Origin of the sequence: Pseudoalteromonas sp. S554 (genome assembly GCF_005930865.1) — a bacterium.
GTDB classification, from domain to species: domain Bacteria; phylum Pseudomonadota; class Gammaproteobacteria; order Enterobacterales; family Alteromonadaceae; genus Pseudoalteromonas; species Pseudoalteromonas marina.
This window is the reverse complement of the sequence record NZ_PNDV01000033.1, coordinates 1-57,671: the sequence shown is the minus strand read 5'-3', so window position 1 is coordinate 57,671 and position 57,671 is coordinate 1. Positions and strand designations below refer to the sequence as shown.

The window sequence follows — 57,671 nt, the reverse complement described above, 5'->3', positions numbered from 1 at the left end:
AAACATTGCGCGTTTTTGAAGACAATAGCGAGCGAATCACTTATAAGCCCAGTGTTGACGTTACATTTGCAAGTATTGCAAAAGCTTATCAGGGAGATGTTTTAGCTATTATTTTAACCGGCATGGGGGCTGATGGTAGAGATGGCGCAAGAATGTTAAAACAAACTGGCGCCACTATTTGGGCACAAGATGAAAAAAGCTGTGTTGTTTATGGTATGCCACAAGCTGTTGCTAATGCGGGGCTTTCAAGTGAGAGTTTAGCGCTTGACGATATTGCAACGCGGATAAAAAGCGAAACTGGTTGTGGATAAGCTTTCTGTACTTGGTTTAATTGTTGCACTAAGTGCTATAGCAATTGGCTATCATTTAGAAGGTGGTGTTATTGCCGCCCTTTTTAATGGCCCTGCGCTCATTATAGTACTAGGTGGGACAGTAGGCGCTGTAATGCTGCAAACGTCTACTAGTACCTTTAAAAAAATGCTTAGAATGAGTCACTGGGTATTTGTGACTCCCAGTTACAATATTGATGATGCAATTGAGCAAGTTAAACGTTGGTCTCATAAAGCGAGACAAGAAGGATATTTGGCATTAGAGGATGAGGCCCTAACTCACTCAGATGTATATGCAGCAAAAGGGCTGAGTTTACTTGTTGATGGCGGTTCAGAGCAGAGGCTACGTGATACGCTTGAAATAGATTTAATGTTGGAGCGTGAGCGTTTGCTTGAAGCTGCACGTGTATACGAAGCAATGGGCGGTTATAGCCCTACTATCGGTATTTTAGGAGCTGTTCTTGGACTTATTCAGGCTATGTCTTTTATTACCGATCCACAATTGCTTGGTGCTGGAGTTGCAACAGCCTTTATTGCAACGATTTATGGGGTGGGGTTAGCTAATTTATTATTTTTGCCAATGGCACATAAGCTCAAGCAACGTGTAGAAGAAAAGATGCTTTACCACGAAATGCTTGCAGAAGGGATAATTGCAATCAGCGATGGCCAAAGCCCAATGAACATTGAGCTAAAGTTAGAAGCTTATCGTGTTGAACGGCCAAGCCTAGTGGACGCATAAAAATGATGCGTCGACGATTTGGTCGCTCGGCCCATAAAAACCAGCATACAGAGCGCTGGTTAGTATCTTATGCGGATTATATGACCATTATGTTTGCCTTCTTTGTTGTAATGTATGCGATTGCGATTAACAAAGAAGAAAACTTCCAAATTTTATCCGATTCCCTAGAGCAAGTATTCGACAAGTCGGCTCGTGTTTATTCTCAGCAAGGTACGGGGGTAGATGGTACTGGAATACTTACTGATAGGGTTACTCCTGAAGATGAATTGCTGTATGGCGAAAGTATCAACAAGGAAGAGCAAGGCCCAGAGTTGTTAGACGGCCAAAGTGAGACAAGTAATATACAGCAAAAATATTTAGGAAAACCACTTGATAGCTTATTAACAAAACTTCAGTCAGCGCTTATTGATGAAATACGTGATGGTGAAGCCAATCTAGAATTGCATCAAGATTGGCTCATAATAGAACTGAGTTCAGGTATGTTATTTTCAAGTGGTAGCGCAGTTGCTCATACTAGAGCAAAACAAGTTGTTAAAATTGTAAAAGATATTATCGCGCCAGTGGATAACTATATACGTGTGCGTGGATATACAGATGATGAAACAATTAAAAATGAAATATTTCGCTCTAACTGGGAGCTTTCTGTCGCTCGCGCAACTTCAATACTTGTTGAGCTTGAAGCACTTGGCATAAATTCGGCCCGAATGGCTATTGAAGGGTATGGACAGTATTCACCCTTTGCACCTAACGACACAGATGAGGGCCGAGCTGAAAATAGAAAAGTAGTAATAGCGTTATCTAAATATGGGTTGCCAGAAGAGAAAAATAATTCAGCAGAAGAGCCAATAGTTGAGGCAGTAGCGCCTGAGCCAGAAGTAGAATTACCGTCAGACGATGACACAATAAAAATTATTCGTTTACCACATGGTGGAATTCGTATTACAACTCGCAATGAACAGTAACTAGGATATGATGTGAAGATTTGGACTGTAGCCAACCAAAAAGGTGGCGTTGGTAAAACAACGACTGCGGTCAGTCTTGCTGGTACTTTAGCACTGCAGGGTAAACGTGTATTACTAATAGATACCGATCCTCATGCGTCTTTAACGTATTACTTTGGTATTGATTCTGAAGATTTAGAAGTCAGCGTTTACGATATTTTCGCTCGTGGAACTAGTATGCAAAGTGAGGAAATACTTCAAGCATTGTGCCCATCCACTCTCGAAAATTTAGATATATTACCTGCTACTATGGCTATTGCTACATTAGATAGAAGCATGGGCAATAAAACAGGCATGGGGTTAATTTTAAAAAAGACGCTTGCCAAAATAAGCGAACATTACGATTATGCTATTTTAGATTGCCCCCCTGTTTTAGGGGTTTTAATGGTTAATGCATTGGCTGCGAGTGAGCGCATTTTAGTACCTGTTCAAACTGAGTTTTTAGCGCTTAAAGGCTTAGATAGAATGATGCGTACAATGGAATTAATGCAGAGCTCACAAGCGAAAAGTTACGAATATACTATAATACCTACAATGTACGATAAAAGAACGAAGGCATCACTCGAAGCCTACAAAACGTTACAAAAAACCTACGGTAATAGAGTTTGGCCAGGTGTTATTCCCGTAGACACAAAACTAAGAGATGCAAGCTTAGCACAAAAAGTACCCATAGAATTTTGTCCTCGCTCTCGTGGTGTATTTGCTTATAAAGCATTATTAGATTATTTAATTGAACAAGGTTAATGAATGAGTAAGCAATTATTTGCTAATGAAAAAGTAATGACTCAGTACTTAGGTGCCTTACTTTGCGAAGAAGAGCTTGCCAGTGACTTAGAGCCCGTAGCAAAACTTTTAGAAAATATACCGGGTGACTTGCCAAGCGAAGAAGTCACTCATGAAAGTCAGAAGCCAGTTACTAAAGTTAAAGTAGTGGCTGAGCATGAATCATCTTCGTTAGATGATACGCATGAAGTTAAAGAAGCAGAAGCTACAACACCTAAAGTTAACGTCATTGAAACGCCAAAACAGACAACGAGTACAGACCTTAAAATAGCAAAACAGAAACAATTAAATCTTTCAAATAACAGTGAGTCAGATTACTTTGACGGCGAATTTCAGGCATTGTTCTTTGAAGTTGCAGGACTTACGCTAGCAGTCCCGCTTAAAGCTCTTGGCGGTATACATCAATTAGGTGAAGTGAATCACCTGTTTGGTAAACCAAAGTGGTTTAAAGGCGTTATGCTTAATCGTGATGAAAAGCTCAATGTTGTAGATACAGCACGCTGGGTTATGCCAGAGAAGTACGATGAAAAACTTGAGGCATCACTTGATTATCAGTATTTAATAACTTTAGGAGATAGCCAATGGGGGTTATTAGCTGAGAAGCTTATAAATAACATTACATTGACAAAAGAAGATGTAAAATGGCGTACAGATCAAAGTAAGCGCCCATGGCTTGCCGGGGTTATTAAAGAAAAAATGTGTGCTTTAATAGATGTAGACAATTTAAATACGTTATTAGAAGAGGGCTTAGATAGCCGTCAGTAGTAATGACCATTATGGGGTAACAGCATGAACCAAGAGAAATTACTGTCAGAAAATAAAAATGCAGATAATAATGATGAAATATTACAGTGGGTTACTTTTAAGCTAGAAGAGGAAACCTACGGTGTTAATGTAATGCAAGTTCAAGAAATACTGCGTTACACCGAGATTGCACCAGTCCCTGGTGCGCCTTCTTATGTAATAGGCATTATTAACTTACGTGGTAATGTAGTAACCGTTATTGATACACGTGCTCGATTCGGTTTGTCAGCAGCTGATGCAACTGATAACTCACGTATATTAATTATTGAAGCTGAAGAGCAAGTTATAGGGATTTTAGCCGATAGCGTTTCTGAAGTTGTATACCTGCGTAGCTCTGAGATTGACAGTGCGCCAAATGTGGGTACTGAAGAAAGCGCTAAGTTTATCCAAGGTGTCTGTAATCGAGATAATGAGCTTCTTATTTTAGTTGATTTAAATAAGCTACTTAGTGATGACGAATGGGATGAGTTAAGCGATTTATAAGCTTTATCAGATAAACTATGCTGTTACTTAGTATTGCTGTAAGCGCGTTAGCGGTAGGTCTTATATCGTTAACGCTTATTATTGCATTTAAAAATAAACACACCAGCGATGTTGCTGATGTACATCAAAAGCTTAAAGAATGTGCAGAACAAGTTCATATTTTAAGAAGCGAAGCCGCTGAATTAAGAACCGGTTTACTCAGTATCGGCAAGCGAGTTCTAGAGGTTGAGCAACAAAACCAAGATTTACTGCAGCAGCAATCGGCTCAAAAATACGATGATCCTGATGCTAAGATTTATTCCCGTGCTGTGAAAATGGTTGAGTTAGGTGCAGATTTAGACGAAGTTATTCGCGAGTGTGAGTTACCAAGGGCTGAGGCCGAGTTATTGTTTTCGTTGCACAAAAAAAAAGGCGCTTAGCGCCTTTTTTACACACATAACATCGTACTTAGACTTTAAAAACTATACTTCACACCAAACATTGCCACTACAGGGTCAAGCTCAACTGTTGATGTTAATGCTTTTGCATTGTTAGCGTACACGGTTGCATCTGTATCAATATCCATTATAGAAACCATTGCATGAAGTCCCCAGTGATCATCCATTGTATAATTAGCCCCTACTTGTACTAAAAACCCTACAGAGTCATCTAGCTCAACTTTAACATCGTCTGTACCAAGGGTAGCTTTAAGAGCTTGCGAAGGCTGTTCATCAAAAAAGGTTGTATAATTAACACCAACACCTATGAATGGTCTGAGCTGGTAGCTTGTATCTAAAAAGTGATACTGTGCCACTAACGAGGGTGGTAAGTGTTTAATGTTAGCAATTTTATTACCAGCCAAACCGCCTGTTCCATTTACATCATGAGAGAATGGCGTAGCAGCAATCAATTCTAATACCCAATTGTCATTAAATGCATAGTCTACCGTAATACCTAGCTGAGTATTAGAATCACCTTTTAGACCTAATGAGGGGGCTTCGTTAATTGCAGAGCCACTGTTATCTGGGTTAACGTTAATAGCGCCCAGATTTACGCTGAAGTTAGCGTGTGCAGCTGGAGAGAGTGCTAATAAAGAGGTTAATAGTGCAATGCTAATTTTGGTTTTCATGTTGTTCTCCAAGAACTACTTTTTGATTGACGCCATTATTACGCTTAACAAATATGGAAAACCTGTTCTAGATCAAAGTTTCAAAAATTATTGAACGTTGAAAAGTATTTTATTGATTTAGATTAATTTTGACGCTGTTTCATAACCGCAATGATTGACAATCTATATAAGTAATAATCATCAGAATGTATAAAAGCTGACATCTCTTAGTCATACTCTCACTATTTAATAATGCCTTACTTAGTAATAAAGGTGTTAAAAAATGTCTTTAGTTGTTTCACAACAAGCAGTCACTTCTCAAAGGTTAAACGCCGAATTAATAAATAAATTACAAACGCTTATCCAATTTAAATCAGTAACGCCGAATCAAGCCGGTGCAATAGATTGGCTGGTTGAGCAGTTATGTGAGCAAGGTTTTTGCTGTGAAAAATTTACGAGTAATGGTGTCACTAACTTAATTGCGCATATTAAATTCAATGAGGGACCGTGTGTCGCTTTTTCAGGGCACATTGATGTGGTTCCTGCAGATAACGGTGACTGGCTAACCCCTCCGTTTGATGGAAGAATAATTAATGGAGTAATTTACGGAAGAGGTGCCGCTGATATGAAAGGAGGCGTGGCAGCTATGCTAACTGCCACAAAAAAATTAATAAATAGCACGTCATCAAAAGCAGGGACTTTTTATTGGCTCATTACCTCTGATGAAGAAGGCGAGGCTGAGTTTGGTTCTGCGCAAATAGCCAATAAGCTTTCTTCAAATGGGATTGTTTTAGACGGATGTATTGTAGGCGAGCCAACGAGTTCGACACATGTTGGCGATACAATTAAAAACGGTCGCCGTGGTGCACTTTCAGCACGTATTCTGGTAAAGGGCAGGGCAGGTCATGTAGCTTATCCTCAAAATACCATTAACGCCGCACATATTAGTGCCAAAATAGTCAATAAATTGAGTGAACAAGCGTGGCACTTAGATGACGCAGGCTCAAAAACAACACTGCAAGTAACAGGCATAAATATTGACAATGTGGTCGATAATTTAGTCCCTAGTTACTGCGAAATAACATTTAATATTCGCTATAGCCATCGGTACAGCAGTGAAAAAATTAAATCGATATTGAACAATTCGTTGGATGAATTTTCACGTTACATAACGATTAATTGGGAGCGTCCATGTGAACCATACTATACCCAACCTAAGAGCAAGTGGAGTTTAATTACTTGTGTTGAACAAGCCATACATAGTCAAACTGGAAACTACCCAGTTCTAAGTACCAGTGGTGGCACATCTGACGGTCGTTTTTTTGCTAACAGCCACACTCAAGTAATTGAATGTGGGCTAAGAAACAATACAATTCACCAGGTTAATGAGCACGTATCTATTGATGACTTAATAAAAGTTGAAGCAATTTATTATGACTTACTTTCACGTATTTATATAGAACGATAATGTTAGTTAGTTCTCAAATAAAACCCAGATAGTGGCGAGGGTAACCTCGCTTCAATTAGCTTAAGTATCGCTTTGCTTTGTTATCTTTAACATTTTTCAAGTCAACCAATACTAAACCATCAATGCAATTGTTAAAGTCGGGATCTACGCTAAAACTTAAAAATTTCACCCCACCAGGTTTGCATAGCTCTGTATATTGTTTAAATAAAGTGGGAACTTGCGCACCCATATTAGCAAGCACATGCTTTAGTTCTACAAAGTCTTCTTTAACGTCGTTTTTGCAAAAAATCATGTCACACTGCGCAAGTTCATGTTCGCTTAGTTTGAATTCATTGTTTGGAGTCGCAAGTACTTCATCGGTTTTATAATAATGCTGATAGTAATACACTAGCATGGCCTTTGCCGGGTCAGGTAACGTATTAGACACGCTAACAGCGCCAAATAAATAACGATATTGTGGGTAGTTTTTAACAAATGCGCCAATGCCGTACCACAGGTAATCTAAGCTTTTACGTCCCCAATATTTTGGCTGAACAAAGCTACGACCAAGTTCAATTCCTTGCTCTAGGTAGGGGCCCATTTCAGTGCTATAAGTAAATAAACTGTCGGTATACAGCCCTTTACGGCCATGTTTATCAATTATTTCTTTAGCGCAAGCTAGCCTATACGCGCCTACCAGCTCTAATTGTGTTGGGTCCCAAAGAACTAAGTGTTGATAGTCCATATCGTACTTATCAATATCACGGCGTTTTCCACTGCCTTCACCTACAGCTCTAAAAGCTATTTCTCTCAACCTACCTAGCTCTCTAAAAATAGGTGAGCTACCCGTATATTGATATAAATGAATATGCATACCATCTTGTGTTTCCCCCAGAAGCTGACACGCATCTATTGCTTTTTTAAGCTCTTTCCTACACTCAGGAACAGCAATAGGAGTTTGTGTTTTAAGTGGTAAGGTTTTTTTAGTTGTTAGGCGATACAGTTGCTTTCGTATTAAATTAACAATCTCTTTATCTTTTAAATTTTCTATGAGGTATGACGCTGGAGGAATAGACGCACCAATTTCAAACTCTAACGATTTCTGGCGTTGTTTAAACATTTCTTTTACTAGTAACAAGCTTGCTAAGGGTTTGTAAATTATTGAAGTCCCATAAAATAATGGGCTGTTTTTAGCTTTTATATAAATAGGTAATATAGGGCAATTGGCTTTTTTTGCCATGCGCAAAAAACCGCTGTTCCATTTACAATCTTTGATACCTGTAGGGCTCAGCCGTGATACTTCACCAGCGGGAAATATCAATAATATCCCCTCATTTTTCAAATGCTGGTGAATATTATAAAGCTCTTGTTTCTTACTTGTGCCAGATAAGTTATTTACAGGTAAAAGTAAGTCGTGCATTGGAGTCACCGACATGAGCATACGGTTAGCAACAACCTTTAAATCTTTTCTTACGCTTGAGAGCACTTTAATTAATGCAAGCGCATCTAAAGAGCCTATAGGGTGGTTTGCAACAATAATTAATTTACCTTCGCTAGGAATATGCTCTATTTGCTTTGGCTTGTAACGTGTATCAAAATTGAGCTCATCAAGAACTTGTTCAACAAATTCTAGCCCTTGTAAATGAGGATAGGTGTCGGCAAAGGCCACAAACTCTTGTTCATGTAGTAAATAGCCTAATCCCTTTTTTACTAGGCTTTTTACTTTTGGTGAGCTTTCTAATTGTGGTAAGTTTGCTGCAATTACTTTATCAACACTGATCATACAAGCCTCTTTTTAATTTAGCACGACTGCCATATCTGTAGAGTAAAAAAAGGGTGTGACAGTTATTTTGCAGTTGTGTGACCTTTTAAAGTGTAAAGGGTGCCAAGTGTTGATTAGTCAGTATGGATTTTATAAAAACTTATTTGGAAGTAACTATGTCGGTATTAGTAGCAATTACAGGTCGAGATAACACAAAGTTAATAGCGCAATTACAAGCCCGATTACCCTCTACAAAAATACAGCAGTGGCCAGATTGCAATAACCTAGAAACTATTGATTTTGTATTAGCATGGAAAGCACCGCATGATATGTGGGCAAAGTTGCCAAACCTTAAAGCGGTATCGTCATTTGGTGCGGGTGTAGACAGTATTGATTTAAATTTGCTTGGTGATGACGTAGATGTGGTGCGTATAGTTGATGAAAAATTGGCACAAGATATGGCCGAATATGTGCTTACGCATGTTTTAGCGCAAAAATTGCGATTAAAAGAATACTTTATTAAGCAAACGCAGCACCAATGGAAGCCCAAAAGGGCTTATCAACAAAACAATGTAGGTATTTTGGGATTTGGGGAGCTAGGCAAAGCATGTGCGAAACGACTTATTGCCAATAAGTTTACTGTAAATGCTTGGGCTCATACACATAAAACCAGTAATACAGTTAATTTATTTTATGGCGAACAAGGGCTTCAAAATATGCTTAGCGACATTGATTATCTAGTCTGTTTGTTGCCATTAACCAAAAAAACGAAAGGTATTATCAATAAAAGTACAATTAGTATGCTTCCTAATCATGCTGTTATTATTAATGTTGCACGAGGAGAGCATGTTATAGAAGCGGATTTACTTAAAGCCTTAGAAGAGAATTCGCTTCGGGCTGCAGTCATTGACGTGTTTGAACACGAACCTCTTAGTGAAGAGCACCCTTATTGGCAGCATGATAAAATAACCCTTACACCGCATTGTGCTGCATTATCAGATATAAACAGTGTTTCAGCACAAATAGCAGAAAATGTTGAACGCTTACAGCAAGGTATTACTTTAAATAATCGAATAGATAGAACGAAAGGATATTGATAAATTTAAAGAAACAGCTTGTTAACATATGTAATTTTTATTAATGTTGTATATGTTCTCAACAATAAAAATATAAAGAGGGTGAAATGAAAACAAATCAGGGTGGTGCTAGATTAAGCTTAATTATAATTTCTATAATAATATTAGGCGTATCTGCTTGGTTTAATCAGCCAACTATTTTATAGAATGGCACCACAGCAAGTTTAGCGCTTGCTGTGGATTTCTCTATTTTCGTGTTTTTTATCGGCACTTTTTTTAAGTAAAACATAAGTCGCACCACTCCCTCCATGATGCCTCTGTGCAGTATGATATGCCAAAACCGCCGGTAATTCAGGTAGCCATTTATTTACAAAACTTTTTAGTATTCCTGGTTTAGTTTTATTTTTAATTCCTACACCATGCCTAATAAGCACCACGCGAACATTTTGCTGCTGACAGTCATTAATAAAATTAAAGAGCGTATTGCGTGCATTTTTAAGTAGCTGGCCATGAAGGTCTAAGGTCGCATCAACTTGATACTTTGCTAAACGTAAGTTTTTAAATACAGGGCCTTGTACTCCGTCTTTTTTAAAACTTAAAATAGCAAATGGCTCAACAAGCTCAACAGACTCTGTACTTAAGTAGTTCTCATCTGTTGATAGAGTATTTTCAGCCGCTTGCCGCTTTTGTTGTTGCGCAAGTGAAGAATGAGGGCTGCTTGATAACGGTTTAATAGTATCACTGCTAATAGGGGTCACATCTTCCATAGAAGATAAAAACAAATCAAAATCAGATAAGGACATACCGAGATCTCAAAATAATGTAGTACGAGGTCAATATTATCTTAGTTCACCTAATTACCCAACCATTTTGATTTATACAATAAAAAAAGCCCAGCAATGCTGGGCTATAAAATATTCTAGGGGAAATTGTTAGCTCTGAGTTACATTAAGTTGCCCAAATGTATAAACCTTAAACAGATAAAATGTATTGATCAATACTAAACTCATATTTGAAATAACACTCGACGACATAAGATCTAAGCTAAATGATAAAAATAACAGGCCACATGCACTTATGGCGGCTACGCGCAGTAATGTTATGTGGTTAATAAAGAATGCACCTAAACCTAGTGCAAGTAGTATCGTGTTTAAAAGCCAATCTAGCTCGTTTAGCATGGTCGTTTCAATAGTTCAGTTGTTGAAAAAAGGAGCGCCATTATGGTGATCTTTTGCGCACCTTTCAACCAAGTAATTTTACATTTTTCAGATTAGTTTTATTAATGCTAAAAGTAACTTTTAATCGCTGAAATGAGACCGTCGTCAGCAATAACTTGATACTTTTGGCAGCTCTGAGGATCCTGTAAATCACTACATAAATAGAGAGATTTACGCTTATCGTCAAACTTAGGATGTAAATGCGAGTCAACAAGCGTTGCACCGTATCCAAATACACCAGGCCAATAAATACTTTTGCTAACCATCCCTAATTTTTTATAGGTGAGTAAAGTTGGTTTTGGAAAAGCTATAATGATAACTGCAATAATAGCGAGCGTTATTAACAGCCCTTTTTTAGGTTTAGGGTTTTGGCTATTTAACTCTGTATCAATAGTGTGTTGTTTAGTTTGTGCCTGCCTTTGAGAAGTTGCCCGAGTTTTATTTTTTTGTGTTGTATTTTTTCTTGCCGGTGTTTTACCTAGCAAGGATTGTTTTTTTGGTGTTTTTGACATAAAGCAGATCTGGCCTTTTTTACATAGGTCTTTATAATTCAAATAGTAAATTTATATACTAAGCTAATTATTATAATAACGTAAAGTTAGCTTATAGCCTATGAGGAATGAAGATGGACACGCAGCTATCAATTTTAATAGTGGATGACGTTAGCACGGTGCGTAGTTTTTTGAGCCAAACGCTCATGCATCTAGGGATAGACAATGTAAAGGAAGCATCTACTGCCTCACAGTGTATTAGTGAATGCCAAGCAGCAAAATACAGTATGATTTTTTTGGATATTGAGTTACCGGATGGAGACGGAAAAGAATTAATTGCACAAATCAACGAGATGAGTCCAGAAACGAATGTAATTATGGTGTCTGCGCATTCAGCTGTTGAAAATGTAAAAGATGCCATAGATAAAGGCGCTAAAGGGTTTATCGTAAAACCGTTTACACCTAAAAAAATAGCAGCCATGCTTAAAAAGTTTTATCCAGATTTAGAAATTATGTAGTCCAAAAACTTTTAAGTAAAAAAAAACCGGCAAAAGCCGGTTTTTTATATTCTAACAAAAACAAATTATAGCGCTTTGATCTTAGCTGCTAAACGGCTCTTATGACGAGCTGCTTTGTTTTTGTGGATTAGACCCTTAGTTGCGTAACGGTCTAGGATAGGTGTAGCAACAGAAAAAGCTTGCTGTGCAGCTTCTTTATCGCCAGCTTCAATAGCAACAACTACTTTTTTGAAGTAAGTGCGCATCATTGAGCGACGGCTTGCGTTGTGCTGACGGTTCTTTTCGCTAGTAATAGCGCGTTTTTTTGCAGACTTGATGTTAGCCAAGGTTTGCTCCTAACAATCTTAAAATAAAGCTTAAATTAAAGGCCGTGGAATATGCCTGTTTCTATCATGAATGTCAATTAAATTTAACTATTCAAGAAAAACTGCTCCTTATAACGAACATTAATTTGCCGCTTTAGCAGTTAATGACGCTATTGTAACAAAGCACAGACCCCCAGCCTAGTGCTTTAAAGCGATTTATAAAAAAGACTGTGGCATAATCGCGTATCTTAGGGATTTTTAAGTAGGTTTAAGGTGTCAAAAGGTTTATTTCGCTCCGGTATGATTGTTAGTTGTATGACTATGATCTCGCGTATTTTAGGGCTCGTAAGAGATGCAGTTGTTGCTAATTTACTCGGCGCAAGTGCTGCGGCTGATGTATTTTTATTTGCTAACCGAATTCCTAACTTTTTACGTCGCTTATTTGCAGAAGGCGCTTTCGCACAGGCATTCGTACCCGTTTTAAGTGAAATAAAAGAGCAACAAGGTGATGATAAAGTTAGGCTCTTTGTTGCCCAAGCTGCAGGTACGCTGGGCACTATTTTATTGTTAGTGACTATTTTTGGTGTAGTGGCTTCGCCGGTTATCGCCGCTTTATTTGGTACCGGCTGGTTTATTGATTGGTGGCAAGGCGGCCCCAATGCAGAAAAGTTTGAGCTGGCCAGTTCGTTATTAAAATTTACCTTTCCGTATTTGTTGTTTGTAAGTTTAGTCGCGCTGAGCGGTGCGGTAATGAATGTTTACAACCGTTTTGCCGTTGCCGCATTTACCCCTGTGTTACTAAATATATCAATTATTACCTGTGCAATTTTTTTACATGACAAATTTAGTGTAGGCGCCTATGCGTTGGCCGTTGGTGTGTTTGTTGGTGGCATTGTTCAGTTGTTATTTCAATTACCTTTTTTATCACGCGCTAAAATGTTGGCTCGCCCGCGCTGGGCTTGGCATGACGAAAACGTAAAAAAAGTGCGTAAGCTTATGCTGCCCGCATTGTTTGGCGTATCGATAAGCCAAATTAATTTATTACTAGATACTATGATTGCCTCATTACTGATGACAGGTTCTATAGCATGGCTTTATTACTCAGACAGGCTAATAGAGTTTCCGCTTGGTTTGTTTGGAATAGGTATTGCGACGGTTATTTTACCCGCACTCTCTAAATTGCACAGCAGTAAAAAATTGAGCGATTTTCAGCATACGTTAGATTGGGGAGTTCGCTTTGTAATATTTTTAGGTATACCAGCAATGGTTGGCTTAATGATAATAAGCCCACTTATAATTACGGTCCTATTCGATCATGGTGCCTTTAAAGAGGACAGTGTTGATCATGTAAAAGCGGTAAGTTTAGGTGTTGTAGCTTACTCTGTTGGGTTAGTTAGTTTTATGTTGATTAAAGTGCTCGCGCCTGGGTTTTATTCACGTCAAGATACTAAAACGCCCGTACGCATTGGTATTATAACCCTTGTGCTAAATATGGTATTTAATATTATGTTAGCCCCTTTTATAGGTTACTTAGGGTTAGCACTCGCTACATCAATGTCAGCCAGTTGTAATGCATTTTTACTTTATAGGCAGCTGAAAAAAGAAAATGTTTATCAGTTTTCTTCTATGAGTTTGCGTTTCACTATAAAGTGCATCGTTGCAAGTTTAGGCATGGGGTGTGTTACATGGTATGTAAGTAGTTACTATTTCTGGGCCTCGTGGGCTTTCGCACAACAAGTTATATTATTAATTGCCCTTGTCGTATTAGCAGGAGTTAGCTATTTTTCAATGCTCTTTTTAATGGGTGTAAGACTAAATACGATAAAAAGTGTAGCAATTACTGAATCAAACTAAAAAAAAGATTATAATCGGCAGCCTTGTGGCTTTTCCTTGATATAAGTCGTGATAATACTTGCTGAAAAAAGGCTTTAGGTGGCATGGAGTTAATTAGAGGTATACACAATATTCGCCCACACCATTTTGGGTGTGTGTTAACTATTGGTAATTTTGACGGCGTTCACTTAGGTCATGCGCAAGTATTAAAAGGCTTGTTAGCTGACGCAAAAGCACACAATTTACCCAGTACGGTGTTGTTGTTTGAGCCTCAACCTCAAGAGTTTTTTGCAAAAAATAATGCCCCAGCAAGGTTAACTCGCTTACGCGACAAGTTACGTTTATTAAGTGATTTAGGCATTGAACGTGTAATTTGTATTAGCTTTAACCAGCGGTTTGCAAATATGCATGCAGAACAGTTTGTAAACGAAATACTAATAAAAAAACTCGGTGTTAAAGCGTTAACGGTGGGTGACGACTTTAGATTTGGCCAACAACGTAAAGGTAATTTTAATTTACTTGTAAATATGGGTAAACAAGCAGGCATGGATGTACAAAGCACTGCGAGTTTTCATCAGTTAAATGCTAGAGTAAGTAGCACGTTAATACGCGAGGCATTGGCATGCGGCAACTTAGCCGATGCAAAAGTGATGCTTGGTCATAATTATGCGATTTCTGGGCGTGTTATACACGGTTGGAAACGAGGCCGTGAACTTGGTTTTAGAACTGCAAATATAGCGCTAAAGCGCCAAGTTTGCCCCGTGAATGGGGTGTTTGCTGTGCAGGCGACTATTGCTGGGAAACAGGTTTTTGGGGTTGCTAATATAGGCAATAAACCCACATTTAATGGGACACGTGCACTTCTGGAAGTTCATCTTTTTGACTTTGCACAAGACATTTACGGACAATTTATGCACGTAGAGTTAATACAAAAACTCCGCGATGAAAAAAAATTCGAGACATTAACACAATTAACGGCGCAAATAGCAACAGACGTTGCCGCCGCTAAACAGTGTTTTGGTTTAAATCAGGTAGCCGATAGAGACGGAATGTAGGATAAATGAGCGACTATAAACATACTTTGAACTTACCGGAAACACCGTTTCCAATGCGTGGCAATTTGGCACAACGTGAACCAAAAATGCTAAAAGCATGGTATGAAGACGACCTATACGGTCAAATCCGCAGCGCTAAAAAGGGCAAAAAAACCTTTATTTTGCATGACGGTCCTCCATATGCGAATGGCGACATTCACTTAGGTCACTCAGTAAATAAAATTTTAAAAGACATTATTGTAAAGTCTAAAACGTTATCAGATTTCGACTCACCATATATTCCAGGTTGGGACTGTCACGGTTTACCAATCGAGCTAATGGTTGAGAAAAAAGTAGGTAAGCCTGGCGTTAAAGTAACTGCGAGCGAGTTTCGCGAAAAATGCCGCGCTTATGCTAAAAAGCAAGTTGAAGGTCAAAAAGTAGACTTTAAACGTTTAGGTGTGTTTGCCGATTGGGACAAGCCATACCTAACAATGAATTTTGATTTTGAAGCGAATGCAATTCGTGTACTTGGTCGTATTATTAAAAATGGTCACCTACACAAAGGTGCAAAGCCTGTGCACTGGTGTACTGATTGTGGCTCTGCATTAGCTGAGGCTGAAGTTGAGTATCAAGATAAACAGTCGCCAGCCATTGATGTGCGTTTTATTTTTGCTGACCAGGACGCCGTAGTTAATGCATTTGATATGGCACAAGGGCATAAAGGTAAAGGTAGTGTAGGTACTGTAATATGGACTACAACACCATGGACGCTTCCAGCAAACCGCGCAGTAGCCGTGCATGCTGAGTTAGAATATGCATTAGTACAAGTTGAAGATGAAGGCGCTGAGCAGCGTTTAATTTTAGGTTCAGAGCTTGTAAAAGATGCTATGGATCGTTTTGGTTTTAATCATTACCATGTTTTAGGTTACGTAAAAGGTGCTGCACTTGAAAACTTGCAAGTAGCGCATCCTTTTTATGACTTTAATGTACCGGTGATTGTTGCAGAACACGTAACTACGGACTCAGGTACTGGCGTGGTGCATACAGCACCGGGTCATGGTCAAGAAGATTTCGTGGCAGGCTTAAACTATAACCTAGAAGTTGCTAACCCAGTTGGCGCTAACGGTGTGTACTTGCCTGATACAGAATTATTTGCAGGCCAGCACGTATTTAAAGCAAACGCGAGCGTAATTGAAGTATTAAAAGAGCGTGGGGCTTTAGTGCATCACCATGCGCTTACTCATAGTTACCCACATTGCTGGCGTCATAAAACCCCTATTATTTTCCGTGCTACGCCACAATGGTTTGTTAGCATGGATCAGGCTAATTTACGTAAAGATTCACTTGCTGAAATTAAAAATACGCAGTGGTTACCAGAGTGGGGTGAAAGCCGTATTGCAAACATGGTCGAAGGTCGCCCAGATTGGTGTATTTCTCGCCAACGTACTTGGGGTGTACCCATTGCTTTATTTGTTGACAAAGACACCGGTGCATTACACCCAAATACCCAAGCGCTTATTGAGCAAGCTGCCGCATTAGTAGAAAAATCAGGTATTCAAGCATGGTACGACTTAGATCCTGAAACCCTGCTTGGCGAAGAAGACGCTAAACAATACATGAAAGTGCAAGATACACTCGATGTATGGTTTGACTCAGGCGTGTCGCATGCGTGTGTTGTTGATGCTCGTGAAGAATTAGTAGGTCCAGCAGATTTATATCTGGAAGGGTCGGATCAACACCGTGGTTGGTTTATGTCGTCGATGATGACATCGGTTGCGATTAATGGTCATGCCCCTTATAAACAAGTGCTTACGCATGGCTTTACCGTTGATGAAAACGGCAGAAAAATGTCTAAGTCATTGGGTAACGTTATTTCTCCGCAAAACGTTATGAATAAGTTGGGTGCTGACATTTTACGTTTATGGGTCGCGTCTACCGACTACACGGCTGAAATGACTGTATCGGATGAAATATTTAAACGCTCTGCAGATCGCTACCGCCGTATTCGTAACACAAGTCGTTACTTATTAGCTAACTTAAATGGTTTTGATCCTAAAACAGATCAGGTTGCTGTTGACGATATGGTTGAGCTTGATAAGTGGATTGTTGGCCGTGCTGCACAGCTTCAGGACGAAATTTTAGCCGCTTACGATAGCTACCAAATGCTATTAGTTACGCAAAAGCTAATGAACTTCTGTACGGGTGAGCTTGGTTCGTTCTACTTAGATGTAATTAAAGACCGTCAGTACACAGCTAAGAGCGACAGCCATGCACGACGTTCTTGTCAAACTGCGCTTTACCACATTGCTGAAGCAATGACGCGTTGGATGGCACCAATTATGAGCTTTACAGCACAAGAAATTTGGGAAGCTTTACCTGGAGAACGTAGCGATTACGTATTTACATCAGTATGGTATGAAGGTTTACAAGCACCAACAAATACTCAGTTTAGTAATGATGACTGGCAAGCAATTTTAAACGTACGTGACGAAGTGAACCGTTTATTAGAAGCGGCACGTAAAGAAGAAGTTATTGGTGCGGCTCTTCAAGCTACAGTTAATTTATTTGCGGGCGAAGAGCTGGCAAACAAATTAACAGCATTGGGTGATGAGTTGCGTTTTGTACTGCTAACGTCAGCTGTTAATGTAGCGGATGTTGATAGCCAGCCTGCAGATACGCAAGAAACAGAAATTGAAGGTTTGTACATTAGTGTTGCAGCAACAGATGCCGCCAAATGTGAACGTTGTTGGCATTACAGCGACGATGTAGGCATTGAGCCTGCTCACCCAGAAATTTGCGGTCGTTGTGTTAGTAATGTTGATGGCGAAGGCGAAAAGCGTCAATTCGCTTAGGGGATGTTTTAGTGAGCAAACTAGCCCAAAAAAGTGGTTTAGTGTGGTTATGGTTGAGTCTATTGCTTTTAGCAATAGACTTTGCCAGTAAAACACTTGTTGTAAATACTATGGCTTATAGCGAGTCTATTAATTTACTACCTGTTTTTAGTATTACCTATGTGCATAACTATGGTGCTGCTTATAGTTTTTTAAGTGATGCTGGTGGTTGGCAACGTTGGTTTTTAAGCGCAATTGCAATTGCTATAAGTGCCTTATTGGTGTGGTGGCTAAAAAGATTACCCGCAACTAATAAAGTGTTATGTGGTGCTTACTCGTTAGTGCTTGCTGGCGCTATTGGTAATTTATACGACCGTATTGCTTACGGTTATGTAATTGACTTTATTCACGTATTTTATGAAGACTCACATTTTCCAGTATTTAACTTTGCTGACTGTGCTATTTGTGTAGGCGCGGCATTGTTATTATTTGACGCCTTTACAGGTGAGAGTCCGAAGGAGCATAAAGCATGAGCCAAGCTGTAATTGGTGAAAACTCGCAAGTTATTTTTCATTTTTCTATAAAACTTGAAGATGGCTCTGCCGCTGATTCAACTAAAGTGCACAACAAACCTGCAAAGTTAACAATGGGCGATGGCAGCTTAACGGCAAATTTTGAGAAGTGCCTATTAGGTCTAAGCGCAGGTGAAAGTAAAACCTTTGAATTAGAACCTGAAGATGCATTTGGTCAGCCAAATCCAGATAACATTTATTATGTTGATCGTAGTAAATTTGGCGCAGAAACACCTGCGAAAGTAGGTGCTATTATTGCGTTTACTCAACCTGATGGTACAGAGCTTCCGGGCTTAGTGCGGGAAGTGCAGGGTGAGTCGGTTACTATTGATTTTAACCATCCGCTATCTGGCCAGCGTTTAACATTTGAAGTTGATATTATTGAGGTAAAAGGCTAATGGATATTTTATTAGCTAATCCACGTGGCTTCTGCGCAGGCGTTGATAGAGCAATTAGCATAGTAGAGCGCGCTTTAGATATTTTTGAAAAACCAATCTATGTGCGCCATGAAGTGGTACACAATCGTTATGTGGTTGATGGCTTAAAAAATCGCGGCGCCGTGTTTGTTGAAGAGCTTGATCAGGTACCGGATGACAGTATTGTTATATTTAGTGCTCATGGTGTATCACAGGCTGTACGCAGTGAAGCAAAACGCCGTGAGCTTAAAGTATTTGATGCAACCTGCCCGTTAGTGACTAAAGTGCATATGGAAGTTACCCGTGCCAGCAGAAAAGGCATTGAATGCATTTTAATTGGCCATCATGGTCACCCAGAGGTTGAAGGCACCATGGGGCAATACGACAATGATGCTGGCGGTATTTATTTAGTAGAAACCGTAGACGATGTTATTGCGCTTAATGTTAAAGATGCAGAAAACTTGTTTTATTGTAGTCAAACAACACTCTCTGTTGATGACACTGCTGATGTAATTGATGCATTACGAGAAAAATTTCCTGCAATTGACGGCCCGCGTAAAGATGATATTTGTTACGCGACTCAAAATCGCCAAGATGCTGTTCGCGACCTAGCTGATAAGGTTGATGTATTATTAGTTGTTGGTGCGAAAAATAGCTCAAACTCAAATCGTTTGCGCGAACTTGCAGATAAAATGGGCACGCGTGCGTACTTAATTGACGATGCCAGCAATGTTGAAGCGTCATGGTTTGATGGTATCAATAGTGTGGGGGTTACCGCAGGCGCATCAGCACCTGAAGTGCTAGTGCAGCAGGTGATTACCCGCTTAAAAGAGCTCGGTGGTAACCAAGTAACAGAAAACCCTGGTGAAGAAGAAAACATTGTTTTTGCTGTACCAGTAGAGCTGCGTTAATTTAGAGATAAATCATAAAAGGAGGGTCGAATGGGTAAGCAACTGTCACCAGATGCGTTACTTTTTTCGGCCCTTTTTAATGAGCGTGGTGTGCTTGCATCCCTCGTAGTAACACAGGTTGTGGCTATTATATTAGCTTTTGCTCCTAATGCTGGCGATGACATATGGCTGCATTTGGGGGCGATCAGTTTGTTTCTCCATGTAACTGTGCTGGTCAGTACCTCTTTTTTATATCTTTGTCGTCGATTACTCGCAAAACAGACTCAGTTTATTCAGATCAGTTTTTTTATTGCTTCATATAGTCTCAGTACTGCTGTATTTAGTCTGGTGTTTTCTCATATTGCTTTTGATATTGAAAACGAAAAACAACTGACGTTTTTTGTGCTGCGTAATTGCATTATTGTATTTTTGCTTACCTTACTGTTTGTACAATTTTTGCTTATTCATTTTGAAAAAGAGCAGCAAACCAAAGCACTTTCTCGTGCAGAACTTGATGCTTTGCAGGCACGGATCCGACCCCACTTTTTATATAATAGCTTGAATACGGCGGCAGAATTAACGCATCATGACGTTGAGGCTGCAGAGCATGCAATTTTAGCACTAGCAGCGCTGTCTCAAGCTGCAATGCGTTCAGGTCAAAGTGTATTACTCAGTGATGAAATAACATTAACTAAACAGTATATTGCGCTTGAATCATGGCGCTTTGCAGAGCGCTTAAAGGTTGAGTGGTTATTACCAGAACATCTCCCTGCGCTATATATTCCATATCTAACATTACAACCTTTGGTAGAGAACGCAGTATGTCATGGCATTGAGCCAAGCCAAAGTGGTGCTACTATAAGTATTGAACTGCATGTGACAACACATTATTTAACCTTAATTGTAACTAATCCTGTACCTACTGAAACTGAAAATACTAGAGAGCATAACGGTATGGCTCTTGATAATATTCGTTCTCGTTTAAGTATTTATTATAAAGGTCGGGCGCAACTGACAATAACCAACAAAGATAATCAATTTAGAGTCAAAGTAGTCATCCCAAAACAAGCAGAGAATACGTTATGAATGTATTGATTGTAGATGATGAACCCTTAGCAAGGGCACGATTGAAGCGTTTACTCGCTGAGAACCATACATCCATTCATGTGCAAGGAGAGGCTAGTGATGGTAATGACGCTTTAACACAAATGAAAAAGCAGCAGCCTGATTTAGTGTTTTTAGATATTGATATGCCAGGCTTAAATGGCATCGAAGTGGCCAATCAACTCAATGATCTAGCGGTACCTCCGGCGATTATTTTTATAACCGCTCATCCTGAGCATGCGCTTGATGCGATGCAGTTAAATGCAGCCGGATATTTGGTAAAACCTATATCAGAAAAAAGTTTGCAACATGCATTACAACAGCTAGTACGTTTAAACAGAGTACACCTGCAACAGCAACAAACAGAAAAAGTAACCTATCAATTGGCAGGCACCGTAAGAAGCATAAAAATAGAAAGTATTTTCTATTTTTATGCACAGGAAAAGTACACAAAAGTCGTGTTCGATGGTGGGGAGGCTCTAATTGAAGACAGTTTAAAGCAACTTGAAATGCAATATCCTCGTCACTTATTGCGAATTCATCGAAATACCTTAGTGAATAAAAATAAAATTTTGGCACTCCATACACTTAAAAACCATCAACATGTTATTGAACTCAAAGGGTGTACACCTTTTTTAGCCGTTAGTCGCCGAGCGCTCAAAAGCGTAAAAAGCGTACTTTAGCACACCAACCTATTAACCGCTTATCAAGATAATTAACCGTTGGTCGTGGTCTTAGTTGAATCTATTTTTTTATTGCATACACTTAGTATCAGATAATTATTATTTGGTTTTACTATGTCTTTGAGCACGTTTAAATTGCAAAAAGGTTTTACCCTTATTGAAGTCCTGATTGCGTTTATTATATTAAGCTTTGGTTTGTTAGGCGCCGTTGCACTGCAAGCAAAAGCAAAACAAGCCAGTTTTGACTCTATGCAGCGCGCCGCCGCTGTGGCTTTAGGTAACGACATTATTCAGCGCATTCGAGCAAATGATACCATTGATATAATAAAAGATTACAAAGGCGTTATAAAAAGCTCAGCGAATAGTAATACTTACTCGAGTTGCTTTGGTGCAATATGTAGCTCTTCTGATATTGCCAAATTAGATATAACGCAATGGAAGCGTGCCATACGAGCCAGTGAAAATACAGGGACTTTAGATGATGCGACAATATGTATAAATCCAACTTCAGTGGCAGATACTGGAGGCAAAGGATTCAACATTGAAGTAATTATATCATGGCAAGGCCGCCAAGAGTTTAATGCGAATGCAGTTACAGGAAAAGTTACCTGTGGTGATGATCCTAGCAATAAACGCCGTTTAGTGGTTCTAACAAGTTATATATATGTGAGGAGCTAACATGAAGCAAAAAGGGTTTACTCTTGTAGAAGTTATGATTTCACTATTTATTGGTGGTTTGATTTTAGGTGGTGTCATGTTTACTTTTATTAGCATGAAAATAAGCACAAAAGACACGATGAGCATCGGTGAACTCCAAGAGTCTGGCCGCTTAGCCATTAATATTATGCAACGCGATATAGAGCAAGTAGGCTTTTGGGGAACTTATTATGATGATTCATTTACTACAGCAAACACAACTGTTACCGCGACAGGGGTCGCAGGTGATTGCTCAGAGGGAGCTAATAACGGCAGCTTCCCAGATTTAACCAGTAGTAGTAATTTTCGTACTATTTACGCAAAAACGACTACCAGTAAAGATAACCTAAATTGCATTAACGATGGCATTATTCCTGCTAATGATAAAGAGACCGATATTCTTCAGCTCAAGTTTTTACAAGGTGATCCTCAATATGATGCTGTTGCAGGCACTAATACAACAAGCGATAAAATAAATTATTTTATCGCAGAACAAGAACAAGCAAGTTTTGTAACCGGTAAACATACCCCAACAAATATCAATGCAACTATTTGGCCATACAGTCATCATGTTTATTACATTAAAGAAGAAGAGTATTTAGTAAATAATCAAAAAATAAAAGTTCCCGCATTAAGACGAAAACGATTAGTTAATGGAAAAATGACCTCTGAAACGATAATGGAAGGAGTCGAAAATATGCGTTTTTTGTTTGGATTAGACACGAACAGTGATAGTCGAGTTGATACTTACAAAAGCCCCAGCACAATTACTGCTGCTGAATGGGAAAACCGCAGAGGTATATTAACGGTGCAAGTTTTTTTATTAATCCGTGCACTTCAACCAGACCCAGGAATAAAACTCAAAAACCAAAAATATACTTTAGGTGAGGGAGCTGGAAAGCGAGAATTAAATTTTAATGATAACTATAGAAGAACAGTTTTTACTACAACTATTCGTTTAAGTAATGTTGGAGGTAATTTATGGAAAATCTAAAGTCTTTACCAACTAAGCAGCAAGGTGTCGTGCTTATCACAGCATTAATAATGGTAATAGCCGTAACTGGTATTGCTGTCACTCTTATGAGTAGCAGTACGATTGATATTAAAATTACCAACGCAGCCCAAGAGCGAGAAGTTGCAGAAAATCAACTAATTGGTGAAGTGCTAAGAGTGATTGCGTCAGAAGCTAAAAAGGGTGCTGATAGTGACTTTTTTCTTACTCCAGATGAGATCGCTACAGATTCGGGTAAGCTTGATGGTGATGGTAATAAAATAATTATACCAGAGAAGGACATTACAGAGCCTGGGCACGAAATGAAAAGCATAATGACGAATTTAAATCGTGGTTCGCTAGAGCTTAATTGTCCTCGTAGTTATAGTTTTACAGCGGGTGTTTCATGCAATATGGTTCAAGTATCTACTACGATAGAATATGGCTCTAAAAGCAAGCATCAACTAACCATAGTTACTGGTATAGCTCAAGAGATGGCCAGTACGGGTAAGGGGATTTAAGATGAAATTTAAACTTTATATAGCACTAGTTTTATTATTTACATCAGTAATTAATATGCATGCATACGCTGAGGATATTGAGATTTACGTAAATAAAGATGTAAAATTCGATGAAAAACCAAGAGTTCTTTTTATTTTTGATACGTCAGGAAGTATGGACGAGGAAGTTACATCAGCAGGCACAAGAGAGCGATGTTATATAAAGGAAAGAGAAAGTTACTTCTTTGGGCTTTTATGGCGTGATGTATATGTGGAACTAGGGCAGTGCTATGAAAGTAAAAGCAGCTATAGTGAATATAATCAACAATGTTACATAAACATTAGAGGTAGTTACAACCCCAATTATCAACCAAGTTGTGTTGATGAAGTTGAAGGTGGGACAAGGCTTGAGGTTGCAAAAAGAGCTGTAAAAGGTTTAATAAATGACAACAGTGATATTGACTTTGGTTTAATGCGTTTTAATTATAACGCAGGTAATGAACCCGGTGGCGGCTATGTGCTTGCTAGAATAGGTGCAAATGAAAATATACTGATTAATAAAATCAATGAGCTACCTGCGTATGGTTCAACTCCATTAACAGAAACTTTGTGGGAGGCATATTTATACATCACAGGACAAAATCTTAAGTTTGCGAGAAGGGTTAACGGCAGAGATAAAAGCATTGATGAAAATAGCAAGTACATATCACCTTTTAAACAAGATCAAGGAACTCCACTGCGCTGTGATAACTCTATTAATATTATTCTTATAACAGACGGTGAACCTCAAAATGATGATGAAGCTGATGGAAGTATAAATAAAGAATATAAAGGTATATTTGGAGCTAATTCGAGTTCATTTGGGAGCTATAAAAGTTATTTAGTAGCGTTAGCCAAAATTTTATATGGTACAGAGACTATATCTGTTGATTTATATCCTCAGACCTCTGAGGTGATTGATACGGGTAGGCTTTTTACTATAGGTTTTGGTGATGGAATGGGTGAAAATGCGCTCAAACTTTTAGAAGAAGCAGCTAAGGTTGGTGGTGGGGATTATTTTGAAGCTAAATCAGCAGCAGCCCTTTCTTCTGCACTTAAAAATACAATTTCACAAATTAGAGAAGAAAATAGTACTTTCATTTCTCCATCAGTGGCCAGTAATAACGTAGATCAAACTCGAAGTCGAGATGCAATCTATTTTGCTATGTTTTATCCAGATAAAAGTACACGTTGGCGAGGTAATTTAAAAAAATTAAAAGTATCAGACGGAAAAATTATTGATTCATCGTTAAAGTTAGCACTCAATGAAGATGGATTAATTAGTAAGGATGCAAAAACCTTTTGGTCTGTTAATAATTCTGCAGATGGTAATTCGGTAAAAAATGGTGGCGTTAATGCAATGCTGGCAACTATAAAGGATAAAGATCGTAAAGTGCTAACGGATATCGGCTTTTTTAAGGCCGACAGTATTATTGATGCTATGGGTGAAAGCCAGGCAGCTAGTGCTTTCTTAATTGATAAGTCTGAGCTTGAAAATACGATTAATTGGGCGCGTGGGGTTGATGTTGATAATAAGAATCCTGAAAGCGAACAGCGTAATGATATCTTTGGTGATCCCTTACACTCTAGGCCTGTAGCAATAGATTATGGTAATAATGATATACGTATACTGATTGGTACTAATGCTGGCTTTTTACATATGTTTAAAGATGACGATGTAAATAATGAAGTTAAAGAAAGTTGGGCGTTTATACCGTCTGTACTTTTTAAAATAATTAAATCATTAAGAAAAGCAGAATCTGGTAAGCAATATGGCATGGATGGGCCTATTAGCGTGTATTCCAAAAATGAAAGTCTCAATAGTGATAACGTTAACGATGGTATTGTAGATGCGACAAAAGGAGATAATGTATGGGCTTTTGCTGGCATGCGACGTGGTGGAAGAAACTATTACGGCTTTAATATTACTGACCCAGATAACCCTAAGTTAAAATGGACAATTCAAGGCGGTGAAGGAGACTTCACAAAACTGGGTCAAACTTGGTCAAAGCCGCAAGTGGCATTTATAAAAGCTTTTGGTGATAAACCAGTACTGGTTTTTGGTGGTGGTTATGACACAAATAAAGATACTAGCTCAGAGGCTGACTCTGTAGGTAATAATATTTATATTGTTGACGCAAATACAGGTACTAAGCTTTGGTCATTACTAGATAATAATAATTTTAAAGGAAAACATAGTATTGCTGCAGATATAACTCTACTAGATTCTGATTATGATGGTTATATCGACAGAATATATGCTGCAGATACAGGAGGTGATATCTGGCGTATAGATATGCCGGGCGATAAGAAAGGAGCTTTTAATCACCATAAATTGGCTGAGCTAGGCGGGAGTGTTGATAGGCGTTTTTTTTACAAACCAATGGTTGCACGAACGCTATTTAGTAAAGTGACAATAAAGGGAGGTGTTACCACTAGACTAGACACCCCATTTGATGCAATTGTTATCGGCAGTGGGAAAAGAACAAACCCTAATGATGCTGAAACAGCAGATCAGTTGTTTATGATAAGAGATGAAAATACAGTTACACAATTATTTTCAGATAAAAAACCAGACGTAATAAAACCAGATAATTTAATGGTAATGAATGATGATCCATTTGGTAAGGCGTTAAATAACGTAACTGGCTTTATTGAATTAGAAGCAAAGCTTGGGGCAGAGTTTAAAGGGTGGCGATATAGATTAGCTGCAGGGGAAAAATCATTAGCGGCTGCAACAGTAATTGGTGGCGTTGCATATTTTACATCTTTCACACCTGCTTCAGAGTCATCGACTAAAAACCAATGCTCGCTCAGTGGCGGCGGCGGCTCACTTTATGCTTTTCATTTACATTACGGTACTAAAGTTTATGATGATTTAAAGTTTGCAACTAGTACTGAAGTACCTGATACACCACAGCTTTATTTTGGTTCTACTTGCGCCGATAGCGATGGTAATGGAAAGTGCGATGATGATTCTTCAAAAGTACCTAAAAGCCAATTCTATTTAATTGGACCGGGCATAAAAGGTGATAATGCTAAAAACCCGCTGGAACCACTTGAAATTACAGGGCCAGGATTAAAAGTTGTAGACGATAAAATACAACTTGTAAAAGATGAAACATTAGGGTTTGGTTTTAAAACACAGCAAACGTATATATATAAACGCGAAGAAAATGATGAAAATATACAGAACGAATAAGATTAAGGCGGCCGAAATGATAAAAAAACAACGTGGTTTTACCTTGATTGAGCTAATGATAGCTGTAGCTATTGTAGGGATTTTAGCCTCAATAGCACTGCCTAATTATACAGAATATGTAAAACGTGCCTCACGTGCAGAGGCAGTTGCAGCATTGTTAGATGCTGCAAACAAGGAGGAGCAGTATTTTGTGGATAATAGGGAATATACAGAGACATTTACTGATTTAGGGTTGCAAGACAAAACCGAGAATAAACATTTTGAATTAACGATTAAAGTGACGAATAAGAATGCTTTTACAATCATTGCAAAACCTGTGGCAGGGCCAGTAAAAGGAGATGATGATTGCACTGAGCTTTTCATAACTGATACAGGTCTTAAAGGTGCTAAAGGCGCTAAAGGTAACTCAGATATTGACTATTGCTGGGGCCGTTGAGTTTAATTTTTTTGACACTTATCGGTTGATTTAATTCTTATTCTACCCGTTTGACTTACAGATAAAGCCAATCCTTCGAGATTGGCTTTATTGCTATTGGGGCAATATATAAAAGTCCCATTTTGAAAACCATTTAAAGAACCATCTGGACGAAATGTAATGGCGTTGCGCGGATACTCTAAAGTATCAGCATCATGAACATCCTCGAAAGTGCTTAAGAGTAGTTCATCATCATCTAGAGTCGTTGATTTATCTTTGTCGATAAACAGTGACATTTGACCATCCCATTCGTCTTTTGTGCATTGGCTGTTTTTTAGTGCGCAAAGCGTGACGTAAGTAGCATTTTCAATTGCGTAAAGGCGGCCGTAATTTATATTTCGGTGTAGCAGATTCACATGGTTATCTAATCGGTTTTTAGCCAAGAAGTCTGGATAAAACCACATCGATAATTGACTGATTACACTGACAACAGCAATTGATACCATTAATTCGAGAAGTGTCACTCCCTTGTTTTTTGATATTGATAATCTCATCCTTGAAGACCTGAGTTAATAAATGATTAACTCAGTCTAGTAAATGATACAAATATGACAAGATAAGTTTGTATGTTTTTTAGTCGCACGTTTCGTCAGTATCACCAAGATAAAAAGCTGTACCAGAGACAGATACGCTAAGTGCTTTATTGCTTTTGTTATCACTATTAGGACAATAAATAAAACCGGTCAACTCATCAACTTCTGGGTCGATAAGATTTGTTGTAATTCGTCCGCTAGTATCAAAACGAAGATAGCTATCACCCGTGAATTTTATTTTGTCATTAGAAGACACATCCGACATTACGCGTAGTAGGCTATCATTCTCAGTATCATAGCTACCATTATTATTAGCATCTATAAATAAGATCACAGTATTAGTTGAACCCCACCCACTTTTACATGTGAGATTGGAAGTGCCAAGATTTTTTGCACTGGGAACAGGACACACAATGACTATTTCATCTGTACTTGCTGCTTGAGAGCGTGCATAGCTAATATTTCTTTTTAACTCCAACAAAAAGTTCTCAGCTCTATTTTCTTCTAGCATATCGCTGCTATTCCAAAGTGCAATTGTGGCAATAATGCCTACAATAGCCACAGTCACCATCAGCTCTAGTAAAGTGAATCCGTATTGTATTTTTTTCATATTGATCCCGTAGGTTACTTATTGTTTTAGTATAGCTATTTTTATTAGCATAATCATAGCATGGCTGATTAATTTATCACCGTAATTCAATTGCTTTGTTTGCTATGAACCTTATGATTGTCTAAAATCGTGGCATCTAAGGCTTTAAAAAGTAATTAATATGAAAAAAATAGAAGCAATTATAAAACCGTTTAAACTTGATGATGTACGCGAGGCACTGTCAGAGGTGGGCATTAACGGCATGACCGTGAGTGAAGTAAAAGGCTTTGGTCGTCAAAAAGGGCACACTGAGCTTTATCGTGGTGCTGAATATATGGTTGATTTTCTGCCAAAAGTGAAACTTGATATAGTACTTGCTGACGAAAGTGTAGATCGCGCGATTGAAGTTATTGTTAAAACTGCACAAACCGGAAAAATTGGTGACGGTAAAATATTTGTCACTGAGGTTGAGCGTGTAGTTCGTATTCGTACCGCTGAGGAAGATGAAGACGCAATCTAATTTAAGCTTAAATAGCTTAGGCAGTAAAAAGGCGCTTTAAAGCGCCTTTTTTGTATTTACTGTGTTCTTTTATTCAGCGCTTGTGCTTTTTTAGCGTTTTGACTTAATTCGGTTAAACCTAATTTTTCATAGCTTTTTTGCATCATATCAAGGGCTGCGTTTAAGTAACTACTTTGTGAGTAGTGTTCAACAACAAATTTACCACGGTTAGCAGCTGCTAAGTACGCTTCGCGCTCATAGTAGTATGTAGCTACTTTTAGCTCGTAACGTGCCATACGGTTTAATAACCATACTAAGCGACGTTTTGCTTCTGGTGCGTAACCGCTTTGTGGAAAACGTTTTACAAGCGTTGATAAATCAGTAAAAGCAACGCGGGTTCTGTTAGCATCCCTGTCTGCTCTATCAATACCAAAGTATTCTTGGAACGCGTTTTTGTCTGCTTTAATATTTACCAAACCACGCATGTAATACATGTAATCTAGATCTTTATGATTTGGATTCAAACGGATAAAACGGTCAATGGTTGCTAATGCTTGTTCAGTGTTACCCGACTGGTAATGAGCATACACTAAATCCATTTGTACTTGTTTTGAGAATGGCCCAAATGGGTAGCGAGAATCAATCGCCGATAAAAGCTCAATTGCACGGGCATATAAGCCTGAATCTAGTGTTTCTTTTGCATCTTCGTATAAAGCTTGTGCTGATCTATTTGGCACACGTTGAATGTCTTCTTGGTCAGGTGCTGACGAACAGGCACCTAAACTAAGTACCGAAACTGAAAAAACGATGGCAAATGCACGTTTCCCTATTTTATTTATCATTTTATTTGTTACCTTCGATGTCTTCGGCTAGGCCAAGTCGGTAAAACCGAGTAAACTATACGTATTATATTATGCTTTTATTAAAAGCGATTCTAACCCAGTCGAGCAAAGCTTGCACTGGTAAATTGGGTAAAGTTACGAATGACAGAGCAAATTTCTCTTCAAGCCGAGGTTCCAACCGACTTAGGTGGTAAACGTCTAGACCAAGTATTAGCGCAATTGTTCCCTGATTATTCACGTTCACGTATAAAAACTTGGATTTTGGATGATAAAATCACCGTTGATGGCGAAATATTAAACACACCGCGTACAAAACTGTTAGGCGGTGAAGTGTTAAATGTTGAAACAACCATTGAAGCACCGCGTGAATACCTTGCACAAAATATCGACTTAAACATTGTTTATGAAGATGACCATATTTTAGTTATTAATAAACCTATGGGATTAGTGGTTCATCCTGGTGCTGGTAACCCAGATGGCACAGTGCTTAATGCATTATTACACCATTACCCTGACATTATTAATGTGCCACGAGCAGGTATTGTGCACCGCTTAGATAAAGATACAACAGGTTTAATGGTTGTTGCTAAAACAATTCAGGCGCAAACACACCTTGTTAAGGCACTACAAAAGCGTGAAAACTTCACTCGTGAATACGAAGCGCTTTGTAACGGCACTATGACAGCGGGTGGTATGGTCGAAAAACCAATTGGTCGTCATGCAACACAGCGTACTCATATGGCTGTGCATGAAATGGGTAAGCCTGCTATTACTCATTACCGTGTTGCTGAAAAATTTCGTGCGCATACGCGTTTGCGCTTGCGTTTAGAAACAGGCCGTACTCACCAAATTCGTGTACACATGGCTTATTTGAACCACCCATTAATTGGTGACCAGTCATACAACGGTCGTCCGCGTCCACCAAAGGGTGCAACACCGCAATTGTTTGAACTGCTTAGAAGTTTTAAACGTCAAGCGTTACATGCGGTAAAACTAAGTATTGCGCATCCAATTACGGGCGAAATGATGACGTGGCAAGCACCTATCCCAGATGATATGGTAGAAATGACGTTAGCACTTCGTGAAGATACTCAGGCTAACCCAGATATAGATAGATAATGCAGTTGCTATCAGCAACATGGCAAAGCCTTCACAATGTGGGTACTCTCAGTACCACACGTGAAGGCGGCGTATCAAAGGCACCCTATAACGGTTTAAATTTGGGGCTTCATGTTAATGATAGCCAAGCTGACGTTTTAAAAAATCGCTCAGTATTAAATAACTTCCTTCCAAATCCAGCTATCTGGCTAAATCAAATTCACAGCGCAGATGTAATTACAGTTGATCAGCAGTTTGATTTTAATAAATTACATAATGCCGATGCACTCTATACACGCCTAGTTGATCAACCTTTGGCTATAATGACTGCCGATTGCCTACCTATATTGCTTGCAAGTAATGATGGGACTGAGGTAGCAGCTATTCACGGCGGCTGGCGAGGGCTAAAGCAAGGTATTATTCAAAATGCACTTAAATGCTTTAACGCTAAACCAGAAAATATATATGCTTGGCTTGGTCCGGCAATAGGGCCGGATCAGTTTGAGGTTGGTGTAGAGGTTTTTGAAGCATTTAATAATCAATCGCCTTTATTCTCAGATGCATTCAAGCCGCACCTCAATAACAAGTATTATGCTGATATATACGGTATAGCGCGTACTTTATTATCGCAGTTAGGGGTAATAACTATTGCTGGTGGTGAGTACTGTACAGTTTCTCAATCACATTTATTTTTCTCTTATAGAAGAGATCGGCAAACAGGGCGAATGGCTAGTTTGATCTGGCGCAAGTAATTAATCATTTAGCGAATATATTTTCTTTCGTACCTTGAACAAATCGTGCAACATACCCATTTATTAATCAATTAGATTTTTTAATAGGTAACCCCTCATGCGTTTAGATAGATTTACAAGTAAATTTCAATCTGCGCTTTCTGATGCGCAATCGCTGGCCCTTGGCCGCGATCATCAATTTATTGAACCCGTTCACCTAATGTATGCACTCCTCCAACAGAGTGGTTCAAGCGTTCGTGCCTTGTTTGCTCAAACAGGTGTAAGTGCAGACGAGCTTAATACAAAGTTATCCCAAGAAATAGAAAAGCTATTCAAAGTTGAAGGCGTTGGGGGCGATGTACAGTTATCTAATAATATGGCTACGCTTATAAATTTATGTGATAAGTACGCTCAAAAGCGCAAAGATAAATTTATTTCTAGTGAGTTATTTGTTCTTGCTGCGTGCGATGACAAAGGCCCGCTTGGGGATATTTTGAGATCGCTTAATATCACTGCAACAAAAATAGAAAGCGCCATAAAAGCAATCCGTGGGGGTCAAAAAGTTGATGATCCGAATGCGGAAGAAACGCGCCAAGCTTTAGAAAAATATACGATTGATTTAACCGAGCGTGCAGAGCAAGGCAAGCTTGACCCCGTTATAGGTCGAGACGACGAAATACGCCGTACTATCCAGGTATTACAGCGCAGAACTAAAAACAACCCGGTACTTATTGGCGAGCCTGGGGTGGGTAAAACCGCCATAGCAGAAGGCTTAGCGCAGCGTATTATTAATGGTGAAGTACCAGAGGGATTAAAAAATAAACGTGTATTGTCACTTGATTTAGGAGCCTTGGTTGCTGGTGCTAAATTTAGAGGTGAATTTGAAGAGCGTTTAAAATCGGTTTTAAACGAGTTGGCTAAAGAAGAAGGCCAAGTCATCTTATTTATTGATGAAATTCATACCATTGTAGGTGCAGGTAAAAGCGATGGCGCAATGGATGCAGGCAATATGCTTAAGCCAGCGCTCGCACGTGGCGAGCTGCATTGTGTAGGGGCAACCACACTAGACGAATACCGTAAATACATAGAAAAAGATGCAGCCCTTGAGCGCCGTTTTCAAAAAGTATTAATCGAAGAGCCTTCAGTTGAAGACACTATTGCAATATTGCGTGGTTTAAAAGAACGTTATGAACTGCACCACTCAGTTGAAATCACCGACCCTGCAATTGTTGCGGCCGCGCAGTTATCGCATCGTTATATTAGCGACCGCCAGCTTCCCGATAAAGCAATAGATTTAATTGATGAAGCAGGTTCTTCTATTCGTTTGCAAATTGATTCGAAGCCTGAGTCATTGGACAAGCTTGAACGCCGCATTATTCAGTTAAAACTTGAAGATAATGCTCTCGCTAAAGAAAAAGATGAGGCAAGTCAAAAGCGCCGCAGTGAAATGCAAGAGCTTATAACCGATCTTGACGGCCAATACCGCGAACTCGATGAAATTTGGAATGCAGAAAAAGCATCACTGCAAGGTACGCAAGTAATTAAAGCTGAGCTTGAGCAAGCTCGGCTCGACTTAGACGTTGCTCGCAGAGCAAGTGATTTACAGCGCATGTCTGAGTTGCAATATGGTCGTATACCCGAACTTGAACGCAAATTAGACTTAGCGTCACAAGCCGAAATGCAAGACATGACGCTGCTTAAAAACCAAGTAGGCGAAGATGAAATTGCAGAGATACTCTCTCGTTGGACAGGTATTCCAGTGTCACGCATGTTGCAAGGTGAACGTGAAAAACTACTGCAAATGGAAGATAGATTGCACAGTAAAGTAATAGGGCAAGACGAGGCAGTTGTTGCGGTGTCTAACGCTATTCGTCGCTCCCGAGCTGGGCTTGCTGATCCAAACCGACCGATTGGCTCATTTTTGTTTTTAGGGCCAACAGGCGTAGGTAAAACAGAGCTTACTAAAGCCCTTGCTGGGTTTATGTTTGACACAGAAGATGCCATGGTGCGCATTGATATGTCTGAGTTTATGGAAAAACATTCTGTTGCCCGTTTAGTAGGTGCGCCTCCTGGGTACGTAGGGTATGAAGAAGGGGGCTACTTAACAGAAGCTGTTCGCCGTAAGCCATATTCGGTCATATTGCTTGATGAAATAGAAAAAGCACACCCTGACGTGTTTAATATTTTATTACAAGTACTTGATGATGGTAGGTTAACCGACGGACAAGGGCGTACTGTTGATTTTAAAAATACCGTAATCATCATGACCTCAAATTTAGGTTCAGATATTATTCAAGAGCAGGCGGGTAATAATGATTACGCAACACTAAAATCAAAAGTAATGGATGTATTGATCAGTGAATTCAGACCTGAGTTTATAAACCGCATTGACGAAACCGTGGTATTTCATCCGCTAGCGAATCAGCACATTAAAGAGATTGCTGATATTCAGTTAATGAAGTTACGTGAACGTTTAACTGAGATGGGGTACTTACTAGAAATTAGCGATGCGGCGCTCGATACTATTGCTGCAAGTGGGTTTGATCCTGTATACGGCGCACGTCCATTAAAGCGGGCCATTCAACAAACAATTGAAAATCCGTTGGCGCAAAAGTTACTTAATGGTGATTATATTCCGGGATGTGTCATTGTTATTGATGCTGGCAGTGATGGGTTAGTATTTACTAGCCGGTAAATAATTATAAAAACCGCTTAGTTGCCTATCTCCTGAAACTAAGCGGTTTTTTAACCTATAATGTTTATACTTTAAAAGTTAATAGCAAGTCATTTACTTTTCGTGAGCCTTCAACCAGTTCTGCTGCACCTTTAGCTACTTCAAAGCTTAAACTCAAATTGTTATCGCCAAAGGCTTTAATATCAGTCACATTGTTGCTGATATCGTTACTCACCATTTGTTGCTCTTCTGCTGCAGACGATATTTGAATGGCTAAATGCGATATTTCACTAATTTGAGAAAAGATACCTTCTAGCTCCACTTGCGTTTTTTCTGTGGTACTAACGCAATTATCGGCTTGCTCTTTTGTGTCTTGCATCACTTTTGACCAGCTAAATAAAGTATCTTGTATTTCTTTTATTGAGCTGTGAATTTGTGTTGTAGCACTTTGTGTACGAGACGATAAAGTTCTTACTTCATCGGCAACGACAGCAAACCCTCTGCCATGCTCACCCGCTCTAGCTGCTTCTATTGCTGCGTTAAGTGCAAGTAGGTTTGTTTGATCTGCAATGCCTTCTATTTCACTCATTACCTGACCAATCTTATCAGCTTCTGAGGCCAAGCTACTTGCGGTGGTTGCTGCATGCTCAACTTGAACGGCCAGATCTGAGATCATATTACTGTTATCGGCAATGTGTATTTTAATTTCAGAGCAACTGCTGTGTGTTGCATTAACTTTATCTGCGGTTTCAGCTGTGTTTACTGAAATTTCGCCAATGGTCGATCCCATTTGTGTCATCGCAGATGCAATCTGTTCTAAACGCTCTCCCTGAGAGGCAATTCCTTGCTCTGTAAGTGTTGATTGTTTGTCTAAATTAGTCGCAATACTATTAAAGTTAAGAGTTGAATCTTTCATTCGCCCAAGTACAGTACGCAACTTGGCATTTAGCAGTTGTTCTTTGAAGTCACTCACGCTGTGGGCTGTGGTGCCGCTGTAAATATAGCGAGAAACAGAATCTGATTTCGCTTTATGCTCACGTAATATTTTTGGGGTTGCAACAAGCTCATCGTAATTTAGGGCGACTACTAATACACAAACAATAACGTTAAGCAAAGTAATGGCTATTGGGCCAAATACCGCAGAGCTTATTAACCAAAGTAACACACACGCGATGGTGATACTTTGCCTTACTCCTGTTTGCTCACGAATACTAAATAACGATTTTTTAGCATTAAGTGTATCGTATAAGCTTTGCGCCTTATCTTTAAGGGCTTGGCTTGGCTTTGTTCTTACTGATTGATAACCAACGAGCTGACCATGTTCAAAAATTGGCGTAACAAAAGCGTCAACCCAATAGTAACGGCCATCTTTACAGCGATTTTTTACCATGCCGCGCCAAGAGTGACCATGTTTTAATGTTTCCCACATTTCTTTGAACGCTGCTTTAGGCATATCTGGGTGGCGAACTATATTATGGTTTTTGCCAACAAGCTCTTGTATTGAGTAACCAGCAACTGTACAAAATTCTGTATTAGCGTAGGTAATAACACCGCGTAAATCGGTTGTTGAAACAAGCTCTTGTGACTCATCAAAATGAACTTCTTCATTAATTAATGTTTTATTACTGTGCATTGCATTCACTATCATCCTTTTTAATTAACTGAAGTATATTCAGTTATTTACACAAAGCAAAATTAAAGCTCGATTATGTTTATATTGACGATGAATTGAATGCTTTATTGATCTATATCAAGATTTCTGTGGTTAATAACGTCAGCGAAATAAAATTGAATTTTTTAATCGAAATAACAGGTCTCCTATCCGCATTGGTTTAATGCTTCATTGCATACCGTGTAATTAGTAAATACCTTCGTAAAGCAATTGTATAAAGTAAATAGCAATGGCAAGATTACAACATAATTTTACGAAGATAGTTAAATCAAGCGTATGCTAAAATTAGGGATTTTAAGACTAATTGAAAAAACTAAATGGTTCTTAACAATTTAATCTTGAGTAATCGGTAATTAGCCCCCATAACCGTATGATTAAGCCACGTGGCCCGAGGAAATATTTTTGACAACACAAGATCTAACAAATGCGCTTAACGCGTTATCGACTGGTGAACACCAAAACGCAATTAAAGGCATTAAACGTGGCATTGAACGAGAGTCGCTAAGAATACAAAGCAACGGTGCTATATCTCCTACAGGTCATCCTAAAGGGGTAGGGAGTGCACTAACCAATGGTCATATAACGACTGACTTTTCTGAATCTTTACTTGAATTTATTACACCGGTTAGCGAGTCATCAACGCAAACATTAAAGCAACTGCGCGATCTTCAAAAGTTCACGCTTGAAAATATGGGTGACGAACTGCTTTGGCCTATCAGTATGCCGTGCTTCATCAACCACCAAGACGATATCGTACTTGCTCAGTTTGGTAGCTCGAATATAGGCAAAATGAAGACGCTTTACCGTGAAGGGCTAAAAAATCGATACGGCAGTATGATGCAGGCTATTGCTGGCGTGCATTTTAATATCTCTTTTCCAGAGTCACTTTGGAAGTCTCTGCATTCGTTAAAGCAAAGTAATACGAGCTTGCAGGATTTTATATCTGATGGTTATTTATCGCTGATAAGAAACTTCAAACGCGAGCTGTGGCTTATTAGTTATATGTTTGGCGCATCGCCTGCCCTGTGTAACTCATTTTTGCAAGGTCGTAAAACAGATTTACCGTTTAAAAAGTTAGGTAAAGGTACCTTGTACTTAGAGGTCGGCACTGCACTGCGTTTAGGTAACTTAGGTTACACAAACAGCGCACAATCGTCCTTGCGTGTCATGTATAACTCGCTTGATGAATATGTTGCTGGTTTGAAAAAGGCCATCAATACGCCATCAGATATATACAGCGACATTGACGACTACACTAGCGAACAGCCAAAACAGTTAAATAAAAATATTCTGCAAATAGAAAATGAATTTTATTCGCCAATTCGCCCTAAACGTAATGCGAACAGTGGTGAGACGCCAACAGATGCACTATTGAGAGCGGGTATAGAATATGTTGAAATTCGTGCATTAGACGTAAACCCATTTAGTGAAGTGGGTATCGATATAGAGCAAATTCACTTTTTAGATGTATTTTTAACGTATTGCTTATTAAAAGATTCACCAAACATGGATTGGAAAGAACAGGCTCGCAGTACTGAAAATTTAGATGCGGTTGTAAATCAGGGGAGAGAGCAAGGGTTGATGCTCAACGATAATAATACTCCGCGTAGCCTGCAATCTTGGGGGAATCAAATATTTGCTCAATTGACTGATGTTGCAAAGTGGATGGATAAAGCTTACGGCGTAAGTTATTACTCTGAAACAATTGAGCGAATGAGCACGTGGGTTAATGATCCTTCGCTTACTTACTCTGGACGATATGTAGCAAAACTAAAAGAGTCAGGTTTAGACAATGGTCACTTTGCCTTAGACTTAGCAAACCAGTATAAGCAAAGCCACATAGACACAGATTACAGTGAGTTTTTAAAGCCGTGGCTCGAGCAGCAAGTTGAGCAGTCAAATGAAGCGCAGCGTAATATAGAAAATGCAGATGCGCAGTCGTTTACAGCGTTTTTAGATGAGTATTTTCATAAAAACTGATACCCAACATGCACGCAAAAAAAACGCAGCCTAATATGGCTGCGTAAATAATATTCAAGGATGAAACAATGCTATACAGCTGCATTAATTATTACGACCAACACTTTTTATAAAAGTTCAGTGAGAACACAAAAAATGAACAAAAAAGCACTTATTTTATCTCTCACTCTCGCTTTTACTCTTGCCGGGTGTGCTACAGCGCCACCTAAACAGCCAAATGATCTTTGTAAAATTTTTGAAGAAAATCCTGATTGGTATTTTGATGCAAAAGACGCGCAAGACAAGTGGGGCTCTCCTAAACATGTACTCATGAGCATGATGTATCAAGAAAGTTCGTTTAAGCACGATGCAGCTCCGCCTATGGAATATTTTTTATGGATTATACCAACAGGTAGAGCAAGCTCAGCCTACGGTTATTCACAAGCTAAAACGCCTACTTGGGCTGATTACGTTCGTGAAACAGGTAACAGCGGAGCAGATAGGGATGACTTTGATGATGCAATCGACTTTATGGCGTGGTTTGTTTATAAAACGCATAAAGTAAACGGCATTTCAAAATGGGATGCTTACGCTCAATATCTTAATTATCATGAAGGCTGGGGCGGGTATAAACGTGGCACATATAAGAAGCAAAAATGGTTAATGAGCGTAGCCAACAAAGTAAAAAATAGAGCAAGTCGTTATGGCACGCAATTAAAGCGATGTGAAGATGAGCTTGATAAAGGCTGGTTGGAGCGGTTATTTACTTAATTGGACAACAGCGTAAATAAGGAGCCTTATGGCTCCTTATTTGTTATTGACGAGTACGTTTTTTAGGTTGTATTTTAACCTGTTTAATCATGTTTTCTTTTACTTCGAGTACTTCTAATGGGTATCCCGCAATACGTAAACTGATATTTGCGTCAGGAATATCTTCTAAATATTCAACAATTAAGCCGCTTAATGTTTTAGGGCCATCAAGAGGAAAGTCCCATTCCATTTCTTTATTTAAGTCACGGACGTTTGCGCCACCATCTACAATAAACGAACCATCAGGTTGTGTTGTCACTTCTTCACTTGGCGTACGTGTTTGAGTGGTCGTGAAATCGCCCACCACCTCTTCTAAAATGTCTTCAAGGGTTACTAGTCCTTGAATATCGCCGTATTCATCAACAACTATACCAATTCGCTCTTTTGATTGTTGAAACTTAAACAGTTGTGTATTTAATGATGTGCCTTCGGGGATAAAGTAAATTTCGCGAACTGCACGCAATAGTGACGGTTTGTCAAATTGCTCTTTTGTTAAAAGTCGCAGCGCATCACGTGAGTGAATAAAACCGACTGCATCATCAATATTATCGCGATACAATAAAACACGTGTATGTTGCGCATGTGTTAGCTGGCGGCTAATTACTTTCCAATCGTCGTTTATATCAATCGCCACAATTTCGTTACGTGGGATCATAATATCTTCAACAGTAACTTGTTCTAAATCTAAGATAGAAGTCAGCATGCTTTGGTGACGAGCAGGTAATAAAGCACCTGATTCGTTCACGACTGTTTTTAATTCTTCTTTGCTCATGCTGTGCTCATCGATTTGAGCTGCACTAATACCAAATAAACGTAATATGCCGTTAGTTAGCCAGTTAACAACTACAACAAACGGAAACATGATTTTCAGCAAGCCTTTGAGTATCACTGAGCTTGGAAAGGCTACTTTTTCGGGGTAAAGGGCTGCGAGTGTTTTAGGCGTAACTTCAGCAAATATAAGCACTACCAAGGTAAGTACACCTGTTGCTATTGCGATACCTAAATCACCGTATAGGCGGATACCTATAATAGTGGCAACTTGAGCTGCGGCTATATTTACTAGGTTGTTACCAATTAAAATGAGGCCAATAAGCCTATCGGGACGGCTAAGTAATTTACTGACTCGTTTAGCTGCACGGTGATCTTGCTTTGCAAGATGTCGCAGGCGTATACGATTGATTGACATAATCCCAGTTTCAGAACCAGAAAAATAAGCAGAAAAAAGTACCAATAATCCTAATGTGATAAACAGGGTACTTGTCGATATGTCGTCCAACGATGGATCCTTTTTTTATAAATCAATGCGTATTAAGCTAGAGTGAGCAACTAGAGTCAAGTTAAAACTTGTTTAGTACGACTTCTTGTACAAAACGGCTGCCAAAATAAGCTAATGTGAGGACAAATGCTGCAACCATGATGGTAATTACCACAGGTTTACCACGCCAACCTTGTTTAATATGGCCAAGGGCGACTACAACAAAAATAGCCCATGCCACCAACGAAAGTATGGTTTTATGGATAAACTCTTTGGCAAACATGCCATCGAGAAATACAAATCCGCACACGAGTGCAATTGTAAGCAGCGCAGTACCAAGATTAAGCAGTTGATAAAGCTGGCGCTCAACAACCATCAACGGAGGTAAATGGCTATGCACAATGGCGAGGTCTTTGCGCTTAAGGCGTTTATCTATAAAGTAAAATTGCACGCCGTATAAGGTTGCAATAATTAAGATACAGTAAGCGAGTAGGGAAAGTGATATATGGGCAACCAAACCAAGCTCAACATCTATACTTTGCAGCAATATATGATGGGGTATAAATAAGCTTGCAACAGATAAAAGCGCTGCAAAGCCATACACTACGGGCAATAATAAAGTGGCTGGAAATTTTAAGGAGACAGCTGTTACAGACACAACAATAACCCAACAGGTTAGCAGTGCGACATTTACAATGCTTAGATCTTGACCGTCAGAACGAAACACCGAGTTCACCAATAACAACATATGCGCCAATATAGCGACGGTACTCAAGATAACAGTTACTTTTTGGTTTGGGCCTTGTTTATGAAAAAGCCGTGAAAGCACGTGTGACGTTGCTAGCACATAAAATAAACTGGTGATAATAGTTAAACTGATGATCAGCATTTTGCTTGGGCCACTTAATTTGAGTCAAAAAATCCTTGCAAGTACAAACGTATTGTATTTTATAGCAACGCAAATGAATAGACCTTAAAAAAGAAACTTAATTCACTGCACTTGAACACTGTATTGTCCACCACTATTTACGGTATACTGTTTTTAATTCAAATTTAATAATATCAATGTCATTAGTCGAGCTAGTAGCTAAATCGGCTGGGTAATTAAATTGGTATAACGTTTTATCGGAACCGATACATGTTTGAGAATCTCCAAGAACGATTAGGTAAAACCTTAAAAAATATCAGTGGCCGTGGCCGCCTAACAGAAGACAACATTAAAGATACTCTTCGCGAAGTGCGCATGGCCTTTTTGGAAGCCGATGTGGCTTTGCCAGTTGTTCGCGATTTTGTAAAGCAAGTTAAAGAACGTGCAGTGGGTGTTGAGGTAACTAAAAGCTTAACGCCTGGGCAAGTGTTTGTAAAAATTGTGCGTGAAGAGCTTGAAAAAGCGATGGGCGAAGCAAACGAAGAGCTGAGCTTAAACGCACAACCGCCAGCAGTTGTTATGATGGCTGGTTTGCAAGGTGCCGGTAAAACGACCAGTGTTGGTAAACTTGCTAAGTTTTTAAAAGAGCGCAAGAAAAAATCAGTGCTTGTTGTTAGTGCCGACGTTTATCGTCCTGCAGCAATAAAACAGCTTGAAACGTTAGCCACAGAAGTTGATGTAGATTTCTTTCCAAGTGATATTTCACAAAAGCCAGTTGATATTGCTACTGCGGCTATTACACACGCTAAAAAGAAATTTATTGATGTTGTATTAGTTGATACAGCGGGTCGCTTACATGTGGATAGCGACATGATGGATGAAATTAAAGATCTTCATTCAGCTATCAACCCGATTGAAACATTATTTGTTGTTGATGCTATGACGGGTCAAGATGCGGCAAATACTGCAAAAGCATTTGACGAAGCTCTGCCACTTACTGGTGTGATATTAACTAAAACAGATGGTGACGCCCGAGGCGGTGCTGCTTTATCTATTCGTCATATTACAGGTAAACCCATTAAGTTTATGGGTGTGGGTGAACGTACAGACGCACTTGAACCTTTCCACCCTGACCGAATTGCATCGCGAATTTTAGGCATGGGTGATGTACTTTCATTAATCGAAGAAGTCGAAATGAAAGTCGATAAAGAGCAAGCTGCCAAAGTTGCCGAAAAAGTATTTAAAGGCGCAGGCTTTACGCTGGATGACTTTGCTGACCAGTTAAAGCAAATGAAAAATATGGGCGGCATGATGTCGATGCTTGATAAACTTCCTGGTATGTCTAATTTACCTGACGCGGTAAAAGGTCAGATGGGTGATAAAACCTTCATTCAAATGGAGGCTATCATCAGCTCTATGACAAAACAGGAGCGAGCTCGTCCAGAAATCATTAAAGGGTCGCGTAAAAAACGTATTGCAGCAGGTTCTGGTACACAGGTACAAGAGATCAATAAGTTGCTTAAACAATTTACGCAGATGCAAAAAATGATGAAAAAAATGAAAGGCAAAGGCGGGATGCAAAAAATGATGCGCGGTATGAAAGGCATGTTGCCACCGGGCATGATGGGCGGCGGCGGTCCAAAATTTTAGATTTTTAGTAAGCGTTGCACTTAAATTAATCACAACGCATACAAAAAAGGAGCAAATTGCTCCTTTTTTGTTGAATAATTTATGCACTCGGTACTGCATTAACTCTAATTTTTAGCCTAGATCACGGTTTAACCTACTAAACTGGCTTTTTGCTTCACTTCTTACTTGCGTTATTGCTAAAAACTCGTACAATTCACCGGCTCCCCATACTGGGGAGTAAATCTTATTAATGAAAACAGTCAATCTATTTAGAGGACGGTATGGTAACTATTCGTTTGCAACGTGGTGGCGCTAAAAAACGCCCTTTCTATCAAATTGTGGTTGCGGATAGCCGTTTCTCGCGTGACGGTCGCTTCATCGAGAAAGTTGGTTTCTTTAACCCAATCGCTTCGGGTCAGGAAGAAAAACTTCGCTTAGATTTATCTCGTGTAGATCACTGGGTAGGTCAAGGCGCAGGTCTTTCAGATCGTGTAGCTAAATTAGTTAAAGACGCTCGTAAAGCGGCTTAATAGGCGTAAGTGTAACCATGAGTCAAGAGAACACCTCATCAATAATTGTCGTAGGAAAGCTCGGCGCCCCTTATGGTATAAAGGGCTGGCTTAAGGTACATTCATTTACTGATGATCCCGCAGGGATCTTCGATTTCAGCCCGTGGTTGATAGGGCAACAAGGTAAATGGCAGTCCTTAGAAGTGGTCGACTGGCGTCGCCACAACAAAGGCTTTATCGCTAAATTTGCGCAAGTAAACGATCGAGACGAAGCAATGGCTTATACCCATGCAGAAATCTCAATGGATGCAACGCAATTACCAGAACTACCGCAAGGTGAGTTCTATTGGCGAGATCTCATTGGCATGTCGGTTGTAACTGATAAAGGTTATAACTTAGGCACTGTTGATGACTTGATGGAGACAGGGTCGAATGATGTACTGGTTGTGAAAGCAAACAGTAAAGATGCATTTGGTCAATCGGAGCGTTTAATACCTTTTTTAACTGATTCAGTTATCAAAGATGTTAAATACGACGTAAAAGAAATTACCGTAGACTGGGATCCTGGGTTTTAATGACTCAAACTAGTTCATTGTGGGTTGGGGTGATAAGCCTTTTCCCGGACATGTTTGACGCAATTACCCAACAAGGGGTTACTGGTCGCGCAGTAAAAAATGGGTTAATTAATTTTAACTGCTGGAATCCACGTGACTATGCTTTAGATAAGCACAGAACTGTAGATGATCGTCCTTACGGGGGCGGACCAGGTATGTTAATGATGGTTAAACCATTGGAAAAAGCTATTCTTGACGCTAAAAAAGCGGCAGGTGATGGTGCTAAAGTAATTTATATGTCCCCACAAGGGCGCAAACTTGATCAGCAAGGGGCTAGCGAACTCGCTAACTCTGACAAACTGATTTTGATTGCCGGTCGATATGAAGGTATAGATGAGAGAATAATAGAGTCATACGTTGACGAAGAATGGTCAATTGGTGATTTTATTTTGAGTGGTGGTGAACTACCTGCCATGACATTAATTGACGCAGTAGCGCGATTGGTGCCAGGCGTGTTAGGTCATAACCAATCAGCAGAGCAAGATTCATTTTCGGATGGCTTGCTAGATTGCCCTCACTACACACGACCAGAAACATTGGACGACAAACAAGTTCCTGCTGTATTACTCAGTGGTAATCACCAAGCGATAGCAAGGTGGCGGCTTAAGCAGTCATTAGGCAGAACTTGGATACGACGTCCTGACTTGTTGCATAACCTAGCTCTGACTGAGGAGCAAGCGGTATTACTCGCAGAATTTCAGCAAGAGTACCAAAAAGCTTGTGGCTAGAAGACAGTTACACCTAGGAAAGTGAGAAACATAATGGCAAAAGTAAACCAAAATATTATTAAAGCGCTTGAAGAAGAGCAGCTTAAAACAGACGTACCTGCATTTGGCCCTGGTGATACAGTGGTTGTACAGGTAAAAGTAAAAGAAGGTGCTAAAGAGCGTCTACAGGCCTTTGAAGGTGTTGTAATCGCTAAGCGTAATCGTGGTCTTCACTCAGCATTCACAGTTCGTAAAATCTCGAACGGTGAAGGTGTTGAGCGTGTATTCCAAACGCACAGCCCTCTTATCGATAGCGTAACAGTTAAGCGTCGCGGTGCAGTTCGCCGTGCTAAGCTTTACTACTTACGTGAGCGTTCTGGTAAATCTGCACGTATTAGAGAAAAACTTAACTAATACGCGCTGTTTATCAACGCAAAAAACGGGTTGCAGTCTTCGGATTGCGACCCGTTTTCGTTTTTAAGCGGTCTAGATTTTTATTGTAATGTTGAGTGGCGCAGGCAATATTACATATTTGAAATAAATTGGCACAAAGAACGTTTCTTTTTTTATTTACTGCAGCTTAGGTTTAAAATTTTTTATTGTTTTTACGCAATGGGTTTATCGATATTTAGCTCACTACTAAAAAACTGAAGACTCATTGATCATTCCTTACAAAAGCTTTTGAGATTTTGTCCATAATCTAACTGATAACATAAATTCACCATTGGTTTTAACCTTGCTATATGTGATCAGCCCTTTTAACGTCTAACGTATCCTGTTAGTATTTATCGTATTGATTAGTTTACTTTTATGTAAATATTAATTTACAAAATTTGATTTTTGCAAGGTGGGATTGGACGTGGCAAATATAAGTGATTTGGCCCAACTAAGACAAGGTATAGATGAATGCGATGCACAGCTTGTTGCTTTACTAGCTAAACGTAATGGTATTACCCAAAAAATTGGTGAAATCAAACAGCAAACAGGTGCGCCTTTACATGCACCAGAGCGTGAAGCTGAATTACTAGCGGCTAGGCGCCAAGAAGCAATTAATCAAAATGTAAGTCCTGATCTAGTTGAAGATATTCTCAGGCGGATGATGCGTGAAGCATATCAAAACCAACAGGCTAAATTAGCGTGTGCAGCGCCATCACTTTCACCTATTGTTATTGTGGGCGGTCAAGGGGCGATGGGGCAGTTATTTGCCCAACAATTTATTCGCTCAGGTTATGACGTCAAAATATTGGATAAAGAGCAGCAAGATGATGCCCAAAGCATTTTAACTGGTGCAAAACTGGTAATGATCAGTGTACCTATTAATGCTTTAGAGTCTGTAGTTGCTAAACTACCAAAACTAGATGATGACTGTTTGCTCGTAGATATTACATCAGTAAAGCAATCGCCAATCAAAGCATTAAAAGCAGCTCATAGTGGTCCAGTTGTTGGTTTACACCCTATGTTTGGGCCTGATATTTCACATTGGGTAAAACAAACGGTAGTTGTATGTGAGGGCAGAGAACATAAAGCGGCAAAAGGGCTATTAGAGCAGTTACAAGTGTGGGGGTGTCAGCTTGTAGAGTTAGATGCTAAAAAACACGATGAAGCCATGCAAATAATTCAGGTCATGCGACATTTAACAACGTTTGTTTATGGGCAGTTTTTAGCAAAGCAAAGCCATACTTTAGCAGAGTTACGAAGTTGCTCGTCGCCGATATATCAATTAGAGCTAATGATGGTAGGGCGTTTGTTTGCGCAATCACCTGAGCTTTATTCCGATATAATGTTGGCTCAGTTTGATGACGTTGAAAGTTTGTTGGCTCAATACCAAGATACCTTTGCTCAAACGCTTGAAAAGCTTAGGGTAGGTGATAAAGCAGCCTTAATGGAGGCATTTGCAGATGCTAAATCATATTTTTCAGACTCAACTGCGCATTTTTTAACACAAAGCCGCAGTTTACTTAATAAAGCGAATGACGCTAAGGTCCTGGACTAGTTTTACATCAAATAAATGTAAAGGGGCACATTTTGTGCCCTTTTTTAATAGTCTATATTTAAGTATTCACACTAACAGCTTGTAATGTTTCACTTTGGTAGCAACCTAATATGCGCACATATTGGGTATGTTCTTTAAGTTCCTCTAGCGCTTCTTTTACTTGGGTATCAGCCAAGTTTGCCTCTAAATCAACATAAAACACTTCTTCCCATGGGTTGCCTGGGGTAGGGCGTGATTCCAGTTTTACCAAGTTTATTTTGTGTTGCTTGAAGATCATCAGTGCATCAGCAAGTGAGCCGGCTTGTTGTTTGGTCGACATGATCAAGCTGGTCTTCGTTGGTATTTGATTCGACACATGCAAAGGCTTACGCGCTACGACTATAAAGCGGCTGTGGTTTTCGCTTTGATTAGCTAAGTTTGATTTAATAACTTCAAGGCCTACATTTTTACCAGCTTGAGCTGAGCCAATTGCAGCACTATTTGGTGTACTGAGCGCAGATTGAAGCGCTGAAGATGTTGAGTCACATGTTTCATGTTGCAAATCCCCTAACCCTTGTAAAAAGCGGCTACATTGCGCGAAGGGTTGTGGATGAGCAAATACTTTTGTGAGCTGTTCAAGTTGTGTATCAGGTTTAGCTAATAAGCAATGCTCAACACTGTGTGTCACTTCACCAACAATAGATACTTGTGCGTGTTGTAGTAAATCAAATACTTCGTTAATACTGCCTGAGCTGGTATTTTCAATAGGAAGTAATCCAAAGTCTGCTTGCCCGCTTTCTACCTTGGAGGTGATTTCTTCAAACGATGAACACCCAATTTCAACGAGTTTGCCGGGGCGACGGCTAAAGTACTTATGGCAAGCAAGTTGGCTATATGAGCCTTGCCCACCTAAATAAGTAACACGGTGTGTTTCGCTTAATGCATCAGGGTTTAGGTTTTTTTGCAGCATTGCTTGCTGGTGTAATACGGAGTCTTCTAGGATTGTTTGAAAAACATTGTTTACATAATACGCATCTAAGCCAAGTGACTTGCCATAACCAATTAATTTTTCTAGTAGTGCTAGTTCACGGGCTTCATCACGAATAGGCTTGTTATTTGCAATTTTATATTCAACAACACCATGACTAATACGGCGCCGTTTAGCTAGGAGTACGAGTAAGTCAGAGTCTATTTCATTTATATCATGTCTTAATGTGTTTAATACATCGTTGGTCATTTTGGGGTTCCTCATTCCAAAAGTCATCTGCGTAAATGCAGCATATACAAAAAAGCCTCCCGGTTGGGAGGCTTTACTATTCGATTGATTTATCTCACAAACAGGCCAGCCTCTTTTATTTAAAGAAGCTAAAAAAAGAAAAAATAATGCGAGAATAAAATATGTTCATGCAGTTAATGTATGGAGAGTTAGGGGTAATGTCAATAACATACTTTACTAAGATAGTGCTTAAGTATTGATTATTTCAACTTTTGTAATTTTTTTATAAAGTTTACAAAAAATTTATAATAATGAATTTGAATCTGGTATATTTCATTAACAGCTAAATAATAACAACTATTAATAATTAAGGTTGGCTTGTGCTATATAGACGCCCTCCATCGCGTTTTGGAATAAACTCTTTAAGTGTGAAATTGTCGTTACTCATATCCTCAATTTGTTTAATTGCGGGTGTTTGTGCTGCCTTTTTTATGCTTAAATCTGAGGAAAAGCAGCTGGTTTTTGAAGAGCACGAAGTACTAAAAAGCTCGACCGATTTATTAGTAAGGCAATTTAAAGAACGAATAGAAACAAAAGTTAATATTGCCAAGCAGGCTAACAACATAGTTAATGACCAGTTATTTCAAAAAAACTCCCCAATTGATCTAACCAGTAAAGCGCAACTACAGTTTAATAGTGATGGTACTATTCGAAGTGCTTCATCTGATGGTTTATCTGCCGCGTTTTTACCACAAGAAAAGTACACACCTTTTTACAAACAGTTATTCAATAACTCTGAAGCACTATGGGATGTTATCTCACCAACATTGGTTTATGACTTCTACAATTTTTACCTTATAACTAATGATGACTTTATTAGAATATCGCCACCTAATTGGGCGTTAAATGCTCCTGCTGATTTTCGAGTAAGCGGTGGTTCAACTTATAAGTATGTTCGTGAAAGTTTAGGCAACTCTGTAGAACCTGAATGGTCAAAGGTTTACTACGATAGAGTATGGCATGATTGGGTGATCAGTTTACTGGTTCCTATTTATTCGAATAATGAATTTATAGGGGTTACAGGCAGTGATATTACGCTAAATAAACTCGTGTCTTTTTTACCTATAGGAGACAAAGAAAAAAACTTACTTGTTTTTGATAGTAAAGGCCAATTATTGGCCCACCCAGATTTGAGTACTTCATTACTTGCTGAATACGGAAAAAATAATAAAAAAGTGGCTATGGACGATTTTGTAAACCCGCAGCTCAAGTCAATTATTAGTGAGGCAATTGCGACAAAGCTCCCTGAATATGCAAGTTCTTTTATACAAAATGACGAGGCGCACTTAATCAATATTCAAAAAATTGATCAGCTAGATTGGTATATAGGGGTTTATAAAAAGCGTTCTTCTACATTGTCTGCTCTGCAAGATTTGAAGCTTAAGTTTTTTGGGCTCTTTATTCTTTACGCTATTTTAGTTGCCTTGTTATTGCATCAAGCCTTGCAGCATCTTGTGTTACGCCGATTGCATTCACTTGTTTATGCGGTATCGAGCTTTGGTCAGGGTAAACTAGATACTCAATTTCCAGAAGAGAATAAAGACGAAATTGGTACGCTTAACGGTTCGTTTAAAGATATGTCGGTTGAAATTCGTAAATTAATTGATGGACTTAACCAGCGAATAACTGAAAAAGAAATAGCCGAAAAAGCAGCTAATCGATTATCAAAAGCAGTCGCTTTCTCTGGCACAGGTGTTGTTATAACTGACGAGAACTTTGTTATCGAATACGTTAACCCCAAAATGTTAGAGATGACAGGTTATCCAGAAAGTCATTTCACTCGAGCGCCACTTTTAAACATTATTGCGTCTGATATGGCTATTTTGGTCGAAGATATTGATATAGACCTACGTAGTCGTAACTATTGGCGCGGTGATACGTTAATTGAAAGCAAAGATAAACAGCCTATTTGGGTTTCATTGAGCGTTTCACCGATACGAGAGGAAGGCGGTAATATCACAAGTTATGTTGCTTCCGCACAAGATATCTCGTTTGTTAAAGAAAGCCAGCGCAAAATGGAACAGCTCGCTTATTTTGACACGCTAACAGGTTTAGCAAACAGAACCTTCTTCAGAATGCAGTTGCGCAAATCTCTTGCGCTTGCAGAACGTGGTCATTATGCCTTTTCACTTTTTTACTTTGATTTAGATGAATTTAAGCGAATTAATGACACCCTTGGACATGACGCAGGCGATCAATTATTAATACAGGTCGCGAATAGATTGAAGAAGCGCCTAAGATCAGAAGATACGATTGCACGTTTAGGCGGCGATGAGTTTGCAGTATTACTCAGTGGAATTGAAAGCCAAGAGCACGCAACCGATGTAGCAAATACAATACAGCAAACGCTTAATATGCCAATTATGCTAGGAAATAACGAAGTAATTATAAGCGCGAGTATTGGTATTACTATGGCGCCATATGACAGCCTTGAAGAAGATCAGCTTCTGAAACACGCGGATTTAGCAATGTATGAGGCCAAAGAGAAAGGGCGTAATACGTTCCACTTTTATAGCCAAGAGCTAAATGCAGCTGCAAATGAGCGATTATTTATTGAAAACGAGCTGCGTATTGCGTTAAAAGAAGATCAGTTTGTGGTTTATTATCAGCCGCAGATAGATAGCCGTACTCAAAAGGTTGTAGGATACGAGTCATTATTGAGATGGTTCCACCCAACAGAAGGTTTAATACCGCCAGATAAGTTTATTCCTATAGCTGAGGCGACAGGACTTATTGTTGAATTAGGTGAGTGGGTATTACAGGAGTCATGTGATTTCGTTGTGAGATTAACAGAGCAAAACCGTGAAAATAACGTATCGATTAACTTATCTGCTCGCCAATTTAAAGATTCGAATCTTGTGCCGACCCTAAGTAAGATGATTATTACATCGGGCGTATCGGCTAAACGATTACATTTAGAGTTAACTGAAAGCATGTTGATGGGGAACGTAGAGGCTGCTATTGCTCAACTTCATGAGCTAAAAGCACTAGGTATTTCTATCTCAATTGATGATTTTGGAACGGGGTATTCTTCGCTTAGTTATTTAAAACGTTTTCCGGTAGATATACTCAAAATAGATCGTTCATTTGTGCAAGATATCCCAGAAGATAGCAATGATATGGAGATTACTGCCGCTATTATAGCAATGGCTCAAAAGCTTAATTTAGATGTGGTTGCTGAAGGGGTAGAAACCATAGAGCAAGTTGAGTTTTTACAAAATAACAACTGTTTTATAGTGCAAGGGTACTATTACAGCCGCCCAATTCCTGAGTCTGATTTACCAGATTTATATCTAAAGCTGGGTGAAGTACCATTTAAAAAAGTAATGTAGTTTTATAATTGCGGGTTAACCACCCGCAATTTTCACTTTAAACTTCAAGCTCCCTAAAATTGCTTTTAACTTATCTCGGTCATCGCCTTGGACTTCTATAACGCCTTCTTTTACAGCGCCACCTTGGCCCATTTTACTTTTTATTGTTTTAGCTAACTTTTTTAAGTCATGTTCTTTTGGGTCTATGCCAACAACAAGCATTACGCCTTTACCTTTACGGCCTTTTGTTTGACGCTCAATACGAACAAAACCATCTTTGAAAAGCTTAATATCAAGCTCTTTTTCTGGTTTTGGCTGGTCAATACGTCCAGTGCTTGTTGAATATACTAAGTGACTATCTGTCATGGTTTACCTTATTCAGTCAAAATGTATTAAGTAATGGCGTAAATGATAGCAAATTTGCTGTTGTGTGTTTTTCTTTTTGCTAAATACTTTTAACAGGTTATATTTAGTCAAAGATACATTTAACGGAGAAATCGATGAATTTAACTACCCGTACATCAGCCGATGGAAAAGCGCTAACAATACAAATAAAGGGAAAGTTTGACTTTAATTTAGTGCAGTCTTTTCGCCAAGCCTATGCTCAGATAGACAGTAGCACTAACAAAGTGATTGTAGATTTAAGAGAAACTGACTATATGGATAGTTCTGCACTAGGCATGCTTTTAAATATGAAAAAAACTTTAGAAGATAAAGTGACTGTGTTTGAAATCACTAATTGCCAGCCACAGCTGAAAAAAATATTACAAATATCGCGCTTCGATAAGAAATTTGATATTAGCTAATGGCAGCACACGTTCTTATTGTCGATGATCAGGCATTAAACCGTATTTTATTAAGTCAAATGCTCAAAGATGAAGGTTATCAAGTATCGATGGCCTTCAACGGCCAAGAAGCAATTAAAGTCCTTGAGCATGAAGCCATAGACATTGTGTTACTCGATGTAATAATGCCGGTTATGGATGGTTTTGAGACAGCCAAAATAATAAAAAATAAATACAGTGAAGTTTATTTACCTATTATTTTTATTACTTCGTTAGACGACAAAGCAAGTTTTGAAAAATGTTTAGAAGTTGGCGGGGATGACTTTATCCACAAGCCATTTGATAAAGTTATTCTTCACGCAAAAATTAAAGCTCATAGAAGAACTCGTGAGCTAAGTAAAAAAGCCAACCAGCAAAAGCAACTGCTCGAGTATCACCACAATCAAATTGAACGTGAACACGAAATAGTTGAGCACATATTTAATAATTCACTCGAATATCAAGATGATTTTAAGCAACATCTAGATTTTAATTTATCGCCAGCATCCATGTTTAATGGTGACATGTTTTTAGTTGCACAAAGTCCCATTGGTAACTTGTATTGCATGCTGGGTGACTTTACTGGGCATGGCTTGGCAGCTGCTATAGGTGCGCTACCTGTCTCTCGCGCATTTTATACAATGGTAAATAAAGGTAAGGCCGTTAATGATATTGCCTTTGAGCTAAATACACTTCTTTACAACCTGTTACCGGGGCATATGTTTTGCGCGGCTACCATTGTGGAGCTCAGTGCGTCAGGAAAAAGTATATCAGCGTGGCTTGGTGGCTTACCCGATGCATATTTGATCAATACTAAAGGTAATATAGAAAAGACATTAGAGTCTCAACACATGGCATTGGGTATATTAGACAAACATGAATTTGAGTACGATTTAATACATTTTGAAGTAAATAGTGATACACGTTTAGTTTTTGCTACCGACGGCATAACAGAAACCACTAATAAGCAGGACGAGTTTTTTGCTGAAGAACGCTTTATAGCATCATTAAAAAGTAAGCCCATGATCTCTTGTGAAGAAATAATTGCTGATGTGAGTGATTTTGCGCAGGGCTTACAACAACAAGATGATGTAAGCATTGTCTTGCTTAACTGTTTGCCTTTGCTGGTGGAAGAAAAGCCGAGAGAGCCTTTTTCAACGCTTGCCTTCAATTTGTCATTAAGCCTTAATTCAAAGCAAATTAAGCAAACCGATCCTGTCTACGATATTGTCAATATTCTTAGCCGAATTGAGGGATTAAATGATCATCGCTCAAACATTTTTTTACTCCTTTCTGAAGCTTATAACAATTCACTTGATCATGGTGTTTTAGGATTAGACTCCGCAATAAAGCTGCAAGAAGACGGTTTTTTTAAGTTTTATGAAATGCGTGAGAAAGCCATAAGTGAGTTAAAAGATGCCATGATCATTATTGATATACGCTACTGCCCAGAAACACTCAGTTTGTATTTTATCATTTGTGATTCGGGGAGGGGGTTCAGTAGCCAATCAAATGATGAAATGAGTGGCAATAATGAATTTGGGCGTGGTCTTTCACTGCTTGAAGAAATTGCAGAAAAAGTCACATATAACGCCAGTGGTAACCAAGTTGAAATGTCCTATAAGTTGATCTAGCTCTGTGAAAATATCCATGCTATCATTTCTGGCAACTTAGATGTATGGATGGCCAAATGATTTCTTCTTATTTAACGCAAGCGCAGTTGCGCGTTAATGCAAACTTAATTTCAGCCGAGCTTGAAAAGCTTGAGCACTATCTAGCGCATACATCTTTACCAGAAACGCGTTGGCAGTATCAAATACCTGAATTAGGTGAAGGCGGGGCGTGTAGCTTATTTGGTTACTTGCAAGATGAGCCTTTTAACCTTGCTGATTTTATAAATAAAGATAGCAATACCAAGCTTGCACAGCTGCAAAGTATTGTTAACTATGTACACGCGCAAACCGGTGTTGACTGGTATGGTATTTATCAATCAACGGACACAGATGAAGGTAAACAACTTTTAAAGCTTGCTTATCATGGTGTACCTAGCCGCCCTCTATTTCCGCTTACAGAGGTCTTTGCTGCAGGAAGCAATAATGTTCAAGTGGCGTTATCACAAAAAGGTCGCATTATTAATAATGTAGAGAAGTATCTAGCACAAGGTGGAGAGTATTATACCTGTGACCCTAAAGTTAAATCTGAAGTATGTTTGCCTTTATTTAATGCCCAAAATGAGTGTGTAGGTATTATTGATGCTGAAGCATTTGATAATGACTTTTTTGATGACAAAGTTTTGGCCATTTTAATTGCGTGTTGTATTAAAATTCCTCACTCACTCGTGTAAATAACACTAGTCAACGTGATGTGCTTTTATGTTAAGCTAAGCTTAATTGCTAACCCATAAATATAGATAAGAGATAGCCCATGTTCTCAGTATTAAAACCATTACCAACCGATCCTATTCTTGGCCTTATGGCGGCCTATAAAAAAGATACAAACCCTAATAAAATTGATTTAGGTGTGGGTGTTTATAAAGATGAGCACGGTAATACACCTGTATTAAACGCAGTGAAGAAAGCAGAAGCATTTCGCTTAGAAAATGAAACAAGCAAATCTTATATTGGCTTAGCAGGTAACTTAGACTACTGTCAAAAAATGGAACAGCTATTACTTGGTGAGCACCAAGCATTATTAGCAAATCGCGTGCGTACAGCACAAGCACCAGGTGGTACAGGTGCACTTCGTGTTGCTGCTGAGTTTATTAAGCGTTGTAATACAGATGCAACTGTATGGGTTACTACACCTACTTGGGCAAACCACATTAGTTTATTTGAAGCTGCGGGTTTAACCGTAAAAGAATACCCGTACTACGACTACGAGAATAAAGACCTGCTATTTGATGAGATGATCAATACCCTTAAGCAAGTACCAAAGGGTGATGTAGTGCTATTACACGCATGCTGTCATAACCCAAGTGGCATGGATTTAAACGAAGCTCAGTGGAACACAGTAGCAGAGCTTGCTAAAGAAGTTGGCTTTACACCATTAGTAGATATAGCTTACCAAGGCTTTGGCTCTTCACTAGAAGAAGATGCACGCGGACTTCGTATTTTAGCTGATGCCGTTGAAGAGTTAATTATTTGCTCATCGTGCTCTAAAAACTTTGGTTTATATCGTGAGCGTATCGGTGCATGTTCATTAATTGCAAAAGACAGTGCGACAGCTGATGTGTCAAACTCAGTAATGTTAAGTGTGGTACGTAGCATTTATTCAATGCCTCCGGCACATGGTGCTGATATTGTTAACACTATTTTAAGCAGTACAGAGCTTACGCAAATGTGGCATGCTGAACTTGATGAAATGCGTACGCGTATTAATGGCCTTCGTAGTTTAATTAAAGAAAGCCTAGCATCAAAAGACATAGCGCAAGACTTTTCATTTATTGAACGTCAACACGGTATGTTTTCGTTCTTGGGTATTAATAAAGAGCAAATTGAGCGATTACAAAAAGAGTACGGCATATACATTGTTGGCTCAAGTCGTGTCAACGTAGCCGGTGTTAGCAAAGCAAACCTTGATTACTTTGCAAATGCAGTTGCTGACGTTTGTAAATAAACGTAGCTAATATAAAAAAAACCGCACTTCATTAATCATGGTGTGCGGTTTTTTATTAACTAAATTTTGGTATTACAAAAGCAAGCTTTAACCAATTGCAGGTATAACCCCACTCATTTGCATAAATTGCGCAGTAATTATTAGCACACCACATAACGCTGCAATCAATAACCCTGTACGACCACTGCGTACTTTATAACCAGTGTTGCTACTGGTTGAGGCACGTTGTTTATAAACCATAGCAACAGGTAAAAATACAGCCAGTACAACTAAAGCAATGGCGGCATAGCCAAGGGCCATTATGAAGCCTTGCGGGTAAAAAAGAGCAAATCCCAAAGGCGGAATAAATGTAATAAGCGCTGTTATAACACGGCCTTGGTTGTTATCTCCTTGTTTAAATGCATCAGCAAAAAAATCAAATAAACCTAGGCTTACACCTAAAAATGAAGTCGCTAACGCTAAATCAGCAAATAATTTCACCGCTATAGATACATTTGAATTATGTGCAATACCTGCAACACTGGCTACAAAACCACTTAAGCCCTCACTATTGAGTAAATCGCTTTGGCTCATAATACCTTGGCTTAATAGTTGCCAAAATATGTAAATGAACAAGGGTAATGCTGCGCCTGCAATCATCACTTTACGCAGAACTTTTACGTCAAGACCTACGTATTTAACAATTGATGGGATAGAGCCGTGAAAACCAAAAGATGTAAATACCACAGGAATTGCCGATAATATTAGCCCTTGCTCAACAGGCATTTCGAGCAAGTGCTTTGATTGTACATAGGGCGTAAGCATATAAAATAGGCTAGCTAAAACAATCACCTTGATTGAAAAGAGTATTCTATTAAATTTATCTACCTTGCTAGTCCCTAGTGTAACCACGCTTGCAATAATGACCGCCAAAATAACGGAGCCAAATTGGGGGGCAATTTCTAATTCAAATCCAAGGTTGATTCGCTCTTGAAGCTGAGCACCACCGCCTGCGATATAAGCTGCACATAAAGCATAAAATAAAAACACCATTGAAAAATTGGCAATGTATTGACCGCGCTTCCCAAGCCAGCGTTTAGCAAGTGTATTTAACGTTGCATCACGAGGGGCAAACTGATGTAGCTCTAGCATCAGCAAGGCGGTGTAAGTCATTAATATCCAGCTTGCAACAATGAGTGCAAGTGCAGTCATAAAACCTAAACCAGCAGAAGCGATAGGTAAAGCAAGCATACCTGCACCAATAGTGGTACCAGCTACAATTAACATGCTACCTGTTGTTTTATTTTTGAGCACTTAATTACCTTAATTACTATTAATTTACACGCACCATATAACTAGAACGGTAAAACTCAAATAGTTTTGTTATAAATGGTATTAAATAAAATGTAACTTACATTTTACAGCTGTATATTTAAGCATTATTTAATCTTTAATATGATTAAATATCTATTCATAAACCCTTTACAGCGTATAATTCTATTACTAGTTATTGAGCGTTTATATCTTAAGATTAAACTGACCGTTAATTATGTGTACTGTAACTAGTGCATTAATACGCTTGGCTGGCTTTTTCCCTCAAAACCCACTCGCCTTATTTTTAACTAACAAAGGAATGGTACGTGCCTGTTAAAGTTTCGTATTTTTTAATGGTTCTTATATGGTCCACCACTCCGCTGGGTATAGTGTGGAGTAGTGAGAGTGTTTCGCCATCACTAGCGGTGTTAATGCGTATGCTCGTTGGGCTATTTATTGGTGCGCTTGTCGTTGCAGTCACTAATGTAAGAGTGCCGTGGAGTAAGCAAGCCTGCCTACTCTATGCTTACTCAAGCATTGGTATTTTTGGTGGCATGTTATTGAGTTATATGGCGGCTAGAACAGTGCCTTCTGGCATTATTTCACTTATGTTTGGATTAGCTCCTATTTTATCGGGATTGCTTGCTCAACAGCTATTAAACGAGCCTAAATTTAGTTTTATAAAACTCATTGCTTTAGCAAGTGCGTTAGTCGGACTTTATTTTGTAAGCTATAACCAAGTACAAAACTCACAAACTCAGGGATTTGGGCTTGTATATGTATTTATGGCTGTATGCTTTTTTAGCTTAAGCGGTGTGATGATAAAGCGGGTGAAAATTGCAATTCACCCTATGGCCACAACATTTGGTGCACTAGTATTTGTAACGCCATTATTTTTTATTGCGTGGTGGGTGCTTGATGGTGAGCTTAATATACAAAACTGGAATTTAAGGTCTGAATCGCCCCGAGTTCATCGGAGACCAGTTTGTTTAAGTCAGGCCACTTTACCTGACTCGTTTAAATTATCATAGTAGTCTGTTTCATATTGAGCTGGTGAACTTAAACGAATTGAAGCTCAAT

55 protein-coding genes and 1 pseudogene (1 of these 56 running past the window's edge) are annotated in these 57,671 nt (G+C 39.0%); 41 read left to right on the top strand and 15 right to left on the bottom strand.

From position 1 onward, the window contains the following. The 7 genes in view from CWB65_RS08130 to CWB65_RS08100 are tightly spaced (at most 24 nt apart) and all read left to right on the top strand, a layout consistent with a single transcriptional unit that may run on beyond the window. A protein-coding gene (locus CWB65_RS08130; protein ID WP_138740369.1) for a protein-glutamate methylesterase/protein-glutamine glutaminase crosses the window boundary here: on the top strand, positions 1-311 show its final stretch. It extends 844 nt beyond the left edge of the window; only the last 311 of its 1,155 coding nucleotides appear in the window; its start codon lies beyond the left edge, outside the window; its stop codon occupies positions 309-311. Further along, on the top strand, positions 304-1,068 hold the full coding sequence (locus CWB65_RS08125; RefSeq protein WP_006792759.1) for a flagellar motor protein: 765 nt from the start codon (positions 304-306) through the stop codon (positions 1,066-1,068). The genes CWB65_RS08130 and CWB65_RS08125 overlap by 8 nt, the downstream gene beginning before the upstream one ends. A gap of 2 nt (positions 1,069-1,070) precedes the next feature. Next, on the top strand, positions 1,071-2,030 hold the full coding sequence (locus CWB65_RS08120; protein ID WP_138740368.1) for a flagellar motor protein MotB: 960 nt from the start codon (positions 1,071-1,073) through the stop codon (positions 2,028-2,030). A gap of 12 nt (positions 2,031-2,042) precedes the next feature. Beyond that, on the top strand, positions 2,043-2,813 hold the full coding sequence (locus CWB65_RS08115; RefSeq protein ID WP_006792761.1) for a ParA family protein: 771 nt from the start codon (positions 2,043-2,045) through the stop codon (positions 2,811-2,813). 3 nt (positions 2,814-2,816) lie between these two features. Then, on the top strand, positions 2,817-3,617 hold the full coding sequence (locus CWB65_RS08110) for a chemotaxis protein CheW (protein ID WP_138740367.1): 801 nt from the start codon (positions 2,817-2,819) through the stop codon (positions 3,615-3,617). Positions 3,618-3,641: 24 nt separating this feature from the next. Then, positions 3,642-4,139 (top strand): chemotaxis protein CheW, encoded by a 498-nt coding sequence (locus tag CWB65_RS08105; RefSeq protein WP_006792763.1) that lies wholly within the window; start codon positions 3,642-3,644, stop codon positions 4,137-4,139. 17 nt (positions 4,140-4,156) lie between these two features. Then, a complete protein-coding gene (locus tag CWB65_RS08100; RefSeq protein ID WP_006792764.1) occupies positions 4,157-4,558 on the top strand; it encodes a DUF2802 domain-containing protein in 402 nt (133 codons plus the stop codon). Positions 4,559-4,593: 35 nt separating this feature from the next. On the opposite strand, the gene CWB65_RS08095 is transcribed toward CWB65_RS08100, so the two are convergent. Then, positions 4,594-5,247, bottom strand: a complete 654-nt coding sequence (locus CWB65_RS08095; protein ID WP_138740366.1) for an OmpW/AlkL family protein — start codon at positions 5,245-5,247, stop codon at positions 4,594-4,596. A gap of 262 nt (positions 5,248-5,509) precedes the next feature. Here CWB65_RS08095 and dapE point away from each other — a divergent pair, with 262 nt between their 5' ends. Continuing rightward, complete coding sequence (dapE, locus tag CWB65_RS08090; protein ID WP_138740365.1) at positions 5,510-6,694, top strand: succinyl-diaminopimelate desuccinylase; 1,185 nt, start codon at positions 5,510-5,512, stop codon at positions 6,692-6,694. Between the two features lie 55 nt (positions 6,695-6,749). Here the strand turns inward: dapE and olsF are convergent, their stop codons facing one another. Next, positions 6,750-8,456, bottom strand: a complete 1,707-nt coding sequence (gene olsF / locus CWB65_RS08085; protein WP_138740364.1) for a bifunctional ornithine lipid synthase OlsF — start codon at positions 8,454-8,456, stop codon at positions 6,750-6,752. A 155-nt stretch (positions 8,457-8,611) separates the two neighbouring features. Between olsF and CWB65_RS08080 the strand changes: the two genes are divergently transcribed. Continuing rightward, on the top strand, positions 8,612-9,532 hold the full coding sequence (locus CWB65_RS08080) for a 2-hydroxyacid dehydrogenase (RefSeq protein WP_138740363.1): 921 nt from the start codon (positions 8,612-8,614) through the stop codon (positions 9,530-9,532). Positions 9,533-9,735: 203 nt separating this feature from the next. Here CWB65_RS08080 and smrA read toward each other — a convergent pair whose 3' ends face one another. The 3 genes from smrA to CWB65_RS08065 all read right to left on the bottom strand — a co-directional run bounded on the left by smrA (position 9,736) and on the right by CWB65_RS08065 (position 11,240). After that, the gene (smrA, locus tag CWB65_RS08075; RefSeq protein WP_058428560.1) at positions 9,736-10,314 is read right to left on the bottom strand and encodes a DNA endonuclease SmrA; all 579 of its coding nucleotides are present in this window, start codon (positions 10,312-10,314) and stop codon (positions 9,736-9,738) included. Between the two features lie 129 nt (positions 10,315-10,443). Continuing rightward, a complete protein-coding gene (locus CWB65_RS08070; protein ID WP_006792771.1) occupies positions 10,444-10,689 on the bottom strand; it encodes a hypothetical protein in 246 nt (81 codons plus the stop codon). Positions 10,690-10,796: 107 nt separating this feature from the next. After that, complete coding sequence (locus CWB65_RS08065) at positions 10,797-11,240, bottom strand: hypothetical protein (RefSeq protein WP_138740362.1); 444 nt, start codon at positions 11,238-11,240, stop codon at positions 10,797-10,799. Between the two features lie 113 nt (positions 11,241-11,353). Here CWB65_RS08065 and CWB65_RS08060 point away from each other — a divergent pair, with 113 nt between their 5' ends. Then, complete coding sequence (locus CWB65_RS08060) at positions 11,354-11,737, top strand: response regulator (RefSeq protein WP_006792773.1); 384 nt, start codon at positions 11,354-11,356, stop codon at positions 11,735-11,737. A gap of 65 nt (positions 11,738-11,802) precedes the next feature. Here the strand turns inward: CWB65_RS08060 and rpsT are convergent, their stop codons facing one another. Next, positions 11,803-12,063, bottom strand: coding sequence for a 30S ribosomal protein S20 (gene rpsT / locus CWB65_RS08055; protein WP_006792774.1), 261 nt, complete (start codon positions 12,061-12,063; stop codon positions 11,803-11,805). Between the two features lie 294 nt (positions 12,064-12,357). On the opposite strand from rpsT, the gene murJ reads away from it, so the two are divergent. The 13 genes from murJ to CWB65_RS07990 all read left to right on the top strand — a co-directional run bounded on the left by murJ (position 12,358) and on the right by CWB65_RS07990 (position 27,272). Next, positions 12,358-13,896, top strand: a complete 1,539-nt coding sequence (murJ, locus tag CWB65_RS08050) for a murein biosynthesis integral membrane protein MurJ (RefSeq protein WP_371816579.1) — start codon at positions 12,358-12,360, stop codon at positions 13,894-13,896. An 83-nt stretch (positions 13,897-13,979) separates the two neighbouring features. After that, positions 13,980-14,930, top strand: a complete 951-nt coding sequence (gene ribF, locus CWB65_RS08045) for a bifunctional riboflavin kinase/FAD synthetase (RefSeq protein ID WP_006792776.1) — start codon at positions 13,980-13,982, stop codon at positions 14,928-14,930. Positions 14,931-14,935: 5 nt separating this feature from the next. Further along, positions 14,936-17,764, top strand: coding sequence for an isoleucine--tRNA ligase (gene ileS, locus CWB65_RS08040; RefSeq protein ID WP_138740361.1), 2,829 nt, complete (start codon positions 14,936-14,938; stop codon positions 17,762-17,764). A gap of 11 nt (positions 17,765-17,775) precedes the next feature. Beyond that, positions 17,776-18,276, top strand: a complete 501-nt coding sequence (gene lspA, locus CWB65_RS08035) for a signal peptidase II (RefSeq protein WP_010555931.1) — start codon at positions 17,776-17,778, stop codon at positions 18,274-18,276. After that, the gene (gene fkpB / locus CWB65_RS08030) at positions 18,273-18,713 is read left to right on the top strand and encodes an FKBP-type peptidyl-prolyl cis-trans isomerase (RefSeq protein ID WP_008132561.1); all 441 of its coding nucleotides are present in this window, start codon (positions 18,273-18,275) and stop codon (positions 18,711-18,713) included. Before lspA ends, fkpB begins: the two co-directional genes overlap by 4 nt. Then, a complete protein-coding gene (ispH, locus tag CWB65_RS08025; protein WP_138740360.1) occupies positions 18,713-19,642 on the top strand; it encodes a 4-hydroxy-3-methylbut-2-enyl diphosphate reductase in 930 nt (309 codons plus the stop codon). The genes fkpB and ispH overlap by 1 nt, the downstream gene beginning before the upstream one ends. Positions 19,643-19,672: 30 nt before the next feature. Next, entirely contained in the window at positions 19,673-20,707 is a 1,035-nt protein-coding gene (locus CWB65_RS08020; protein ID WP_013464474.1) for a sensor histidine kinase, read from the top strand. Then, positions 20,704-21,408 (top strand): LytR/AlgR family response regulator transcription factor, encoded by a 705-nt coding sequence (locus CWB65_RS08015; protein WP_138740359.1) that lies wholly within the window; start codon positions 20,704-20,706, stop codon positions 21,406-21,408. Before CWB65_RS08020 ends, CWB65_RS08015 begins: the two co-directional genes overlap by 4 nt. Positions 21,409-21,522: 114 nt before the next feature. Further along, a complete protein-coding gene (pilV, locus tag CWB65_RS08010; RefSeq protein WP_069440280.1) occupies positions 21,523-22,086 on the top strand; it encodes a type IV pilus modification protein PilV in 564 nt (187 codons plus the stop codon). Between the two features lies 1 nt (position 22,087). Then, complete coding sequence (locus CWB65_RS08005; protein WP_069440279.1) at positions 22,088-23,098, top strand: PilW family protein; 1,011 nt, start codon at positions 22,088-22,090, stop codon at positions 23,096-23,098. Continuing rightward, positions 23,086-23,616 (top strand): pilus assembly PilX family protein, encoded by a 531-nt coding sequence (locus tag CWB65_RS08000; protein WP_138740358.1) that lies wholly within the window; start codon positions 23,086-23,088, stop codon positions 23,614-23,616. The genes CWB65_RS08005 and CWB65_RS08000 overlap by 13 nt, the downstream gene beginning before the upstream one ends. A 1-nt stretch (position 23,617) precedes the next feature. Next, complete coding sequence (locus CWB65_RS07995) at positions 23,618-26,836, top strand: PilC/PilY family type IV pilus protein (protein WP_138740357.1); 3,219 nt, start codon at positions 23,618-23,620, stop codon at positions 26,834-26,836. Positions 26,837-26,852: 16 nt separating this feature from the next. Then, positions 26,853-27,272 (top strand): type IV pilin protein, encoded by a 420-nt coding sequence (locus tag CWB65_RS07990; protein ID WP_138740356.1) that lies wholly within the window; start codon positions 26,853-26,855, stop codon positions 27,270-27,272. A gap of 2 nt (positions 27,273-27,274) precedes the next feature. On the opposite strand, the gene CWB65_RS07985 is transcribed toward CWB65_RS07990, so the two are convergent. Both CWB65_RS07985 and CWB65_RS07980 read right to left on the bottom strand, forming a co-directional pair. Beyond that, positions 27,275-27,805, bottom strand: a complete 531-nt coding sequence (locus CWB65_RS07985; protein ID WP_138740355.1) for a GspH/FimT family pseudopilin — start codon at positions 27,803-27,805, stop codon at positions 27,275-27,277. 79 nt (positions 27,806-27,884) lie between these two features. Continuing rightward, a complete protein-coding gene (locus CWB65_RS07980) occupies positions 27,885-28,454 on the bottom strand; it encodes a GspH/FimT family pseudopilin (protein ID WP_069440275.1) in 570 nt (189 codons plus the stop codon). Positions 28,455-28,614: 160 nt separating this feature from the next. Here CWB65_RS07980 and glnB point away from each other — a divergent pair, with 160 nt between their 5' ends. Beyond that, positions 28,615-28,953, top strand: a complete 339-nt coding sequence (gene glnB, locus CWB65_RS07975) for a nitrogen regulatory protein P-II (RefSeq protein WP_006792790.1) — start codon at positions 28,615-28,617, stop codon at positions 28,951-28,953. Between the two features lie 56 nt (positions 28,954-29,009). Here the strand turns inward: glnB and CWB65_RS07970 are convergent, their stop codons facing one another. Next, positions 29,010-29,774 carry an outer membrane protein assembly factor BamD gene (locus tag CWB65_RS07970; RefSeq protein WP_006792791.1) on the bottom strand — a complete coding sequence of 255 codons (765 nt, stop codon included), beginning with the start codon at positions 29,772-29,774 and terminating at the stop codon, positions 29,010-29,012. A 141-nt stretch (positions 29,775-29,915) separates the two neighbouring features. On the opposite strand from CWB65_RS07970, the gene rluD reads away from it, so the two are divergent. From rluD to clpB, 3 genes are all read left to right on the top strand, one after another. Next, positions 29,916-30,893 (top strand): 23S rRNA pseudouridine(1911/1915/1917) synthase RluD, encoded by a 978-nt coding sequence (rluD, locus tag CWB65_RS07965; protein ID WP_006792792.1) that lies wholly within the window; start codon positions 29,916-29,918, stop codon positions 30,891-30,893. Further along, positions 30,893-31,624: a peptidoglycan editing factor PgeF gene (gene pgeF, locus CWB65_RS07960; protein WP_138740354.1), complete on the top strand. Its 732-nt coding sequence runs from the start codon at positions 30,893-30,895 to the stop codon at positions 31,622-31,624. The genes rluD and pgeF overlap by 1 nt, the downstream gene beginning before the upstream one ends. Positions 31,625-31,721: 97 nt before the next feature. Then, a complete protein-coding gene (gene clpB, locus CWB65_RS07955; protein ID WP_006792794.1) occupies positions 31,722-34,298 on the top strand; it encodes an ATP-dependent chaperone ClpB in 2,577 nt (858 codons plus the stop codon). A gap of 64 nt (positions 34,299-34,362) precedes the next feature. On the opposite strand, the gene CWB65_RS07950 is transcribed toward clpB, so the two are convergent. Beyond that, the gene (locus CWB65_RS07950) at positions 34,363-35,910 is read right to left on the bottom strand and encodes a methyl-accepting chemotaxis protein (protein ID WP_138740395.1); all 1,548 of its coding nucleotides are present in this window, start codon (positions 35,908-35,910) and stop codon (positions 34,363-34,365) included. Positions 35,911-36,351: 441 nt separating this feature from the next. Between CWB65_RS07950 and gshA the strand changes: the two genes are divergently transcribed. Both gshA and CWB65_RS07940 read left to right on the top strand, forming a co-directional pair. Continuing rightward, a complete protein-coding gene (gene gshA, locus CWB65_RS07945; RefSeq protein ID WP_039036608.1) occupies positions 36,352-37,929 on the top strand; it encodes a glutamate--cysteine ligase in 1,578 nt (525 codons plus the stop codon). A 135-nt stretch (positions 37,930-38,064) separates the two neighbouring features. After that, a complete protein-coding gene (locus CWB65_RS07940) occupies positions 38,065-38,679 on the top strand; it encodes a transglycosylase SLT domain-containing protein (protein ID WP_138740353.1) in 615 nt (204 codons plus the stop codon). Between the two features lie 43 nt (positions 38,680-38,722). On the opposite strand, the gene CWB65_RS07935 is transcribed toward CWB65_RS07940, so the two are convergent. Further along, positions 38,723-39,994, bottom strand: coding sequence for an HlyC/CorC family transporter (locus tag CWB65_RS07935; protein WP_008132535.1), 1,272 nt, complete (start codon positions 39,992-39,994; stop codon positions 38,723-38,725). Between the two features lie 61 nt (positions 39,995-40,055). Further along, positions 40,056-40,862 carry a cytochrome C assembly family protein gene (locus tag CWB65_RS07930; protein WP_006792799.1) on the bottom strand — a complete coding sequence of 269 codons (807 nt, stop codon included), beginning with the start codon at positions 40,860-40,862 and terminating at the stop codon, positions 40,056-40,058. Between the two features lie 249 nt (positions 40,863-41,111). Between CWB65_RS07930 and ffh the strand changes: the two genes are divergently transcribed. The 6 genes from ffh (at position 41,112) to tyrA (ending at position 46,293) form a co-directional block, all read left to right on the top strand. Next, a complete protein-coding gene (ffh, locus tag CWB65_RS07925) occupies positions 41,112-42,491 on the top strand; it encodes a signal recognition particle protein (protein WP_006792800.1) in 1,380 nt (459 codons plus the stop codon). 260 nt (positions 42,492-42,751) lie between these two features. Next, positions 42,752-43,000, top strand: a complete 249-nt coding sequence (rpsP, locus tag CWB65_RS07920; RefSeq protein WP_006792801.1) for a 30S ribosomal protein S16 — start codon at positions 42,752-42,754, stop codon at positions 42,998-43,000. Positions 43,001-43,017: 17 nt separating this feature from the next. Next, positions 43,018-43,554, top strand: a complete 537-nt coding sequence (gene rimM / locus CWB65_RS07915; RefSeq protein ID WP_006792802.1) for a ribosome maturation factor RimM — start codon at positions 43,018-43,020, stop codon at positions 43,552-43,554. Further along, positions 43,554-44,321, top strand: coding sequence for a tRNA (guanosine(37)-N1)-methyltransferase TrmD (gene trmD / locus CWB65_RS07910; RefSeq protein WP_033019178.1), 768 nt, complete (start codon positions 43,554-43,556; stop codon positions 44,319-44,321). Before rimM ends, trmD begins: the two co-directional genes overlap by 1 nt. Before the next feature lie 33 nt (positions 44,322-44,354). Continuing rightward, positions 44,355-44,714, top strand: coding sequence for a 50S ribosomal protein L19 (rplS, locus tag CWB65_RS07905; RefSeq protein WP_008132530.1), 360 nt, complete (start codon positions 44,355-44,357; stop codon positions 44,712-44,714). A gap of 445 nt (positions 44,715-45,159) precedes the next feature. Further along, positions 45,160-46,293, top strand: coding sequence for a bifunctional chorismate mutase/prephenate dehydrogenase (tyrA, locus tag CWB65_RS07900; protein WP_138740352.1), 1,134 nt, complete (start codon positions 45,160-45,162; stop codon positions 46,291-46,293). A 58-nt stretch (positions 46,294-46,351) separates the two neighbouring features. Here tyrA and CWB65_RS07895 read toward each other — a convergent pair whose 3' ends face one another. Further along, positions 46,352-47,509 (bottom strand): chorismate mutase, encoded by a 1,158-nt coding sequence (locus CWB65_RS07895; protein WP_008132528.1) that lies wholly within the window; start codon positions 47,507-47,509, stop codon positions 46,352-46,354. 359 nt (positions 47,510-47,868) lie between these two features. Between CWB65_RS07895 and CWB65_RS07890 the strand changes: the two genes are divergently transcribed. Beyond that, positions 47,869-50,880, top strand: a complete 3,012-nt coding sequence (locus CWB65_RS07890) for a bifunctional diguanylate cyclase/phosphodiesterase (RefSeq protein ID WP_138740351.1) — start codon at positions 47,869-47,871, stop codon at positions 50,878-50,880. Positions 50,881-50,895: 15 nt separating this feature from the next. On the opposite strand, the gene CWB65_RS07885 is transcribed toward CWB65_RS07890, so the two are convergent. After that, the gene (locus CWB65_RS07885; RefSeq protein ID WP_138740350.1) at positions 50,896-51,225 is read right to left on the bottom strand and encodes an SUI1 family translation initiation factor; all 330 of its coding nucleotides are present in this window, start codon (positions 51,223-51,225) and stop codon (positions 50,896-50,898) included. A 134-nt stretch (positions 51,226-51,359) separates the two neighbouring features. Between CWB65_RS07885 and CWB65_RS07880 the strand changes: the two genes are divergently transcribed. From CWB65_RS07880 to CWB65_RS07865, 4 genes are all read left to right on the top strand, one after another. Beyond that, positions 51,360-51,665, top strand: a complete 306-nt coding sequence (locus tag CWB65_RS07880; RefSeq protein ID WP_006794681.1) for an STAS domain-containing protein — start codon at positions 51,360-51,362, stop codon at positions 51,663-51,665. Next, positions 51,665-53,317 carry a fused response regulator/phosphatase gene (locus CWB65_RS07875; RefSeq protein ID WP_138740349.1) on the top strand — a complete coding sequence of 551 codons (1,653 nt, stop codon included), beginning with the start codon at positions 51,665-51,667 and terminating at the stop codon, positions 53,315-53,317. Before CWB65_RS07880 ends, CWB65_RS07875 begins: the two co-directional genes overlap by 1 nt. A gap of 56 nt (positions 53,318-53,373) precedes the next feature. After that, a complete protein-coding gene (locus tag CWB65_RS07870; protein WP_008132520.1) occupies positions 53,374-54,027 on the top strand; it encodes a GAF domain-containing protein in 654 nt (217 codons plus the stop codon). Positions 54,028-54,107: 80 nt separating this feature from the next. Then, a complete protein-coding gene (locus CWB65_RS07865; RefSeq protein ID WP_006794684.1) occupies positions 54,108-55,298 on the top strand; it encodes an amino acid aminotransferase in 1,191 nt (396 codons plus the stop codon). An 87-nt stretch (positions 55,299-55,385) separates the two neighbouring features. Here the strand turns inward: CWB65_RS07865 and CWB65_RS07860 are convergent, their stop codons facing one another. After that, on the bottom strand, positions 55,386-56,591 hold the full coding sequence (locus tag CWB65_RS07860) for an aromatic amino acid transport family protein (RefSeq protein WP_008132517.1): 1,206 nt from the start codon (positions 56,589-56,591) through the stop codon (positions 55,386-55,388). Between the two features lie 326 nt (positions 56,592-56,917). Between CWB65_RS07860 and CWB65_RS07855 the strand changes: the two are divergent. Further along, a pseudogene (locus CWB65_RS07855) lies at positions 56,918-57,547 on the top strand (DMT family transporter); the annotation flags it as partial. Between the last annotated feature and the right edge of the window lie 124 nt (positions 57,548-57,671).

Coding starts and splice junctions, on each gene's coding strand:
- CWB65_RS08120 (WP_138740368.1), top strand. CDS start 1,071: ATGATGCGTCGACGATTTGGTCGCTCGGCCCATAAAAACCAGCATACA.
- CWB65_RS08110 (WP_138740367.1), top strand. CDS start 2,817: ATGAGTAAGCAATTATTTGCTAATGAAAAAGTAATGACTCAGTACTTA.
- CWB65_RS08105 (WP_006792763.1), top strand. CDS start 3,642: ATGAACCAAGAGAAATTACTGTCAGAAAATAAAAATGCAGATAATAAT.
- CWB65_RS08100 (WP_006792764.1), top strand. CDS start 4,157: ATGCTGTTACTTAGTATTGCTGTAAGCGCGTTAGCGGTAGGTCTTATA.
- CWB65_RS08095 (WP_138740366.1), bottom strand. CDS start 5,247: ATGAAAACCAAAATTAGCATTGCACTATTAACCTCTTTATTAGCACTC.
- dapE (WP_138740365.1), top strand. CDS start 5,510: ATGTCTTTAGTTGTTTCACAACAAGCAGTCACTTCTCAAAGGTTAAAC.
- olsF (WP_138740364.1), bottom strand. CDS start 8,456: ATGATCAGTGTTGATAAAGTAATTGCAGCAAACTTACCACAATTAGAA.
- CWB65_RS08080 (WP_138740363.1), top strand. CDS start 8,612: ATGTCGGTATTAGTAGCAATTACAGGTCGAGATAACACAAAGTTAATA.
- smrA (WP_058428560.1), bottom strand. CDS start 10,314: ATGTCCTTATCTGATTTTGATTTGTTTTTATCTTCTATGGAAGATGTG.
- CWB65_RS08070 (WP_006792771.1), bottom strand. CDS start 10,689: ATGCTAAACGAGCTAGATTGGCTTTTAAACACGATACTACTTGCACTA.
- CWB65_RS08065 (WP_138740362.1), bottom strand. CDS start 11,240: ATGTCAAAAACACCAAAAAAACAATCCTTGCTAGGTAAAACACCGGCA.
- CWB65_RS08060 (WP_006792773.1), top strand. CDS start 11,354: ATGGACACGCAGCTATCAATTTTAATAGTGGATGACGTTAGCACGGTG.
- murJ (WP_371816579.1), top strand. CDS start 12,358: ATGACTATGATCTCGCGTATTTTAGGGCTCGTAAGAGATGCAGTTGTT.
- ribF (WP_006792776.1), top strand. CDS start 13,980: ATGGAGTTAATTAGAGGTATACACAATATTCGCCCACACCATTTTGGG.
- ileS (WP_138740361.1), top strand. CDS start 14,936: ATGAGCGACTATAAACATACTTTGAACTTACCGGAAACACCGTTTCCA.
- fkpB (WP_008132561.1), top strand. CDS start 18,273: ATGAGCCAAGCTGTAATTGGTGAAAACTCGCAAGTTATTTTTCATTTT.
- ispH (WP_138740360.1), top strand. CDS start 18,713: ATGGATATTTTATTAGCTAATCCACGTGGCTTCTGCGCAGGCGTTGAT.
- CWB65_RS08020 (WP_013464474.1), top strand. CDS start 19,673: ATGGGTAAGCAACTGTCACCAGATGCGTTACTTTTTTCGGCCCTTTTT.
- CWB65_RS08015 (WP_138740359.1), top strand. CDS start 20,704: ATGAATGTATTGATTGTAGATGATGAACCCTTAGCAAGGGCACGATTG.
- pilV (WP_069440280.1), top strand. CDS start 21,523: ATGTCTTTGAGCACGTTTAAATTGCAAAAAGGTTTTACCCTTATTGAA.
- CWB65_RS08005 (WP_069440279.1), top strand. CDS start 22,088: ATGAAGCAAAAAGGGTTTACTCTTGTAGAAGTTATGATTTCACTATTT.
- CWB65_RS08000 (WP_138740358.1), top strand. CDS start 23,086: ATGGAAAATCTAAAGTCTTTACCAACTAAGCAGCAAGGTGTCGTGCTT.
- CWB65_RS07995 (WP_138740357.1), top strand. CDS start 23,618: ATGAAATTTAAACTTTATATAGCACTAGTTTTATTATTTACATCAGTA.
- CWB65_RS07990 (WP_138740356.1), top strand. CDS start 26,853: ATGATAAAAAAACAACGTGGTTTTACCTTGATTGAGCTAATGATAGCT.
- CWB65_RS07985 (WP_138740355.1), bottom strand. CDS start 27,805: ATGAGATTATCAATATCAAAAAACAAGGGAGTGACACTTCTCGAATTA.
- CWB65_RS07980 (WP_069440275.1), bottom strand. CDS start 28,454: ATGAAAAAAATACAATACGGATTCACTTTACTAGAGCTGATGGTGACT.
- glnB (WP_006792790.1), top strand. CDS start 28,615: ATGAAAAAAATAGAAGCAATTATAAAACCGTTTAAACTTGATGATGTA.
- CWB65_RS07970 (WP_006792791.1), bottom strand. CDS start 29,774: ATGATAAATAAAATAGGGAAACGTGCATTTGCCATCGTTTTTTCAGTT.
- rluD (WP_006792792.1), top strand. CDS start 29,916: ATGACAGAGCAAATTTCTCTTCAAGCCGAGGTTCCAACCGACTTAGGT.
- pgeF (WP_138740354.1), top strand. CDS start 30,893: ATGCAGTTGCTATCAGCAACATGGCAAAGCCTTCACAATGTGGGTACT.
- clpB (WP_006792794.1), top strand. CDS start 31,722: ATGCGTTTAGATAGATTTACAAGTAAATTTCAATCTGCGCTTTCTGAT.
- CWB65_RS07950 (WP_138740395.1), bottom strand. CDS start 35,910: ATGCACAGTAATAAAACATTAATTAATGAAGAAGTTCATTTTGATGAG.
- CWB65_RS07940 (WP_138740353.1), top strand. CDS start 38,065: ATGAACAAAAAAGCACTTATTTTATCTCTCACTCTCGCTTTTACTCTT.
- CWB65_RS07930 (WP_006792799.1), bottom strand. CDS start 40,862: ATGCTGATCATCAGTTTAACTATTATCACCAGTTTATTTTATGTGCTA.
- ffh (WP_006792800.1), top strand. CDS start 41,112: ATGTTTGAGAATCTCCAAGAACGATTAGGTAAAACCTTAAAAAATATC.
- rpsP (WP_006792801.1), top strand. CDS start 42,752: ATGGTAACTATTCGTTTGCAACGTGGTGGCGCTAAAAAACGCCCTTTC.
- rimM (WP_006792802.1), top strand. CDS start 43,018: ATGAGTCAAGAGAACACCTCATCAATAATTGTCGTAGGAAAGCTCGGC.
- trmD (WP_033019178.1), top strand. CDS start 43,554: ATGACTCAAACTAGTTCATTGTGGGTTGGGGTGATAAGCCTTTTCCCG.
- rplS (WP_008132530.1), top strand. CDS start 44,355: ATGGCAAAAGTAAACCAAAATATTATTAAAGCGCTTGAAGAAGAGCAG.
- CWB65_RS07895 (WP_008132528.1), bottom strand. CDS start 47,509: ATGACCAACGATGTATTAAACACATTAAGACATGATATAAATGAAATA.
- CWB65_RS07885 (WP_138740350.1), bottom strand. CDS start 51,225: ATGACAGATAGTCACTTAGTATATTCAACAAGCACTGGACGTATTGAC.
- CWB65_RS07880 (WP_006794681.1), top strand. CDS start 51,360: ATGAATTTAACTACCCGTACATCAGCCGATGGAAAAGCGCTAACAATA.
- CWB65_RS07875 (WP_138740349.1), top strand. CDS start 51,665: ATGGCAGCACACGTTCTTATTGTCGATGATCAGGCATTAAACCGTATT.
- CWB65_RS07870 (WP_008132520.1), top strand. CDS start 53,374: ATGATTTCTTCTTATTTAACGCAAGCGCAGTTGCGCGTTAATGCAAAC.
- CWB65_RS07865 (WP_006794684.1), top strand. CDS start 54,108: ATGTTCTCAGTATTAAAACCATTACCAACCGATCCTATTCTTGGCCTT.